Source organism: Streptococcus hyovaginalis DSM 12219 (assembly GCF_000420785.1).
Classification (GTDB): Bacteria; Bacillota; Bacilli; order Lactobacillales; family Streptococcaceae; genus Streptococcus; species Streptococcus hyovaginalis.
This window is the reverse complement of the sequence record NZ_ATVP01000002.1, coordinates 1-57,671: the sequence shown is the minus strand read 5'-3', so window position 1 is coordinate 57,671 and position 57,671 is coordinate 1. Positions and strand designations below refer to the sequence as shown.

The following is a 57,671-nucleotide window of genomic DNA, read 5'->3' as shown; positions in this document are numbered from 1 at the left end:
GCTTCGATTTCCATGTTGGTCTTATCTGACATAATCTCAAGGAGAACATCACCTTCAGCGACAGTGTCACCTTCAGCTTTTTTCCATTCGATGATTTCACCTTCAGCCATGTCAACACCGAGTTTCGGCATAATAATTTCGACAGCCATAGTAGTCCTTTCCTAGGATATTAGGGATTCATCCCTTATTTCGTAAAAATAGATAAGAGGGAATGGGGAATCCTTTCTCACTTCCCTGCTTATCCTAACATCTTCTTGTGGTTAGTTACCCTTGTTAGCCATCTTACGGATAGCTTCTTTAATCTTCTCTACATCTGGTAAGATTGCTTGTTCAAGAACACGTGCGTAAGGAACTGGCACATCTTCTGAAGCCAAACGAACAATTGGATGGTCTAGGTAATCAAACGCTTCACTCTCAGTAACTTTTGTAGCGATTTCCCCAATAAAGCCACCAGTCTTGTAAGCATCGTTGACAAGCATGAGTTTACCTGTTTTCTTAACAGAATCCACAATTATCTCCAAATCAAGTGGAATCAAGGTACGTGGGTCAACCACTTCAACATCAATACCTTCTTCTGCAACTTCTTCTGCTGCTTGAAGAACGCGCTCTAACATACGTCCATAAGAAACGATAGTAAGGTCTTTACCTTCACGTTTGATGTCGCCTTTTCCAAGTGGAATGTAGAAATCTGGATCTTGGTTAACTTCTTCTTTTTTACCGTAGAGGGCTTTTGGCTCCATGAAAATAACAATGTTGTTATCTTGAATTGATGATTTCAAAAGACCTTTGGCTTCATTAGCATTTCCTGGAGCAACAACTTTGATACCTGGGATATGAGTCAACCAAGCTTCTAATGATTGTGAGTGTTGTGCGGCAGAACCGATACCAGAACCTGATGCCACACGGAAGGTAACAGGTGTTTTAAGACCTCCACCAAACATGTAGTTGTTTTTAGCACCGTTGTTAACGATAGCATCCATCATGATAGTGATAAAGTCCATGAAGGTAACGTCAACGATGGGACGAAGACCTGTGATGGCCGCACCAATAGCAGCACCAGAAATAGCAGCCTCTGAGATTGGTGTATCTTTGACACGTTTTGCTCCGAATTCCTCTAGCATGCCTACTGAAGTACCGAAGTCACCACCGTAAATACCAACATCCTCACCCATAAGGAAGATGTTTTCGTCTTTACGCATTTCTTCAGACATAGCAAGGTTTACGGCTTCACGCAATGCCATTAATTTTGTTTCAGTCATTTTATTTGTTCCTCTACCTTTCTACTCTTAGTCAACCCAAACATCTTCAAATGCTACTGAAAGCTCTGGGAATGGGCTATTTTCAGCAAACTCATAGGCTTCATCGACTTCAAGTTTTACTTGTTCTTGGATAGCATCCAATTCTTCATCTGTAGCAATACCTTCAGAAGTCAAGTAAGTGCGGTATTTAATCATTGGATCTTTTTCTTTCCATTCTGCCACTTCTTCTTTAGTACGGTATTTACCAGCATCAGAAGTTGAGTGACCAAACCAACGATAAGATTCAACCTCAACAATAGCAGGACCATTGCCACCACGAACGTGTTCAACAGCTTTGCCCATTGTTTCATAAACGGCTAAAACGTCATTGCCATCTTCGCAGTAGAATCCAGGGATACCGTAAGCCTCTGCACGAGTGTAAAGGTGAGGTGTATTTGTCGCATTATGGATATCCATAGAAATACCATAACGGTTGTTAATGATAAAGAAGATAACAGGCAATTTCCAAGTGGCAGCCATATTTACTGATTCGTGGAAAGAACCTTCATTTGTAGCACCGTCTCCTGAAAATGCGACTGCAATGTTACCTGTCTCTTTGTATTGTTGTGTCAGTGCAGCTCCTGTAGCAAGGGCAAAACCACCACCAACGATACCATTTGTTCCGTAGTTTCCTTTTTCAAAATCAGCCAAGTGCATTGATCCACCACGACCTTTAGAAACACCAGTAGCTTTACCAGCAAGCTCTGCCATCATACCTTTAAGATCCATATCTTTAGCGATAGACTGACCATGACCACGGTGATTTGAGAAAATAAGATCTTCATAGCTCAAGTGTGCAACAGCACCGACATTGGCTGCTTCTTCTCCAACTGAGAAGTGGGTCATTCCTTGAACAAAACCGCGACGAACGAGCTTGTTGATACGCATATCAAATTCACGGATACGTTCCATTTTCAAAAACATATCCATATGTTGTTCTTTAGACAAAGTAACCATACTGTCCTCCAATAATATATTAGTCGTCTTCCATGATAACGTAAATATTCACAATTTGCAAGAAAATGAAACGCTTACTATCCTATAACACCTGCGTTTCAATCTTTTAATAGTTAGTGATTTCACAAACTATCACAACCTTTTCCTGGACGCTATTTAGGCCTCCATTTATCAGTATATTCCTTACGCATCATCTCTATGACGGCACTAAAATGAATAGCAAAAAACGAGCCAAATAGACCATTAAAACACTTCTAAGATCACTAAAAAATCCCCTAACGAAAGCATAATATGCCAACTTAGGAGATTTGTTTTATAGCGTCAATTGTTCAGACAAAAGGCTTAAGCAAGAGCAGCAAGAAGCGCTTCTACTTGTTTGTCCAATTCTGCAGCAACTTCTTCTGATGCTACAAATTTACCGTCAGCCCATGCTGAATCGTTCACTTTTGATGTTGTAAACTGATCAACAAGGTTTGTGCGGATAAATGGAAGAAGTGAGCGGTATTGATCACCAGCTTGCTCATGTCCACCATTAGCAACAAGTGATACAGTAGTTACTTTATTGTGAATAGCTGACTCTGCTGCCGGGTTTGTTGGGTCAAGTGAACGTGACAACCAGTCAAGAAGGTTTTTCACTGTACCAGGCATGGCAAAGTTATAAACAGGTGAGAAGAACCAGATAGCATCTGCTGCTTGAACAGCTTCGCGAGCTTTAGCCACAGAAGCTGGAACAGTTGCTTCTAAATCTTGTGAAAAGACAGGAACATCTGAATAGTCTAAGTAAGAAACGTTAGCTTTTCCTTCAAGAGCTTTTTCAGCTAGTTCAGCCATCTGATGATTAAATGATCCTTTACGTAGTGATCCAACAACGAATAAAATATTTTTCATGGTTTCCCCTTTAAATTTTAGAATTATGATAACTGACGTATTTCCATGTCACAATTATCACTATGTAGATATAATATCAAACTCCTTGTTGTTTGTAAAGTACTAACTATTATAAATTTTTAAATTTCTTGAGTAGTTCAATTAATTGCAATTGTTCGTCGTGTGTTAAGACAGACATGGTGTTTTCAACATTTTTAACGTGTTCAGGTAAGACTTTTTCAATTAAGGCACGGCCTTCATCTGTCAAACCGATAACAAATGAGCGTTTATCAGCATCATCCTGCTCGCGGTAAATCCAGCCATTACGTCCCATATTTTTCAGAACAACAGTCATATTTCCAGACGTTGCTAATACCGAATCGATGAGTTTACTAATGCTCATTTCCCCTTTGGTATTAAGTACCTCAAGTACACTAAACTGGGTCGGAGTGATTTGGTATTTTTTAAAAATACCGGCATTTTGGGCATCCAGTGTTCTCTCAGCCTTTCGGAATACTACCATCGTTTTTAAGGGGATATTATTATCCAACTGACTCATTCTAATCTCCTTCTTTTTCTATTACTAATCAGTGACATCATAACATCAAGGGGCTTGTTCGGTCAAGTAAAAACAAGGATTTAGCGCTCTAAATCCTTGTTTTACGCATGTCCAGATACTAAGCCTTAAAAGAAATCATCAAAGAGGCTCAATTGGTTATCCTCCGGAAGATTACCAAGAATACCCATATCAGACATTTTTTCAACTAAAGTCGATGATAGACCACCGCGTTTGCGAAGTTCTGTCTTAGATAGAAATTCTCCTTCTTCACGAGCTCGAACCACTTGTTTAGCAACGTTTTCCCCTAGTCCTTCAAGTGCTACAAACGGAGGAATCAGCGTGTCCCCTTCAATGATGAATTCAATAGCTTTACTCTTATAGAGATCTAACTTCCCAAACTTGTAGCCACGCTCTAACATCTCATTGACTAACTCAAGCGTTGTGAAGAGGTCATTCTCCACATTGGTCGCCTCGTTACGTTGTTTCTTCTCAGTGATATCCTTCATACGGGCCTTGACAGCTTCCAAACCACCACTCATGGTTTTAAGCTCAAAAGCCTTGGCACGAATGGAGAAGTAAGCACAATAATAATAAAGGGGATGGTGAACCTTGAAATAGGCCACACGAAGGGCCATCAGAACGTAGGCTGCCGCATGGGCTTTAGGGAACATGTACTTGATTTTTCCACAAGACTCGATGTACCAGTCTGGCACGTTATTATCGCGCATGGCTTGGATATAACCATTACGTTCATCTTCAGGAATCTTCAACCACAAGCCCTTACGCACGCGCTCCATGATAGTAAAGGCCATCTTAGGCTCCAAACCTTGGTGCATGAGGTAAACCATGATATCATCTCGACAACCGATCACGGTTGATAGGTCAGCTATCCCTTGCTTTATCAAGTCTTGTGCATTACCTAACCAAACATCCGTACCATGGGACAATCCTGACAGTTGAAGCAATTCCGCAAAAGTTGTTGGGCGTGTTTCATTGACCATGCCTCGAACGAAGTTGGTACCAAACTCTGGAATACCCAACATGCCTGTCGGCGTACCAATCTGCTCCTCAGTCACCCCAAGGATCTCAGTACCTGAAAAGAGGGCCATAACCCCTGGATCATCAGGTTGAATCTCAGAAGGATCAATACCCGATAAGTCTTGAAGCTTCCGAATCATGGTCGGGTCATCATGTCCTAGAATATCGAGTTTTAAGATATTTTCATCGATATCGTGGAAGTTAAAGTGGGTGGTCTGCCATTCTGCAGAGGTATCATCTGCCGGGTATTGAACAGGTGTAAAATCATAGACATCCATATAATTTGGAATAACGACGATACCACCTGGATGCTGACCAGTTGTTCGTTTTACGCCTGCTGCTCCTTTAGCCAGACGGTCCACTTCGGCATCACGGTAGAATTTACCATAATCACGTTCATAACCCTTTACAAAACCATAGGCTGTTTTATCTGCAACCGTACCAACAGTCCCCGCACGAAAGGCATACTCTTCACCAAAAATATCACGAACATCCAAGTGAGCAGACGCTTGATCATCACCCGAGAAGTTCAAGTCAATATCGGGCACCTTGTCCCCATCAAAACCAAGGAAGGTTTCAAAAGGAATATCTTGACCATCTTTTTGATAGAGGGTACCACATTCAGGACAATCTTTGTTTGGCAAATCATAGCCTGAACCATAGGATCCATCCGTAATAAATTCACTGTGTTGACAGTTTGGACAGACATAGTGCGGTGGCATGGGATTAACCTCGGTGATGCCAATCATGGTCGCAACAAAGGAAGAGCCAACGGAACCACGAGATCCAACCAAGTAGCCTCGCTCGTTAGAACGGTTAACCAACATCTGAGACGCCAGGTAAATCACCGCGAAGCCATTACCCAAGATAGATGACAGTTCTTTTTCAATACGCAGGTCAATAATATCAGGTAAAGGATTGCCATATACTTCGAAGGCTTTTTGGTAGGTCAACTCCGCAACTGTCTCCTCAGCCTTATCAATGTAAGGGGTGTAAAGGTCTCCCTTGACCACCTCGATATGATCAAAACGTTCTGCAAAGTCTTGCGTGTTAGTGACAACAAGCTCATAAGCTAGCTCTTTGCCTAAAAAGGCAAACTCATCCAACATTTCATTAGTCGTTCTAAAGTGAGCCTTTGGTAAGGGAGCTGGCATAGCTCCTTCACCACGTCCAATAGTACGGTTAATCATAGCACCTTGCCCTAGGCTACGGACGATGATTTCACGGTAAATTTCTTCTTCTGGCTCGATGTAATGAACATTCCCTGTTGCAAGAACTGGCTTATCTAAACGGCGGCCAACTTCGATGAGATTTTGAATGGCTTCTTGAATGCCTGTTTCGTCCTTAATCGTTCCTTGCGTTAAAAGCGGCGCATAGATGGCTGGAGGCATGATTTCAATAAAATCATAGTATTTAGCAGCTTCTACCGCTGCATCAACTCCCTTGGTCAAAACTGCATCAAAGACCTCCCCCTCAGAGCAGGCTGAGCCAAGTAGTAAGCCTTCTCGGTGGGCATTCAGAACTGTCCGTGGAATACGAGCAACTCCTTCAAAGTACTTAACATTTGAGAGAGAGACTAATTTAAACATGTTTTTAAGACCAACCTGGTTTTGGACATAGAGCGTTGCATGTTTAACCCGGGCCTTTTTATAAGAGTCTTCTGCCACCAGCTTGGTATTAAGATCTGCCATATCTGTGATACCATGACGATCCAAGACATCATTAATGAAGATAAAGAGCAAGCGCCCCGTTGCCTCGGCATCGTAGTTGGCCATGTGATGGTGCTCAAGGGCAACTTGGAAACGTTTGGTTAAAGGTCCTAAACCATGGCGTTTATACTCTGGATAGAGGTTTCGAGCAAATTCTAGGGTATCAATGACAGGCTGAGTAATTAGAGGCAAGCCATTACGTTCATAGTTGGCGTTCATAAAGCCAACGTCAAAGGTAGCATTGTGGGCAACTAAAACGGTGTCCTGGCAGAAGGCTTGAAACTCTTCTAAAACTTGTTTTAATGGTTTTGAGCCTTGAACGTGCTGGTCAGTAATACCTGTTAGCTCCGTTGTAAAGGCAGATAGCGGATGACCCGGGTCAATGAATTCATCGAACTGCTCGATGATATTCCCCTTATGCATCTTTGATGCGGCTATCTGAATAAGGTCGTTATTAACTGCTGATAGGCCCGTCGTTTCGACGTCGAAGACCACATAAGTGGCTTCTTTTAAGGGCATTGAAACCTCGTTGTAGGTAATAGGGACGCTATCTTCTACAATGTTAGCTTCCATCCCAAAGATAGCCTTAATCCCTAATTTCCGAGCTCTGTGATAGCCGTGAGGGAAACTCTGAACATTGGCATGGTCTGTGATTGCAATAGCAGGGTGACCCCATTCAGCAGCCTTATCGATGAGTTCTTCAACAGTTGGCAAAGCATCCATGGTAGACATATTGGTATGGGCATGAAATTCGACACGTTTTTGATCATCTGGCATCAAATCTTTGCGTGGCGTGTGGCTAATCTCTTTGACTTGCTGCACATTCATGGTCAGGCTCTTGGTGAAAGGATTGTTTTCGATATTTCCTTGCACACGAAGCCAAGCCCCTTTAGCAATCATGTCATATTTTTTAAGGTCATCGTCATCCTTGGCCCACTTTTGCATGGCAAAGCTAGAGGTGTAGTCGGTCATCTTAAAGTTAATAATGTGGCGACCTGTGCGTGTGGTTTTCTTCTCGACATCAAAAACCATCCCCTCAAAGACGATACGATTTTCTTCAGTTTGGATATCAATCATTGGCGTGATTTCTGCTTTTTCAAATCCCGCTTGGCGTTTAGCTGCTCTTTCTTTGTAGTCAAAAGCTGGAGCTGCTTTAGGTTCTTCTGGTGGAGGACCCGCCGCTTCCAAGGCTTTCTGAGCCTCAAGATTCTCTTGAACAGCCTGCTCTAAAATCGCTTCGCGATTGCTTTCAAAAGACGACTTTAAATCCTCTGTCATTGCTTGATCTGAAACAACTTCAAAAGCTAAGTCACCAAAGCCAAACATTGCCATTTGCTGCGCTAATTTAGGAATGTGATTCTTTTTGAAATGCTCATTGTCAACATAGTCTGGTCCGGTAATAATGACCTTTTGCCCATCATAGGCGACTTGTAGTTTTGAAAAGGTTGCTTTAAATCCCGCACTTCCACAAAGCGTATGTTCAAATGCCTCATGGTAGTAAGCTTGTAAGAGTTCCTGATCAAACTCAGGATTAGCAACTTTAATATCAAAAGAAGCCTTGATATCCGCATTTTTAAAGGTTGATACCAGGCGCATCTCAAGCTCACGGTAAAGCTCGATGGGCAGGATCTGCTCAAAGGAAAAATGAAAGTCCCAACGACGACTGAGAGAGTGTACCTTAACTTCGATAATGTCCGCAGACGAAAAAGCCTCTGAACGACGATCTTCCAGCGGCATTTCAATCTGTTCCATCAGTTTTTCAAACAAGTCTGACATGATTTCTCCTTGATAGTAACTGCTACTATTTTAACACAGATACCCTCATTTTTGGCAGATAAAAAGAGTTGTATTTCCAACTCTTCCTCATATTTAACGGTAGATACGGACAAAGCCATTATGGGACTGATCTATCAAGATATCTGCTTTTTAGAATAAGAGGCTCTAAATAATGATGAATATTGCTGGCGGCGTATCTGATGCGTTTTTTCAATAAATGCAGCATCCCTATGACGTTCTTTCGTATCTCTTGCTAAACGCCTTGACAATTCTGTCTTATCATCTGTAAAGTAGACAATGGTCAAATCAAACAAGTCATCTGGCAAAAACGAAGCGCTCATTCCTTCCACAATTAGGATCGGCTTCCTGCCATCTAAAACCGTCGATGGTGACTAGGGTTCATTAATTGTTAAAATAGACACTCCTTTTTGAAGAGCCAGAATATCCCTTGCTAAACTCTTTAGTTCATGAACGATCGGTATGCTCACTCTGACTTTTTGACCCGGGAAATCCTTTGGAACAACAAGTTGTCGATGGTCCGCTGAGGCAATATCAGGATCAGTCTCTAAAAAATCAGTCTGACTACCTAAACAATCCGCTATTTCCCTAACCCAACGAGACTTCCCAGATGAACCGTGACCTATCACCCTAACCGATATGGATTTTTTATCTAATAATTGTAATTGTTTTGACAGATGTTCTATAAATTCAGAACGTTCCATATGACACCTCGTTTGCCAAATCGTATATCGTAATTGCCAAAAACCAAAGAAAAAAATGAGACTGAAACATCGTTCAGACTCACAATCGTTTTTTTAAATGTAAGATTTAGTCCAACCCCAACTGTTTACGGTAACGTATTCCAACAAGTGTCGCAATGGCTGCTTTAATCGTATCACCTGGAATAAAGACAAAATTTGACAAGAGTGATGGCAGGAGAGGAGCATTGGTGTAATGCGCTAAATAGATAGCTCCAATGACATCAACCAGTAATACTCCAGACAACCAAATCAAGGCAAAACTAATAAGTGGTTGGGAAAAAGGTAGCATCTGACGGAGACCGGCTAAAGCAAGTGGCACCAATAACCAAGCAAAGACATATCCTGCTGTTGGCCCAGCAAATACTACCAAGGTCGTGCTACCACCTGTAAAAACAGGTAAAAACAAGCCTACAATGAGAAAAAGGAGAATAGCCAAGCTCCCTTTTTTAGCACCCAAAAGTATCGCAGCTAGCATAATTCCCATATTCTGAAGGACAATTGGTACAGGGATAAAACCTAGGGGAATAGCTGGTAAAAGACCTAGAATGATAATAATCGTTGTCATAAGAGCAACTTGAACGAGTGATTTGGTGCGATTCATTAAAAAGACTCCTTTTTGAAATAGATAGCATCATGCAAGTAGCAGGCAGGATTAAAAGCTGATTGGCACACAGGGCAAGTGCCATTTTTATAATCTTTGAGGGTCAAATAGCTTAGACAAACACCACAAAGAACAGGATACGGCTCACTTGATAAAGTTGCTTTAAAGGTATGACTCTCTAAAGCATCATGACAGTGATAACAAGCATAGTAACGCTCACAATAGCTACATTTTAAAGAGGCGATATCCAGCTGACTATGGTAGTGTTGACAGCGACTTTGAGCATCTAAACCCAATCCATGAAAAAGCATATCATTTCCTTCCTCCACTAATAATAATGCTTTTATTTTAGCGGAAGAGTCGTTTTGTGTCAACTAAATAAATAATTTAGGTTTACTGTTTTTTGAGTCAGCTAGACCTAAAAAATATTCACGGTATTTAGCCATAATAAAACGAGAGAACCTTATGAATTCCCTCGTTTGAAAACAGTTTCTATCTGCTTAGTCTATTACAAGGCTCTCTAAGCTTTATAACGCTTAACTAGGAGATAAGCTACTAGGCCAAGGACAGCTACACCTAAAAGGGTCCACATACCAGTCGCTTCACCCGTATTTGGTAGAATATCACCAACTGTCTTTTTAAGTTTTTTGACTAGGCCAGATGGTTTGTCAGGCTCATCTTGTGGTGGGTTTGATTTTTCCAGTTTTAAACTGTTGGTAATGACGATCTGACCATTCTCGATAGTTGACACGCTGCTGGTGTAGCCTTTAGGTACATTGATTTCCTTCACCGTATAGGTGATTGCTTTCTGGTTAGAAGTTTGCTCTAAATCAGACCAGGTGTAAGTCCACTTAGTCTTAGCAGAAAGTGTCACAGGCTTGCCGACTGCCTGACCATCAGCATAAAGTTGCAGTTGGATGGTTTTTGGACGAAGACTATCCTTGTTGTTATCATCTTCCCAAACTTTAGAAACAGTGACACTGGTCTTGCCTGGCTGATAAGTATTAGTGATGTTAAAGTCATCAACCTTGCTTGTATAATCCGCAACACTATCTTCTGTCACAGCGTAAACAATAGCTTTACCAGCCTCATACTTAGGAAGATTGTCAAATGTGTAAGTCCAATCGCTACTTGCATCAACAATAACTTGTGCTACTTCCTTACCATTAGCCAAGAGATTCACCGTGATAGACTCAGGACGCTTGCCGTGCTTATTATCATCATCTTTCCAGGTTTTTTGGCCAGTGACGACGGTTGTCTCTGGTGCATAGCTATTAGTGATGGCGTAAGTATTGTCGTCCGTTAGTAGAGGAGCTGAGGCAGTATAGCCTACTGGCGATGATAACTCATGGACAGAATAATTTACTTGACTACCATTTTCATATTTTGGTAGGTTTTTAAAGCTTGCAGACCACTTGTCTTCTGCACTGAGACGACGTGTTTGATCGGTAATGACACCATTTTTGACAAGAGCAACTTCAATCGCATCAGGACGTTTACCGTCTTGATTCTCAGCATCATCCCAAGTTTTAGAAACTTCAACTGCAGTTGTTTCAGGATTATAAGTATTTGTTACTACAATTTGACCATCCTTAATAGCTGAAACTTTTGATTTATAGCCTTCAACTTCAGCTTCTTCAACTGCATAGACAATATCTTGTTTGTTAGCTTTTTGATCTAGGTCTGACCATGTGTATGTCCAGTTATTATCTTCTGACAAGATTACAACTTCTCCTAAAGCTTTACCGTCAGCTGTTAACTGAAGACTGATAGTAGCAGGGCGTTTCCCATCTTGGTTGTTGGCATCATCCCAGACTTTAGAAACCGTTACACTGGTTTTACCTGGTGCATGGGTATTAGTGATATCAAAAGCTGAGATTTCCGTAGTGTAGTCAGTGACGCTATCTTCGGTTACAGTATAGATGATTTCTTGGCCATCTTGGTATTTTGGCAAGTTGTCGAAACGATAGGCCCACTCATCACCTTGGCCGCTGATCACTTTTTGATCGACCTTTTGCCCGTTGGCAAGGAGATTAATGGTCACAGACTCTGGACGGTTGCCATGCTGATTACTATTATCTGACCAGATTTTAGAGCCCGAAACATCAATCAACTCTTCTTGGTAAGTATTGTCAAAGCTAACAGGTTGGCTGCTTTCTTTGGCCACTAACTCGCCATTTTCTTTGGTTACCGAAATGGTGATCTCGTGTTGCTTGTTGTCATAGCTGATCTCTGGGTCATTTCCGACTACTTCTGAGAGGATGAAGTGATAGTCTCCTTCAGCCTCAAAAGTCAACTCTGGGAATGTGATACTACCATCCGCCTGGTTGCTGGCTTGGTAAGTGGTCCCATCAGCAGCTGTTAGGATAAACTGGAACTCACCTGCTTTTAAGTCACGACCTGTCAGCTTCTTAGTAGCCTTGATACTTGTGACAGCTGGTTTAGGTTCTGAGTAACTATTCTTAAAGGTGATGGCTTCAGAAGTGATTTTTCCAACATAAGCATTAGCTTCTTTGGTTACCTCAATCACAACAGGATAGGCAGTTTCATCGTAAGTAACACCAACTGCGTCACCTACTACCTCTGTCATGGTATAGCGATAGGTACCTTCTTTCGTGAAGGTCAAGTCTGGGAAGTTAATGCTACCATCAGCTGCATTCTGCGCAGAATAGACCTCGCCTGTATCAGCAGTCAAGCTAAAGCTAAACTCGCCTGCTTCAAGTGTTTTACCAGTCAATGTTTTGCTGGCAGTCACCTGCACCTTGGCTGGGCTGTCGCCTTGTCCTTCTACATCTATCGTAGAATATCGAACAGCAGCAACCTTAGTAATAGCCTCAATCTCATCAGCAGTCATGACAGCTGTATTTTGGATGTCTTGAGATCGTGTCACAACTGTTTTATCGATATTGCCGCGGTATTTTACAAAATAACCTTGGCTGGTATTGCCAAAATTGATGTTAAAGGATTTGCCATCTTCTGAGATAGTTAAAGTGTAATCGACACCAGCCTGCGCTGCCACAAAACCTGTGGTCTTGTATGCACCAGAATCATAAACATAAGTTCCCTTAGTGATGACAAAACTATTTTTATCATAAGTCACACCCTCGGTACCCAGTTGATCTCTCAAAACAAGATTTGATAAGTCTTTATTGCTACTGTTGACGCGGACTTCATAGGCAATATAATCTTTATCCTGGTTATCTTTTCGCATCCAACCATACTTGGATAGGTCTTCACCTGCTTGGTCACCCTTGGTCACAGCCTCGTAAGCAAAAGAGGGTGTCTGAACAACTTGACCATTTGAAGTAATATTGAGGTTTTTAGTTCCAAATTCTGTGATTTCACTCGATACAGCCTTTAATGTTGCATCGATGGTGTAGCTGACATTAGAGTTTTTTTCCACAAAGTCATTGTAAACCACTGTGATGGTACGCGTAGCAGGGTCTGCGGTCAAGGTTCCAATAGTGGCTCCAGTTGCGCGATCTAAGATCGCCTTGGTTTCCGAAGAAAGGATATTAAATTCCTTTGAAAAATGGATAACCGTTGTATCCCCTGCTTTTGCAGTGTTATTGGGCAGACTAGCCTCAAAATGAAGCTCTAAACTGGTATTTTCATTTACAGGGCATCCGCTAGAAGCTGGCTTCCCCCTCGAACCTTGGTCAGCGTTGCTGTAAGGTTAACAGGTACCTCTGCTGCCTTAACCTGAGCAGGTTTGATCATCTAAATACCGCCTAAAACAAAAGCCACAAAGGCTATCATTTTCAGCATGGTTAGCAAATGATTCCTAATCATAAAATCTCCTAAAAAAAATTATTCTTAATGCCATATTCTACCATAAGAATCACACGCTTTCAAACTAGTTTGACTCCTCTAAAAGCTGATTAAAAAGAACCCCTTTCGGAGTTCTGCTAATGTTTAGAAATTACGTTTAGATTGGTTGTAGCCATAACGTTCTACGAAATCTTCACGGAACTCCAGCAAGTTGTCATCCATGATGGCTTGACGAACTTTCTTCATAAGATTAACTAAGAAATAGAGATTATGGTAAGAAGTCAAGCGCATACCAAAGGTCTCATCAGCTTTGAGAAGATGACGAAGGTAGGCACGCGTGTAGTTCTGACAAGTATAACAATCGCAATCATGATCCAGTGGGGTAAAATCTTCGGCATACTTGGCATTTTTGACCACCAAGCGCCCCTCACTCGTCATGCAGGTACCATTACGCGCAATGCGTGTCGGCAGAACACAGTCAAACATGTCAACGCCACGAATCACCCCGTCAATCAAACTATCAGGAGCACCAACTCCCATGAGGTAACGCGGTTTATTCTCAGGAAGCATCGGCGTTGTAAAATCAAGGACAGCATTCATTTCCTCATGTGTCTCACCAACAGCAAGACCACCAATTGAGTAGCCAGCAAAATCCATGCTAACCAGGTCTCGAGCAGATTGACGGCGAAGGTCCTCAAATCCTGCCCCCTGCACAATCCCAAAGAGACCTTGATCATGTGGACGATGATGAGCTTTCAAGCCACGTTCTGCCCAACGACTTGTCCGCTCAATTGAGTTTTTAACATAATCGTAAGGTTGGTAAAATTGCGGGCACTCGTCAAAACTCATCATGATATCCGAACCAAGATTGTTCTGGATTGAAATGGCTTTTTCTGGAGAAAGAAACATTTTAGAACCATTTAGATGGTTTTTAAAGGTAACTCCCTCTTCTGTGATGTTACGACTATCAGCCAAAGAATACACCTGGAAGCCACCAGAGTCTGTAAGGATAGCCTGATCCCAGTTCATGAATTTGTGAAGACCACCTGCACGGGCAATCAACTCATCTCCTGGACGTAACCAAAGGTGATAAGTATTTGACAGGATAATCCCTGAACCCATTTGTTTCAGTTCTTCTGGCGATTGCGTCTTCACCGTGGCTTGTGTCCCAACTGGCATAAACATAGGCGTGGAAAAGGTACCGTGCGGGGTTTCAATCTCTCCCAAACGAGCACCGGTGTGTTTTTCCGTCTTAATCAGACGGTATTTAATTGGATATTCAGTCATTTTGACTCCTTGATTTTTGAAGATTTGCTAGAAAAGACAGTCCTAGAGAGCCCATATGATGGTCCCCACTCCACCTTAACGAGTCAGCTCTGCTATTTTACCAAATTAAAAATGGTCTGTCAGTTACTTCTTGTCTCTTTTGGGAAATGGCTGAGCGGGAGCTGCGGTTACTGTTTTTTCAAGTCATATTTTGTGATATAATAGGCAAAACCGTTCTCTGAGAGCTTGCTTATAAAAAAGATAGGAGATTATCATGATATCAACCCTCAAACAAAAGGCCAAGGCCCTGCTCAAAAACCTCTCTGGCAAATACGCTCTGTTTGCCCTACCCATTATTTTTTCTCTGGTCAGTACCAGCATTACCTTTCGGAATAACATCGCGGCCGAATTTGATGCTTATGGGGCACAGACCAACCTGTCAGTCACCATTTTCCCAGCTTTAGTCACTTTTCTCTTGAGTTTCTTTACCGTTTCAACCCTTTACATCATTTTGGAGGTCATTCGAAAAGAACGCCAGCAAGTCAGCTTTAACGATGTGGCTTATAGTTTTTCAGGCACTATTTTTGGAAAGCTCTTCCTGACCCTTCTCATCCGCGCCCTTCTCGTAACTCTCTGGTCAATTCCTTTTGCCATTGGTGGTGGTCTCATTGCTGCCGGCATTATCTTTCTATGGGACCCTGAGTTTACTGCCACGCCAGGAGCACTTCTTCTTATAACAGGTATTCTCATTGCTGTCTTGGGATTTGTCTTCATGATTTACAAAAACCTCCAATACAACCAAGCCGAGTTTATCCTCTATGACCACTTAAAAGAAAATCGCTACCAGGGGCCACTAGCAACTATCAAGGAGAGTAAGTCACTTATGAAGGGACATGTCTGGGAGTTGTTCCGTCTCTACTTCAGCTTTATCGGTTGGTACCTCTTGCTCCTTCCGACGCTGGGACTGATTCAAATCTACCTAATGCCATATATGGTAACGACACGCGCTTACTACTACCAGTATTTACTGCAGGAAAATGACCGTCTTCCTAAGCCATTGAAAAACAGCTACTCTTCTGCTATCGAGACTTACTGACATTTGCCTGATACACAGCAAGATCAGGCTTTGCGTCTGAAAATCTAAAGATTTCTGAAACGAGCTGTCTAGAGAAGATTAAAAGAGCCTGTATGATATCTCGTCCAAGCCTTGGATTGATAGGCTAAGTTGAGAGCGTCATGCAAGCTCTTTTTTTACTTATTTACCACTATAAACCTTAAGATGAGATGGTAGAATACTGATATCGATAGGGAGATTGGGCCCCTGATCACCATCCACATTAGTCCCTAGTTCTTGATCGTCTTTCAAGGCAATACGAGCTTTTGTAAAGGTGCGATAGCCTAGATTAGCATCGGAATCTGAGACACCTTGGGCCAAGGACGGTAAGGCTTTGAGGGACTCAAAAACATTGCTGTCCTTCAAGTAAATCAAGTGTAACAAACCATCATTAACCTCTGCCTCTGGCAGGATATTTTCGTGACCACCGATAGAGTTGGTCAAACCGATCAGTAAAGTCGTGGATTCTACAGCAATAGTCTCATCGTCCACCTGCAGGTCAAACTGATAGGTCTCATTTTGAGCAATTTTTTTAACACCAGAAATCAGGTAGGCTAATTTTCCAAACTTGGTTTTTTCTTCTACCGAAACATCGCGAACAGCTTCTGGAATGGAACCGATAGCCACCACATTCATAAAATAGTGGTCGTTGATTTTCCCAATATCCAAATCCTTGGTTTGCTCAAAATCAAGGGCGTCAATGGCTTCTTGAGGGTCTATTGGCATGTTCAAAGCCCGTGCCAAGTCATTAACCGTACCCAAAGGGAAAAAACCAAATTTAGGACGGTAATCCTGCTCAGCAAGACCACTTATCCCTTCGTTAACGGTACCATCACCACCCATAACAAAGACACTATCAATCTTATCTTGCGTAGCAGCTTTAGCAAAATCGCGTGCATCGCCACCTTTTTCAGTTTCCTTAACTTCAACCTCATCAAAGTAGGACTCTAGCTTCTCAAGAGCTGCTTTACGATATTCCTGAGCCTGCTCACCACCAGCACTAGGATTGACAACTAACAATGCTTTTTTCATAATATCTCCTCACTTGTTTTCTTTCCTCCCATCATACCATAATGCTTTGAAAAACTCTTGACAATGCTCCTGAAATCATTCAGAAAAAAAGATTATACTAGATACTTTGTGGGTTAAGCTTTTCTTAAGCTTTGTCTTTTATACTATAAACATCCTAAAACTTTTTCTGCTACTTTTGTAGCAATTCTTTTTCATAATCTCCTAGAGCTAGACCGCGAGGTCTGGCTTTTTTGCTAGCAAAAACACCCCAATCGTTAGATTTTCTGTCTAACTCTTGGGGTGCAATTCATTGATTTAGGTGTGGTTTAAACTAAATACCTTACCAAATCACAACGCGGTCTTCTGGCTGACGCCACATGCCATCGCCTTCTTTGACATCAAAGGTTGTAAAGAAATCATCAAAGTTTGGTAATTGTACATTGGTACGGAGTTTGCCTGGGGCATGCACATCCACTGAAAGTAAGAGTTGCAAGTACTCTTCACGAGCTTTCATACGCCAAATCGTCGCAAAGTTGGTAAAGTAGTCTTCTGCTGAAAAATCATTATCTTTCTTAGATGCTTCAAGTGCAGCTGCCAGACCACCTAAGTCTGCCACGTTTTCTGATACGGTTAATTTCCCATTAGTCTTACCACCAGCAAAGTCAATGCCGTCAAACTGCTCGACAACCTTGTCAGTACGTTCTTTAAAGGCTGCATAGTCTTCTTCTGTCCACCAATTGTTGAGGCTACCATGTTCGTCAAAAGAAGCACCATTGGTATCAAAAGCATGCGAAATTTCGTGGGCAATGACGGCACCGATACCGCCATAGTTAGCTGACGAAGACTGGTCCAAGCTGTAGAATGGTGCTTGTAAGATAGCTGCTGGAAAGACAATCTGATTTTGTTGTGGATCATAGTAAGCATTGACCATATGAGCTGGCATGTGCCACTCATCACGATCCACCGGCTTATTCCATTTGCTCCAAGAATGTGCAATCGAAATTTTGGCCAAGTTCTTGGCGTTTTCGACTAAGGAAAGGTTCTCATCAATCACCTTCTTAGCATAGGTTTCTGGTAATTTTTCAGGATAACCAATGTGTGGGGCGATCACGTTGAGTTTGGTGATGGCCTTGTCAATGGTTTCTTTTTGTAACCAGGTATTGTTAGCTAGACGATCTTTGTAAACACCAATCATGGTGGCTACTTTAGCTTCCACATCTGCTTTGGCTTCTGGCGAGAATTTCTCACCCGCATACCAGAGACCCAAAGCTTGGCTATATGGTGCTTGCGCCAAGTAGAAGGCTGCTTTTTTCTTATCCATGGCTTGAGGTGTGCCCGAAAGCGCACGACTATAAGCTCCTGACAAGATACGAATCTCATCTGTTAAGTAAGCGTTGAAAGCATTAGCAGCACTGTAGACCAGCTTAGCCTGAAGGTTTTTCCAATTGTCTTCAGAATAATAAGTCGCCGCAAAATCAGTCCAAAAACGCTCTTCAGGTACGATAACCTTATCTGGCACCTGACCAAGAATTTCTGTAAAAATGCTATCTAAAGGTAATTCGGGAGCCAATTTGGTGAAATCAGACCAATTATATGGATGGTAGAGCTTGGCATACTCTGAAGATTCTTCGCTGGAGAGGACATAGTTAGCTAATTTAGCATCCAAGTCGATAATCTTATCTAGCATATCCTTGATTTCTACTTCGGAAAAACCGAATTTAGGTAAGAGATCTTCTTGAGATTTACGCCAAAGAGCCAGTAATTCTTTCCCCTTATCATTTCCCTCTTCATAATAGGTTGTATCTGGCAAGATAAGGCTTGGAGCCTCCGCCCAGAGAACATTTGTCTGGGCATCCATAAAGTCTGGCGCAACACCAAATGGTAACAGATTAGGCTTGCCATCCAGCTCATAAGTTCCTATACGCTCAGCAAATTCCGTGAATGAGGCTAAGTCCTGATACTCTTTAATCAGTGCTTGGACGGGCTTTGTACCAGCTGCTTCACGTGCATCATAATCAGCCACTAACTTATGGAATTTGACAAAATTAGCCAAAATCTCTCCCTCGGGCAGATTCTTACCAGCTAACCACTCATCAGTTGTCTCTAACATCAAGGCTTCAATCTCATCGGCTAAGTCAGAGAAGCCACCTGTACGGGGCTTATCGTCTGGAATAACAGCTGTTTTTTCCCACTCGCCATTAACGGCATCAAAGAAATCATCTTGTAAACGTGTCATAAAGTCTCCTTATCTTTGTAAAACTTTGTCGCTATCCTTTATTCTACCAAAAAAAGAGAGAAAATTCCCTCTTTACTTGGTCATGACTGCAGCTTATTCTGATTTTCGCAAAGCATCTCTATCGGATTGGTCATCACGGTTTCTCTCAAAGTCGTCTTTGATGTCCTGTAATTTTTGTCGATCTAAATCACTCTCCAAGGCATCATAGCAAGTTTGGTATGCATAGTAGAAAAAGTCCGTGACTTGCCCTTGGGCAGACTCGTCTGAAATCATATAAATCATGTAGATATTTTCCAAAATTGACCGTGCCATGGCAGGCTCACCTTTACTGTAATAAAGAATCTGGTTAAAGGTCAGATACATCTCCTCTTCAACTGAGTAGGATTTATAAATAATCTTAGTGTTCTCATCCGAGGCTAAGACCAAGAAGTGATTCTGACTGGAAAAAAGGCGCCCCAGTAGCAAGGCCAATTTATCAATACAGCTGACCGCGGTACTAGGATCATTGATACCAGGGCTAAGGGCTCTGAGAGCCACTTCGATCAGATAGCTGATCTCCAAGTGATAATCCGTCTGATCATTCTTAGCAATATTAATGACTAAGGCATCTGAAATAGCTTTTACCAGCTCCAGTTGCTCGTCTTCTGACATGGTATTTTCATCAAAGATATTCAGGGTAGCCAGATACATGCCTTTAGGAATATAGTCACCAATTTTTTGGGTGATGACCAACTCACAGCGGATGTGACCAAGCAGGCGCTTTAGAGCCTCGCTGTCAATATCATAGAAATAGCCAGTCGACTTGCCATAAATCTTGATACCATCCACAATGCCTTCAGGGTCATAGCGCTCTGACTGCTGGCGTGCCTGCGCTTCTTGGTTAACCAAGTTATAAGCCTTCTGATAGATGGTCTCGATCACATCATCGACACGGATGCCTTTTAGCACCCGACGCACAAAGAGGATAAAAGCAATCATAGAGGCAATGGCGTAAAAAACCCCAATGGTCCCTGAAACCATCATGACATCGTCAGAAAGATTGCTGAGGAAAAAGAGGGCTAAAACCGTATAGAAAAAGCCACCGATGAAGATGCCAAAAAGGCTTAAAACATTTGGTTTCTCGATGAAATCCTGCAAGATACGGGGCGAAAAGGTCGAGGCATAGTGGTTTAGGATGGTCAAAATAGTCGTAAAAGTAAAGGTGGTGACCGTCAAAAAGACCCCTGATAAGTTGGACAAAAAAGAAGTCGAGACTTCTTTAGAAAGGAGCATGGCTTGAGGCAATTGGTCCTTGAGTTGGGGATAACCGTAATCAAAAATCCAAGTCAGTATCAGTAAAAGAACAGAAATCAAACTGAAACTAATCATTCGAATGCTGTTTTGATTATTAACATAGGCTAGTTTAAATTGGCGTAACATCTTATTCCTTCTAAATCAGGCTAAGCTTAATCATAAGATAAAACTGAGGCCCAATACAATTTAATCACTTTTTATTATAGCAAGAAATGCCATAAAGACCTCCTGCTTTGCACTCAAAAAGAGGTTGGGCATAAAACCTAACCTCTCGCTTTTTGATTAGCAAAACATATCAATGTAGCGGTTGATTGCTTAACAAGGATCAGTTAACCCTTTTGATAGCAACAAAGTTGGCCTCGTTTTCAACTTCCCACAAGCTCTCCCCAGCTAGTTTTGATGCGAATCATATTCGCTCTATCTCCAACCTTCAACTGTCTCACAGACAGTTGAAGTTATGCAGGGCCCTTAAATCTTCAGTGGAGGTTTTAGCTTTATCTTAGAAATGGGAGAGCTAGATGATCGAGGGAGACCTTTTTAGGCTAACAACAAGTCTCTTTTCATTAGTCGAGTTGATCCCACTCTCTTTAGAAATTATTGGCCCAATATGGCCAGGGTCTGATAAGGTTGCAAGGTCAAACGTTCTCCGATACTTGCGGTATCATAGTTGCTGATGAGGACTTGGCCACCTTGGTAAGGCTCTGGAATATCAAGCTCAACATCCTCTGCAAAGAAATTGTTTAAGACCAGTAATTTGTCATCGTTTAAGAAACGCTCAAAAGCATAAACCTTATCATGGGTCGAGAAGGCCGCCTGATAGTCACCCTCTGCGATGATCGGTAATTCCTTACGAAGCTTGATAAGATCTTGGTAGAAGGTAAAGATCACACCTTCTTTTTCCTTAGCAACATTGATCTCTTTATAAGATTTGCCAGCTTTGAGCCATGGTGTACCTGTCGTAAAGCCGGCATTGTCACTAGCATCCCACTGCATTGGTATACGTGAGTTATCACGAGACTTAGCTTGAATAATCTTAAAGGCTTCTTCCGGTGTTTTGCCTTCATCCAGCATGATTTGATAGGCATTAAGACTTTCCACATCCACATAATCCGCCATAGAATCATAATCCGGATCAATCATACCAATCTCTTCACCCATATAGATATAAGGTGTTCCACGAGACAGATGGATAGAGGCCGCTAACATGGTCGCGCCTTCATTGCGGAAACGCTTGATGTCCACAAAGCGGTTAAGGGCACGTGGCTGATCGTGGTTATTGTAGAATAGGGCATTCCAGCCATTTCCCTCACTCATGCCAACACCCCATGTATGGAAAAGACTGCGGAGAGCTTCAAAATCAAAATCCATAATGGTCCATTTTTGACCGTCTTGATAATCAACTTTTAAGTGATGGAAGTTAAAAGCCATAGACAATTCTTCACGTTCTGGGGCGGTATAGAGAATACAGTTTTCGACTGTCGTTGCTGACATTTCCCCAACGGTCATAAAGGAGTCATCTTGACCAAAACTCGCTTGGTTGAGTTCGTGAAGGTAATCATGTGTAATAGGACGATCAGTGTAGGCAGGTTTCCCATCGTTGATTGGACAGTCTTCAAGTACTTCATCCTTACCAATCAAGTTAATCACATCAAAGCGGAATCCCTTAACTCCCTTGTCTTGCCAGAACTTAACGACTTTAAAGAGTTCTTCACGAACACGAGGATTGCGCCAATTGAGATCAGCTTGAGTCACATCAAAGAGATGAAGGTAGTATTTTCCAGTATCACCAAAAGGTGCCCAAGCGTTGCCACCAAACTTCGATACCCAATCGGTCGGCTCATCGCGTAGGATAAAGAAATCCTGGTAATACTCATCACCCGCTAGAGCTTTCTGGAACCACTCATGATCTGTTGAACAGTGATTCAAAACCATATCCAACATAAAGTCGATCCCCAGCTCCTTACCACGTGCCACCATAGCTTCAAAATCAGCCATAGTTCCAAAGTCAGGATTAACAGCGGTGTAATCAGCAACATCATAGCCATTATCCCTTTGCGGACTTGGGTAAAAAGGATTGAGCCAGATCATATCGATCCCTAACTCTTTAAGGTATGGCAATTTTTCAGTTACCCCGTTGAGGTCACCTGTGCCACTCCCTGTCGTGTCTTTAAATGATTTTGGGTAAATTTGGTAAACAACCTTACGTTTGTCGATTGCCATGATAAGTCCTTTCTAGATGCTGATACCCGTGATAATCAAAATCAGATAAAAAGATCTAAAATGTGAAATTTTGATTATCAAAGGATATGAAATAGACAAAGTGCTGAAAATACTCTCAGCACTTATTCGTTTGTCTTAGTTCTTTTTAGCTGTCAAAATAGCCTGACCAACTGATACACTACCAGTAGCATCTTTAAGGACAGCCACTTGATAGTCACTGTGGTTTGTCACAATAACAGGTGTTTCAACTGGATAACCTGCTTCTGTAATAGCTGCAATGTCAAATGAAATCAAGGCATCACCGACAGCTACCTTATCACCTTGAGAAACATGAGCTGTGAAGCCTTTACCATCAAGATTAACAGTATCCATACCAATATGCATAAGGAGTTCTACGCCATCCTCACTCACGAGACCAACTGCATGTTTTGATGGGAAGAGCACTGAAACAGTACCTGATACAGGGGCGACTAGTTCACCTGCTGATGGCTCAATCAAGACCCCTTGTCCCATAACACCTTGGGCAAAGACAGGATCTTTAGCCTCAGACAAAGGCTTGATGTCACCAGTTAAAGGACTCACAATGGTTGCTACTGTGCCTGTTGCTGCTACAGTTGATGCATTAGGGGAAGCACCCGCAGTTTCAGCATTAGCAATCGCTGCCTGTGACGCTAATTTTTCATCTTCTGCTTTTGTTAAGATATTAGCTTTACGGAAAACCATTGTCAAGACAAATGGGACAACAATAGCAACAATCATACAGATAAAGAATGGCAGCATGTATTTCACATTGATAGCAAGGAAACCTGGGATACCGCCGACACCGATAGCATTCGCTTGGACATTCATACTGGTTGACAAAAGACCAGCAAGCCCTGAACCGATCATACCCGCGACAAATGGATAAACATACTTGACGTTAACCCCAAAGAGGGCTGGCTCAGTAACACCAAGGTAGGCTGAAATCGTTGCTGGCAGTGAAATCTCTGCTTCACGCTCGTTTTTACGATTCATGACGAAGTAAGCCAATACGGCTGAACCTTGAGCAATGTTTGACAAAGCAATCATTGGCCATAGACCAGTGGTTTTGCTAGCTGTATCAGCGATCAATTGCGTATCGATGGCATTGGTCATGTGATGGAGCCCAGTAATTACTAGCGGCGCATATAAGGCACCGAAGATAGCACCAAAGAGCCACTTAACAGGACCTGTCAAGCCCCAAAGAACGATGGCAGAAATCCATTTTCCAACTGTCCAACCAATTGGCCCTAGAACCGTGTGGGCCAAGATAAGAGCTGGGAGCAAGGACAAGAATGGCACAAAAATCATCGAAACCATCTCCGGGATACGCTTGCGCCAGAAGATTTCAAGATAAGACAAGCTAAGACCCGCTAAAAGTGCTGGGATAACTTGTGCTTGGTAACCGATACGATTCACAGTGAAAAATCCAAAATCCCAAACCCAGTTTTTCGCAATCTCAGCTGCAGGTGTTCCTGCTACGGCATAGGCATTAAGAAGCTGCGGTGATACCAAACAGATCCCCAAAACAATACCAAGGATTTGCGTTGTTCCCATTTTACGAGCTACTGACCAGGTAATCCCTACTGGTAGGAAATGGAAAATCGCTTCACCTGGCAACCAGAGAAAGGCATTGACCCCACTCCAAAATTGTGAGACTTCAACGATAGTTTTACCATCTAGCGAAGACCAGGCGACACCTTCAAGGATATTACGGAAACCGAGAATCAAACCACCAACGATGATAGCTGGGATGATTGGCGTGAAAATCTCAGCCAACATGGTCATGACACGTTGGATAGGATTCTGATTGCTTTTGGCTGCTGATTTAGCTGCCTCTTTCGAAACCCCTTCAACACCTGAAACAGCCGTGAAGTCATTGTAAAAAATCGGTACATCATTACCGATGATCACTTGAAATTGACCTGCGTTGGTAAAGGTTCCTTTGACCGCAGAAATCTTTTCAATATCAGCCACATTTGCAGCCTTATCATCATTCAAGACGAAGCGCATACGTGTCGCACAATGTGTGACCGCCTTAATATTCTCTTTTCCGCCAATGGCAGTCAAGAGGTCCTTAGCCTGAGATTCGTATTTCCCCATTCGAGCTAAACTCCTTTTTCTTTTCTTGTGGATCGCTCCAGCAGTTTGGCAATAGCTTGTTTCCAAACTTTTACTTTCGTTATTGTAATCGATTGCAAATTTGTCTGCAAGTTGTTTGGCGAAAAAAAGCTGAAATTTTGGTAAAATAAGGTATCTTGTCTGTAAAAAACTAGACAACTTAGAAAATAACTGAAAATATGAAAAAATACGAGAAAATTTTCCAAAAACTAGAAGCTGAAATCAATCAAGGAAACTATCAGGTTAATGACTATCTCCCTACCGAAGAAGAATTGGCTCATCAGTTCGCTGTTAGCCGTGACACCATCCGAAAAGCCTTAAAACTCTTAGCACAACACGGCCTGATTCGCAAGCGTCAAGGCAGTGGTTCCCAGGTCGTCAAGTACGAGCGTATCAACTTCCCCATTTCAGCCTTAACCAGTTACCAAGAAATCGTCCAAGCTTTGGGTATGGTCTCAAAGACCAATGTCATCGCCATTGATAAGTTGATCATTGATGCTAAACTATCGGAACTGACTGGCTTTGTGCCTAAAAGTCACGTTTGGCGAATCACGCGCCAACGGGTGGTCGAAGATGTCGCCTCCGTTCTGGACATCGACTATCTGGATACCCAGTTCGTTCCTGATATCACCAGACCTATTGCAGAAACATCTATTTACAACTATTTGGAAAATCAGCTGCATCTCATCATTGATTTAGCCGAAAAAGAAATCACCATTGACCAAACCAATGCACAAGACCGTATTTTATTAGACCTAGCTGGTGAACATCATGTGGTTTCTGTCAAATCAAAAGTTTTCTTAGCCTCTGGCGAACAATTTCAGTTTACAGAGAGCCGACATAAATTAGACAAGTTCCGGTTTGTTGACTTTGCCAAACGCAAACATGACCAGTAATCCAGAATGTAGACAAACTATATCCTGGATAAATAAACTGAGTAGCTTTGCTAAGAAAAAATAAAAATTTAGTTTATTTTGTGAGCGGAGCGAGCCCTAAGCCGGGACTTTCCACTGTGCTCAAATAGTCCGAGGGACTATTTGAAGTTGGAAATCGAGAAAGTGAAACTTTCTGCACTATTCGGAGTCATTCGGACTAAAGGGGGGAAGACCTTTTTAGGTTGTCACTTGGAAACAAGAAAGCGACAAAAGATTCAAAGGAACGGAAGATTTGAGGAATTGCTCCGCAGTTCCCTATTTCCAACCTTTGATAGGCACTCCCCTTACTATCAAAGCCGTCTGTTCAAACTGTCCGGGGACAGTTTGAAGTTCGAGCCTTGAAATTAGAAAGCGAGAACCTCAGGAAAGTCCGGAAAGAGACTTTGTCTACAAACTCAGTAATCTTTCTTTTCATGTTATATAGCTCTATTGGAAGCCAACAACATATAAAAACGAGGACTGACTAGCCCTCGTTTTTATATGTTTAATTGTTTTAAAAAGTAGTCATCAGCACTCAAGCAAGGAAGCGCCGTCTCTTGTTGGTAAGCCTCAATAAAATAAGGAAAGTGTGTACAACCAAATACGACCACCTCAACAGACAAGGTTTCAAACATGGTGATCGTTTCTCGCAATCCCAGATTTTTCACCATCTCTTTGGGTGGAACGGCCGACTCCACAGCTTCGACCCAGTCCAGACTAGACACTGCATGCACACGACTATGTGGATTTTTCCAAGTTATCACCCGCTCGATACCTGCACTTCCTTGAGCATTGGCCGCAAGCAGTCCCATCGTCCGATACGATAAGGCTAGGTCACGATAAAAATGCAAGGGCGTGAGAATGGGTAAGGAGAGCTCCTCTGACAAAACATCAAAATCGACAGAGCTACTCAAGGAATTACAGTATACCAGAACCTGAGTTACCCCTTTACGCTGAAAATCCTCCAAAATCGCAGAGAGATGTGCTTTTTTCTTTGCCTCTGGCAAGACTTGAAAGGCAGTCTGCTCTTCAGGTGTTTGTGAAATGGCCAAGCTAACATATTGGTCTGTCACCTTTTTGACAAGCTCAACACCAAAGGCTGTATCTACTGGAGTTCCTGCAATAATGCCAATCATCTTTCCACCTACCCCTGCCGGTAAACCAAATACATCACAACCAATAATACAAGGTCGAATGCCAAACGGATAAAATGGTGCTTCAGATTAGGGCGTTGTCCCATGTTGGCAGCGTTGCTCAGCGCCAAACCTGAGATCCCAAAAAGACCTCCAGCAACCCCGTAAATAGCGCTGCTAACCCCTTGCCTAAAGTAAATATAGGTAAAGGCAATAGTCACCACAACACCAAAAAGGGTTAACAACATGTTCCGCTTCGTAATGATCTTTGCTCCCAAACTGCCCAACACAGCTGAAAAAGCTACAACGGCTAAATATAATCCTAAAATAACTAAAACAAAAATTTTCATAAAACCCTACCTATTTTTCGTATCTAAAATAATCGTTACAGGACCATCATTGACCAAGGAGACTTTCATATCTGCTCCAAAAATCCCTTTTTCCACGGGTATATGATCAGCTAGAGCTGTATTCAATCGATCATAAAAATCACTGGCGACATCTGGTTTAGCAGCTCCTGTAAAGGCTGGACGATTTCCTTTTTTAGTATCCGCATAAAGGGTAAACTGGGAAATCGACAAGATACTCCCCTTGATATCTTGAACCGACAAATTCATTTTGTCATCAGCATCAGAAAAGATACGCATGTTAACAATCTTGCGCACGGCATAGTCCAGGTCCTCTTGAGTATCCTCAGGACCTACACCAACCAAGAGTAGCAGTCCTTGACCAATCTGACCGACAACTTTTTCGTCAATCGTCACCGATGCTTCTGACACGCGTTGAATCACAATTTTCATAAGATCATTTACTTTCTAACATTTGGTATCGTCAAGCCACCCTTGGGCATTTAAAGAGACGGTTCAAAACAAATCAAAACAAGACGAGGAAGCGCAGATGACGACCATACTGGAGTCTATCGAGGAAGCTGACAATGTATAGAGATACATACTCTATCATTTCAAAGTCGAAAGCTAGTACTCTCCTTATCCGCAACCTAAAAGGGATATCCCCAGCATCTTTTAGCCATTTGTACGCTTGACAGAGTAAACATCTGGGATAATTTTAATTTTGTCGACAACCGAAGTCAGTTCTGAAACATTTGGAATTCCAAAAGTCACATGGATATTGGCAAATTTCATGTCTTTGCTTGGCTGCGCATGGAAAGAAGAGATATTCTTAGTGGCATTGGAGACGACTTGAATAACATCATTAAGAATACCTGAGCGATTGAGCGCATAGATGTCAATCTCAGCTTGGTATTCCTTACGAGAATTGGCATCATCCCACTCAACCTCAATTAACCGTTGTTCATAACCTTCCTGGCTCTTGATATTATGGCAATCTTTGCGGTGGATGGCAACACCTCGGCCCTTAGTGATATAACCCTCAATCGGGTCTCCAGGAACGGGATTACAGCACTTGGCGATCCGCATCAGAAGACCTGAGGCTCCCTGAATGATGACACCATTCTCATCACTCTTAACCTTGAGCACATCTTTCTTCTCAGTCTTGACTTCTCCGCCCTTCATGAGCTCTTCAGCCTCTGCCTTAGCCTTGGCGCGCTCTTCTTCTCGACGTTCTTTTTCGGTCAATTTATTGAAAACACTGACTGGACTAATATCCCCAAAACCTACTGCTGCATAAAGTGCCTCTTCACTTCTGACACTCAATCGCGGCAAAATCTCTTCAATCCGTTTTTTATCCAAATACTTATTGGCAACATAGCCCTGCTCTTGGAAATAATCAACTAATAGTTCCCGCCCCTTATTAACTGACGTTTCCTTATCTTGATTTTTGAAAAACTGGCGAATCTTACTGCGAGCCTTGGTCGTCTTGACCATCTTAATCCAGTCACGACTAGGACCAAATGAATTGCTATTGGTGACAATTTCGACAACATCACCTGTTTTGAGCTTAGCTGTTAGAGGCACCATACGCCCATTAACTTTAGCTCCTGTCGCCTTTTCACCAACCTGAGTATGGATGGCATAGGCAAAATCAATAGGACCGGAATCCTTTGGTAATTCCTGAACCGCTCCGGTCGGGGTGAAAACATAGATGCGCTCTGAGAAAATATCTTCCTTAACAGAGTCAACAAAGTCAACCGCATCGCCATTCGAAGCATCTTGAAGTTCAACCAGCTCCTTGATCCAATTCATACCGATAGCAGACTCTTTTTGATCCACTTTGGACGTGATCCCTTTTTTATAAGCCCAGTGAGCGGCTACCCCGTATTCTGCAATCTGATGCATCTCTTGCGTACGAATCTGGATTTCAATTGGCCCTTTGGGACCATAAACCGTTGTATGAATGGATTGATAACCATTAGCCTTAGGATTAGCGATATAATCTTTGAAACGACCTGGCATTGGACGCCACAATTCGTGGATATACCCCAACATAGCGTAAACATCACTTTGGGTTTCCATGATGCAGCGGATAGCAATCAAATCATAGATCTGATCAAAGCGTTTCTTCTTGTCCCGCATCTTGCGATAAATGGAGTAAATATGCTTTGGACGGCCGTAAACATCACCGTAAAGCCCTTCACTTTCTGTGGTACTCTTGATCTTATCGACAATTTCTTCAACAAGCACTTCACGTTCACGGCGCTTTTCTGTCATCATGTGGGAAATTTTATAAAATTCCACTTCATTTAAGTAGCGAAAAGACAAGTCCTCCAGCTCCCACTTGATCCGACTAATACCGAGGCGATGCGCCAGAGGAGCATAGATTTCCATAGTTTCGCGTGAAATGCGTTGTTGCTTGTCCTTACGCAAGTGTTTGAGGGTCCGCATGTTATGAAGACGATCCGCCAGCTTCACCAAGATCACACGGATATCCTTGGACATAGCCATCAACATTTTACGATGGTTTTCAGCCAGCTGTTCTTCGTGGGATTTGTACTCCACCTTCCCCAACTTGGTCACACCATCGACAATATTGCGCACTTCCGTATCAAAAAGCTCCTCGATATCGTCAAGCGTAAAATTGGTATCTTCCACAACATCATGTAAAAAACCACAAGCGACTGTTACGGCATCCAAATGCAAATTAGCTAGAATACCTGCAACTTGAATAGGATGAATGATATACGGCTCTCCTGATTTACGATACTGCTCCGCATGAGCTGTTTCCGCACATTTCAATCCTTTCTTAACCAACTCAAGATCTGTATCTGTCATATAGGCTGCCGCTATCGCAACAACTTCCTGACCAGTTAAATCCGCTGTTTTTGCCATTTCCCATACCTACTCTATCTTATATGCTCTTATGTGTAACTATTTTATCACGATTTTTCATAAAAAGGAACGTAGGCCACTGCCAAAGGATTATTTTAGAGAATCAACATAACAACAAACAAACACCATTGTTTTTAATTATTTTTATAAATAATCTTCGTTTGACTAACCAAATATTACCGATAAAAAGGGGGCCTTTTTGTATAATGTTAGCGAAATTCATTTTTAAGAAAAAGGAGGTCTTATATCAAAATGTTCTTAGTCAAAAGTGCCCAATCATTATTGCTTCTGCAACTATTGTCAAGCTTATTCAAGCAGAAGAATCAGATGTCCCAACGACATTCGCTGATACCAGTGTCGTTAATCAACCAACGACTGCTACAACCGTCGAAACAACACAAGCAGCTATCCACAGCTTAGCTGCCAGAGCCTATGCACAAACACTGCCCTTCACAACCCCTACCAAGCAAACTACTCACACCCAAGCGAGTCCAAAAGTACTCCCTAAAACGGGTGAAACAAGCACTCTTTGGATGACAATCCTAGGATTTGTCAGCCTTGGACTTATTGGAAAAGTCAAAAATCGTCAGAAAGACTAATTTTTACGAGAGAAAATCCACCTCGATTGAAGTGGATTTTTTCTTTTAGAGAATGACTCAAGAATTAGCGTGTTGTCTGCCCTTTGAGAAAACTTATCGGAACTTTTTTATGAACAACAGGATGATTATCATTGCCGTCGTTAATACGTTTTAACAAACATGATACGGCTTCTTGAGCGATTACAGGAACATTCTGACGAATACTTGATAAAAAGATTGGCACAGACTGACTTTGCTGACTTCCATCAAACCCTATTAACTGAATATCTTCAGGAATTTGAATTCCTCTTTGCTTTAAGAGCTCATAGACCCTGAGGGCATGAGTGTCCGAAGCTGTTAGGATGCCATCTATCGATAATTTGCCAGACGCTATCTGATCAACAAAAGTCATCAACTGCTCTTGATAGTCGTCGAGAGCCCCCTCACCATAACAAAGATGATAGGGAATGCCATGCACCTCACAATAGTCCTTAAAACCATCCAAACGCGCTGTCGTATCATTGGCATAGGATGACCCGTGACCAACATAAGCCAGGTTAGTGCTACCACTTTGCGCTAGAATTTCAGCCCCTTGATAACCACCGTGATAATTATCACTAGAAATAAAATCTATATTAGCCGAAAAAAAACGGTCGATACTCACAACAGCCATATCAGACGTGATATACTCGTCAATATTACTATAAGTGATGGCAATAATCCCATCAACCTTATTTTGACGCGCCATTGTGACATACTCTATCTCAGCATCTAGGTTGTCCCTTGTATTACAAAGAATCAGTTTGATCCCTTTCTTTCGCAAAGCCTGCTCAATATAATAGGTCAACTCACTAAAAAAAGGATGCCAGACGCTTGGTATTAGTAAAACCACACTATTGGTGCGATTGGTTTTCAAGCCCTTGGCATAGATATTAGGCTCGTAGCTCAAGGCCTGTATTGCTTGCTCAACAGCGATACGGGTCTTTTCCTTAACCTTAAAACCATTTAAGTACTTAGACACCGTCCCAACAGATACCTCTGCTAATTTGGCAACATCTTTTATTGTAGCCATTTACTACTCCCTTCCATTAAGACGCTCTGCTTCGATTATAACATAATCAAAAATAGGAGTGAACGCCACGACCGAGATGAAGAGGCTTCGCTTCTGGTTCTTATACTAGATTGTTTTCAGCTAGAGATAAGTAAATCACCTTTACATCCCTAAAATTTTGAAAACAACCAAGACTACTCAAGCTTTATCTTAGACTAAATCTGCTAATCACATAAAATGAGACTGAAAATGATGTCCAGCATCATTTTCATAAACAATTAGAATAAGAGATACTATACTTCCCAAAGGTCTAATACATAAGAGGCTTTCCCTTTACTGGTTAGTTGAATACCATTGGCATCTTGATGGCTAAAAAGTCGACTTGTAAACACCTCATGACCATCGTTAACAAAAATTTCAAGACTAGATTCGTCTAAGAATAAGTGAAGCTCTAAATATTCTGCCTGAAAATCACATGACCTTGTACGCCCATATTCAGCAGTGACGGTTTTCCCAGATTTTCTGAGGTCTAACTCAAGCTTACCAGCATGGTGATCATATGAAAAGAGCGTTTCCTCCCCATGCCCTTTACGAAGGGTTAAGACAAAATGTTCTAGTTCTTCTGCTGTTACCCTCAGTTTTAGCTCATAGGTGCGTGAGATATCTTGAAGATCAATGGTTTCCTCATGTAAGTCACCCGAATAGCTATGATGCGCTTTTCTCAGTGCTTTCAATTCCGGAATTGGTCGTTGGTAAAGGTGATTATTTTCAATAACTAACTCCCTTGGTAGGGTGAGACAATGCGCCCAACCATCATCATCAGTCACGCAATCAACGCCAGGAAGCCCCAACCAACCAACTAACAAGCGTCTCCCCAGAGGATCTTGCATGGTTTGAGGAGCATAGAAATCAAACCCTTTATCTAGTTCCTGAAAGGCACCATGATCAAACTGACCTGTTTGAAAATCAATAGGATCCCCAAGTAAATAGCCTGACTGGAAAATATTCTGAAAACGATCCCCTTCAGCCTGCATGCCTTGTGGTGAAAACAATAGTACACCTTGCCCATCTTGTTCAAAATAATCCGGACACTCCCACATAAAACCCGCATTAGGATAAGATTTGGTACTAATAATGCCCTGATATTCCCAATCCTTTAGATTATCCGACTTATAGTAAACAACTTTTCCCTCATGCTCGCTTGTTTCTGCGCCAATAAGAGCAAGATAATGTCCTTGGTATTCAAAAACTTTAGGGTCTCTAAAATTATCTGTAAAACCAGCAGGACTATCTGAAATTAAAGGAGAATCAGCTTTCACAATATTCCCAGAGGCATCCATAATGGCATGGCACTGATAAGGGATCCTCACCCAATCATCTGTACGTGTATTTCCTGTGTAAAACAGATGGAGCTGGTCTTCAACAACCAAGCCGCTGCCTGAAAAGACACCGTGGCTGTCATAAAAGCTATCTGGTTCAAGAGCAATCCCCTCATCCTGCCAATCAACTAGATCTTCAGACGACATGTGATACCAATATTTAACCCCATGTACTGGTCCTAAAGGAAACCACTGATAAAAAAGATGGTAACGTCCCTTGTAAAAACTAAAGCCATTGGGGTCATTTAACAAACCGGTTTTGGGTTGAATATGAAATTTCTGACGATAGGGAGAGTCAGCGACCTGTGTGACTAATTTTTGGTAAACGTCCTTGCTAACTTCTGCTAATCTTTGGTAACGCGCTTCTCGTGTCCATTCCATATCTGTCACCTCAAACTGTAGCTTTCTTTGAAAAGAGTTTATGTAAGACAAAAGTCATAGCAAATGAAACGACGAAAGCAATGGCAATGGCCACTAAAAATTGCCCCATAGACTGAGGACGCATCACAATAACACCTGGAATCCCGGCAGGCCCTTGTGAAACAGATAAAACCTTCATCATCGTCGCATAACCAGAACCAACAGCAGAACCAATTAAAGCGGCAACAAAAGGATAACGAAGTTTTAAGTTAACCCCAAATAAAGCTGGCTCAGTAATCCCTAGAAGCGCCGATGTTCCTGCCGCTGGCGCTATGCTCTTCAATTTCACATCATGTTTCATCAAGAAGAAAATCGCTAAGGCAGCTGCTCCTTGGGCGACATTAGAAGCAGAAACAACTGCAAAGGTAGGAGAACCTCCTAAAGTCTCAATGTTAGACAAAATCTGCATTTCTGCTGTTACCAAACTATGGTGCATCCCCGTAATGACAAGAAGAGGATATAAAACACCGTAAATAGCACCACCGATGGCCCCAAGATCATAAAATAGCCACAAGACTAATCCTGTCAAACTATCCCCTACAAATCTCATCACAGGACCAATCACAACAAAAGTAATCAAAGCTGTAAACAAGACAGAAATTAAAGGCGTGATAATCATATCCAATATTGCTGGAACAAATTTCCGGCAAGTCTTCTCAATAACTGCCAATACAAAAGAAGCTCCAATAACCGGCAAAACCGTTCCTTGGTACCCAACTTGTGCTACCTTTAGGCCAAAAATATTCCAAAACGGAATCGTGTTATTCGCCAATGCCTCTCCGTAACCATAACCATTCAGCAAATCAGGATGGATCATGATTGCACCAATAACGGCGCCGAGAACTGGTGTCGCTCCAAAAATCTTAGCTGCTGAAAAACCAATAAGGATAGGAAGGAAAACGAAGGCTGCGTTGGCAAAAAGATTGATCATCCCTGCAACATCTGCAAATTGTGGGTAGACTTCTACTAAGGTTTTTCCAGAAATAAATAAGCCTTTAGCCGTTAAGATATTGTTTAACCCCATCAGCAAACCTGAAGCTACCAAGGCTGGTAAAATAGGAACAAAAACATCCGCAAGGGTCTTTAAGAGCTTTTGTAAGGGATTTAGCTTGGTGGCAGCAGTGTTTTTAAATTCTTCCTTACTAACCTCAGCAAGATTCGTCAAACCAGTAAACGCCTCATAAACCTTGTTTACAATACCGGTTCCTAGGATAATTTGAAATTGTCCACCATTGTTAAAGTGCCCCTTGACCAAATCCAAGGATTCAATTTTTTCGAGATCAATTTTCGACTCATCCTTAACAACCAGTCTTAAACGAGTAGCACAGTGCATTGCTGTTGCAATATTTTCTTTTCCACCAACTGCTTCAACAATAGAAGCAGCGGTTTGTTCGTAAGCGTCTTTAACCATCTTTTACTCCTTTAGATAAAAATGAAACGTTTCATATTTTATATAATAGCACTAAAAAAGAGTTTGTCAACCCTATTTAAGCGACTTTTGTCAAAAAAATGAAGCGTTTTCTTATTTACTGACACCGTTTGTCTTTTATATCAATTTTATCTATAATATCAACTAGAAAGGAAGTACTATGACATCGCTTACCCTTGTTTACGTCAGTCTCAGTGGCAATACGCACAGTTTTGTCACACGTTTTGCGGCTTATCTCAAAGAGACTCACGATATTGATTCGAGACTCATTAACATTAAAGATCTCAAGCATGACACTTTCCCCGTTGAAGAGGACTTCCTAGCCCTTTTACCGACCTATCTCGAAGGTGGAAACGGCTTAGACAATGGGGATACCGAAATTTTGACCACACCATTACGTCAATTCATCGCAGCACATGACAACTATAAAAACTGTTTTGGCATTATCGGCTCAGGTAATCGTAATTTTAACAATCAATACTGCCTCTCCGCTAAGCAATATGCAGAGCAGTTTGGCTTTCCTATGCTGGCTGATTTTGAGTTACGAGGAACATCGGCTGATATCGAGCGCATCGCTCCCATCGTCTTAGAAGCTTGGGATGCCTTTCAGGCTAGAAAACACGACACTAAAAAGGAGATCTAATGAAAACAACTGTTGACTACATCACTACCCTTACCAACATCCCATCACCAACAGGCTTTACCAAAACCATCATGAACTATCTGGTCTCTGAATTGCAAGGTTTTGGTTACCAACCCCTTCGCACGCATAAAGGCGGTGTCATGGTATCTGTCAAAGGACAAAACGATGATAAACACCGCGTTGTGACCGCACACTTAGATACACTTGGAGCCATGGTCCGTGCCATCAAACCAGATGGACGTCTCAAGATGGACTTGGTCGGTGGCTTTGTTTATAATGCCATTGAAGGCGAAAACTGTACCGTTCATGTGGCTAAAAATGGCAAGGAAATCTGCGGTACCATCCTCATGCACCAAACATCTGTCCATGTCTATAAAGATGCCGGAACAGCTGAGCGTAACCAAACCAACATGGAAGTTCGCCTAGATGAAAAAGTCACTAGTGCCGAGGAGACACGCGCTTTGGGAATTGAAGTCGGGGATTTCATTTCTTTTGATCCTCGTGTTGTCGTGACGCCAAATGGTTTCATCAAATCGCGTCACTTAGATGATAAAGTCAGCGCAGCCATCCTCCTAGAACTCCTAAAAACCTATAAGGAAGAGAGAACTGAGCTCCCACATACCACTCACTTCTACTTCTCAGCCTTTGAAGAAGTCGGACACGGAGCCAATTCCAGCTTACCAAGTCAGACAGTTGAATACTTAGCTGTCGATATGGGGGCCATGGGAGATGACCAAGCGACTGATGAATATACGGTTTCTATCTGTGTTAAAGACGCTTCAGGTCCTTACCACTATGACCTTCGACAACACATGGTAACGCTCTGTGAGGAAAATGATATCCCTTATAAGCTTGACATCTACCCTTATTATGGTTCTGATGCTTCAGCTGCTGTGCGTGCTGGTGCTGAGGTCAAGCACGCCCTACTAGGTGCTGGTATCGAATCCAGTCATTCTTATGAGCGCACCCATACCGACTCAGTTGAGGCAACCGAACGCTTAGTGGATGCTTATCTTAAGAGTCAGATGATTGACTAATGGACCTTTATATCCAAATATAGAAGATGGAGAAATCTATGATAGAACCGATTATCGTCCCAAGTCGAAAACTTGGAAATATTATCTACGCTCTTGGGGCCCTTATTTTTGTCATTTTGGGATTTCTCTTCGTATTGTCACCCAATATTTTGGCAATCCTAATAGGGCTCTTTGCGATTGCCTTCTTTGGATGGGGCTTTATCATCTTTGTCAAAAGAATTTTCAACAATCAGCCTCTTCTAATGGTTGACCAACATGGCATTACAGATCATTCTTCCGCTCTGGCTCTTGGTTTTGTTCCTTGGCAAGACATTGAAAATATCCAACTTCGCCATATGCTCAACCAGACTTTCATTAGTGTCAGTGTTAAAGATCAGGAAGTTTACCTTGCTAAAATGAGCGCCTTACAGCGCAATGCTAGCAAGACCAACCTCAAAATGGGTTACCCACTAATTAACATCAGCCTTAATACAACAGGCAAAAATCCAAGAAAGATCTACCAAGACATCGAAGATAGATTTGGTCATTTTTATGGAAAGTGAGTTCCTATGCCTACATTAATTACTATCCGAGGTAATGCTGCTTCAGGAAAAACCAGTCTTTCCTACTCTCTCCAAGAAATATTAGGGGAGAATACTCTTCTACTATCCCAGGATCTCCTTAGACGCGCCATGCTTCACGCCCATGATGGCCTAGAGACTCCTACCATACCTCTACTCCTTAATTTATTAGATTATGGATTTAAAAACTGCCAAACGACTATTTTAGAAGGGATTCTAAGATCTGATTGGTATGCGCCTGTCTGGCAAAAAAGTCCTGATCTCTATGGATTGGATAATATTCACGCTTACTATTATGATTTACCATTTGAAGAGACACTTAATCGTCATGCCAGTCGTGATAAAGCCAAAGAATTTGGTGAATCGTCCCTAAAAAGATGGTGGCTAGAAAAAGACTATCTTACCGAAATCCCTGAAACCCTTTTGACGGAAACTATATCACTCGAAGAAGCAAGAGATAACATTCTTACAGCAATCAAGTCACCGAAGGCCAAGGGATGCTTATCTGAAAAGCCTCATGATTGATTAGCAGCTTTCAACAGACAGGTACCTATAAAAAAAAGCAGGAACTCACCTTGGCTAGTGAGTTCCTGCTTTTTACTCAATCTCCATTTCCAAACCAAAATGATCACTAACAACGGGAGCTGCGCCTCCATCAAAAGCGACATGGGATGATAAAATACGCAGATCTGGACTAGAAAAGATATGGTCGACCTTAAGCGACAGGGTATTCTCCTCCCAGCCATCAATGGCGTCACTAATCGTATGATGCCCAATAACCGTTTCTGCAGATACGTGACTATCTTGCAAGTTAAGTGGGCTATCTAAAATCATCCGATAGCCAGTCTCGTCTGTCGGATTGTTAAAAGCCCCCATCACAACCAAGGAAGACTTAACCTTCTCCAGTTCTGCCTCTAAGCGGGGCCACTGCGTTTCAAAGCCCTTACCTAATAAGGACATATGAACATTGACAATGGTAAAATTCCTCTCATCAATCGTCGTCTCCGCCCAAAGCGCACGTCTAGTATTAATGTTAGTGTCATCATCTGTATCTGAAATCAAAAGGTCCTTGGCCGCCAAAGGTGTCTTAGACAAGATTGCCACGCCCTCATGATACTTATCGTAGCCAATATGGTTGTAAGCCCAAGACCAATAGTAGGTTTTTCCTCTTGCCTTTAAATACTGAACCAGCTGCAAGGCAAAATGATCTTTTCGTAAATCAGGGGACGATTCAAGGGCAGTATAAGTCGGCGCCGCACTAGCTAAATCACTAGCGATACCTTGGTTGATTTCTTGTAAACAAATGACATCAAATTGTTTCTCTAAAATGTATTCCCCTAAATCAAACAGTTTTTTGAGTGAATTAACCTCCATCCACGAATGGGTATTCAATGTTAAAAATTTAACTGTCATGTCCTTATCTCCTAGCATTTCAACTCATCAAAAACACGAAACCCTCTTTCAGGCTACTTGACTGTCACCGCCAGACCAAAATGATCGCTAATTACAGGGCCTTTTTCACCATCAAAAATAACACGAGATGAGGCTACTTGGAAGTCCTTAGCCACAAAGGTATGATCCACTTTGAAGGCCTGGTCATTGCCTTCCCAGCCGTCAATATCAGCTAAAATGGTATGATCACCTGAAACTTCCTCCGCTATCACATGGCTATCCACCACATCCAGGCTACTGTTGACCACTTCTTGGTAGCCCTCATTCCCAGTTGGGTTGTTAAAGTCTCCCATAAGGATAAGAGGATGACTTTCTACTGCCAAGGCTTCTGCCAAACGTGGCCATTCGACTTCAAAGCCTTTTTCCCACCAAGACAGGTGCAAACTGACTATGGAAAGCGGACGCCCATCAATCTCTGTCCGTGCTAAAAGGGCGCGACGCGTATGATAATCACTAGGATCCGTCGTGTCAGAAGCTAAAAGATCCTTAACCTCAATCGGTGTCTTAGATAAAATAGCAACTCCCTCATGAAAACGCCCATAGCCAATATGATTATAGGCCCAAGACCAATAGTAAGCTCTGCCATGCTCTTTTAGAGCCTCAACCAGACGCAGGGCATAATTGTCTTCATGAATAGGAGGATTTATCGATAAAGGCACGTAAGCAATGGGACTATCGATAACTTGACTGGTCATCAACTGATTAATCTCCTGCAAACAAATCACATCATAATCTGCTGCTAAAATCCCTGTCACCAAGTCTCGAAACTTGGTCTCCATATCCTCTTCCATCCATGAATGGGTGTTTAGGGTTAGTAATTTCATCTTACGATCCTTTCTGTCTTATCTCACTAAACGTCATTTCTAGGAATTCTGACTAGCCTATCAACAATAACACAACCCTTGATCAGTAGCTAATAGCAAGAACTACTCAAATAATGTTGGTCCTTCAGATAACCAAGGATAGCTAGCCACATAGAATAAGTCCGTATCCTAGAAAGGAAAGAATCCGAGCATATCACTCAGATTCTTCTTCTGTATTGCTCTTTACGACTTCTTAAAGCTTAACGTGAGCCACTGGCGTCTTAGCCGCTTGACGTCCTGTTTTTTCAAGTGTCACAGACTCAATCTCAGCAGTATTGGTGAAGGCTACGATGGTAGTCACTTCACGTCCTGCCGAGCGAATCGCGTCAAGATCTGCCACTACCAAAAGATCTCCAGCAGAGACACGTTGGCCGTCAGTCACCTTGGCTGAGAATGGCGCACCATTGAGGGCTACAGTATCTAGTCCGACGTGTATCAAAACTTCCAAGCCGTCATCGGTGAGAAGACCAAAGGCATGTTTGGTTGGGAAGACACTAGTAACCACACCTGAAACTGGTGAGTAGATGTTACCATTTTCAGGTTCAACCGCAAAGCCATCCCCCATCATTTTTTGTGAGAAGACGGGATCAGCCACTTCAGTAATGGCTAGCACTTGTCCATCCGCAACGGTCACGACTTCTTCTGTGAGGCCTTTAAAATGTGTCGCTTTGAGATCTTCTTCTGCGACTTCATCGACTGCTACAGTTGGGATTTCAGCACCAGAATCCAATAAGTCTTGAATGTCTGATTTCAAGATATCAGCTTTGGGACCGTAGACGGCTTGTACACCATTGCCTTTGACAATCAAGCCCATAGCACCGGCTTGTTTCCAAGCATTTTCAGAACCGACTTTTTCGGTATCATTGACACTAACACGTAAACGGGTCATGCAGGCGTCAACATCTGAAATGTTAGCTTTACCACCGAGAAGATTAATGATTTGAACTACTTGTGAATTCGCATCTGCCACTGTACCATTACTTGATGCTTCTGGAGCATCTCCTAACATATCAGCATCATAGTTACCATTGCGACCAGCAGTTGCTAGATTGAATTTCTTAATCATGAAATCTGCCACAAAGTACATAATCACTGCAAAGAGAAGTGATACCCAGACAAAGTTGATGAGGTCCATTCCCAAACCAGCTTTAATCGCCATAGGTGTACGAGTTAAGAGCTCAATATCACCAAATGAGTGAACACGAAGGTTAACAATATCTGCCATAGCAAAAGCAGCCCCTTGAAGGAGGGCATAAACCACGTAAAGTGGCATAGCCGCAAACATAAACATGTACTCAAGCGGTTCTGTCACCCCTGTAAGGAAAACAGCTGCTGCCGCCGATACAAACATGGCTTTGTATTTTGATTTTTTATCAGGGTCAACATTGCGATACATAGCGAGGGTCAATCCCATCAAGATACCTGTTGCACCGATCATTTGACCAACTTTGAAGCGAGCTGGTGTCACGGCATTAAACAAATCATTATAAGCTGCAGTATCACCAGCACCTTTAAGATTAACCAAGTCAGTTACCCATGCCAGCCAGAGAGGATCTTGTCCAAATACTTGACTGCCAGCACTTGAGCCTGTCAAGATGTCATAAGTACCCCCAAGTGAAGTATAGTTCATTGGGATGGTCAACATATGGTGGAGACCAAACGGCAAGAGCAAGCGTTCCAAAGTACCATATAAGAATGGTGCTAGAACTGGAGCTGTGTCTTGTGATGATGCAATCCATTTCCCAAATCCGTTAATCCCTGATTGGATAACTGGCCAAAAGAGCGCCAAGATAATAGCCACAATAGCAGAACGTAAGATAACCACGAAAGGAACGAAGCGTTTCCCATTAAAGAATGTCAAAGCATCTGGGAGCTTGCGGTAGTTGTAGTATTTGTTATAGGCTGTCGCACCGACAAAACCAGCGATAATCCCAACAAATACTCCCATGTTAAGAGCAGGGTATTCCAAGACACTGGTAAAGTAATCCGCAACCACCATTTTAGTGCCCAAGAAACTGGTCAAAGTTGCTTCTGGATCAGCCAACATGTCACTTGAAACACCGTAAATCCCACCAGTGATACGGTTAATCAAGATAAAGGACAGACCAGCCGCAAAAGCACCACCGGCACGTTCCTTAGCCCAGCTACCACCGATAGCCAAGGCAAAAAGCAAGTGGAGGTTCCCGATAACGGCCCAACCAATTTGAGCAACCACATTACCAATGTTAGCTAGCAGAGGCGAATCAGGATTAATCAAAGGAATGGAGTTCCCGATACTAACCATCAAACCAGCGGCTGGCATAACAGCGATAACCACCATTAAACATTTTCCGAATTTTTGCCAAAACTCGAAACTAAAAAACTGTTGCAGTCTTTCTTTCATGCGACTTCTCCTCAGAATCTCAAGACCTAGCGTCTCTTTATTTTTGAGATAACGCAAACGTTTGCGTTATTTATAATAGTATTATAACATGGTTTTTTATTTTGTAAAGCGTTTGCAAGATAAAAAATAAAAAAAGGCCCCAATCGTTAGATTGATTGTCTAACTTTTGGGGTGCGGTTCATAGAATCTGTTCTTTTAGCGCCTATAGGTTGATTCGCGTTCCACGATGCGATGCGGAATCCATAATGATTTTGTGATGCTCTTGGAAGCCTCGCGTTGAAAGAGTAATTTGGCCGCTGTTTCACCAAGATCATATGGAAAGATCTCTACCGAAGTAAGAGCAGGGGATTCTAATTCTGCTAATAGAGAATTGTTAAAACTGATAAAACCCAATGACTGCTCTATTTTTAATTGCTCCAGCAAACGAATCACATAAATAGCTGTCAAATCATCGCAACAGACAAAAGCATCAATGGTTGGAGTACGTTTTAATGCCTCCTCTAAATGGCGGCTATCTGAAGGGGCATTGGTCAATCTGAGGTAATGTGCAGATATGTGATGACTGTCAACAGCTTTCTGAAAACCTCTAAATCGCGATTCTTGGACGATTTCTGACATGTCTGTGCAAATATACAGTGGCTGTCGATACCCTCTTTCCAGTAAAAATTGTGTCACATCTGAACCCGCTTTGACATTATCTGTATCCACAAAAAGTGTTCGTTCATGAGACTTTGTCTCATCATGACCAACAATGATACACATGGCCTCATCATTTTGACGGACAGCCTGATAAACAGTGTCTTCAACTTTGGCGTAAAGAAAAATGAACTTATCCACATGTCCGCTCTTCATCAGAACGCGCACACTGGCTAGCAATTCGTCTTCTGTCTTTCCAGTCGCTAGACTCACCATAAATCCCTCTTGGCTGCAAACACTCGTAATCCCTTGAATAATCTGCATAAAAAAAGGATTATTTCCAAGCTGCTGAGGGCTTTCTCTGGCTGGTAAAACAATCGCCACAGTATTTGACTGACGCTTAACCAAATTTTGTGCTGAAAAATTAGGCGAGTAATTGAGTTCTTCCATGGCCTTGCGAACTCTCGCCTTAGTCGCTGGACTGATCATCTTATTATCATGCAAGGCTCTAGAAGCTGTTGAAGGTGAGACCCCCGCTAATTTCGCCACATCTTTTATGGTAACCATCACAACTCCTTTTAACGCATTCTATTTTCTGAAAATCTCACTAATTTTAGGATAGCGTTTTCATTCTCACTTGTCAACTTTAACGCCGTTTTTCAAAAATCACAAATATGTCTTTCTTCCAAAGAAAATGATTGGTAAAAGAAGGCAGCCAATAAACACACACATCAACATTATCCCGTTTCTTGTTATTGGAATCAGGTGAGTTGGAATCTGCTCACAGTTGCAACTGGGAGAATGAATATCGGCATTGAGAAACTCGATTCTCAAACTATAACGAACAAAGACGAGCTGTCAGTTGCACTTAACCTCAAAAAAAGGGCAATGAATCTTTTTAAGCATGTGATCTCTGTACTGAGGAATTGGTATAAGCACTAAGATCAGCTAAGCGTAAAGATCCAACCCTTACTATTGCCATAGCTCTGTCGCGAAACTAACAGCTGATAAGGCATAAAGTGGAGCTGTCTCGGTCCTCATGATACGAGGACCGAGGCCACATTTAAGCGCTCCTGCAGCTTCTAAAGCCTCAACTTCTTTGGGTGAGATACCTCCTTCAGGTCCAAAGACAAAGAGAATCTTAGCTCCTTTTGCTATACCTTTCAACTCACGCGCCAAGACGGCCATTTCACCTTCTTTAGCAGACTCTTCATAGGCGATGAAAATCTTGTCAAACGTCTCCAATCGCTCTTGAAAAGCTTCCTTGTTCTCAAAGAGTTTAACCTCTGGTACACGGTTTCGTTTGGATTGCTCGGCGGCACCTAGAGCAATTTTAGCTAATTTCTCTTCTTTTTTGGCTAATTTTTTACCGTCCCATTTGACCACGGACCAGTCAGCTGGAAAGGCCCAAACAGCACTTGCTCCTAGCTCTGTCGCTTTTTGCGTGACCAAATCAAGCTTATCCCCTTTTGGGAAACCTGAAGCTATAGTGACATGAACTGGTAATTCCACATCATCAAGCCATTCCTCGACCAACTCAAAAGAATGCTCCAAAGCATCCAAAACCTTGGCTAAACGCTTGATGCCATCGTCAAAGACCAAAACGACTTGGTCATCTTCTCTCAAACGCATGACGTTAAACATATGCTTGATCGTATCTTTGTCGGTAATGGTAACAGAGTTTTCAGGCACTCCTTTTATAAAATACTGCTGCATCTATCCTCCAATCACACCGGAAATATCATCGGTTTTCTTGAAAACACAAGCGTTCCACTCACCTTGAACCATGTGAGTCTCAAGGAAGAAGCCAGCTTTCTCAGCACTTTCGCGAACCATGTCCCACTTGTCGGCGATGATACCTGACATGATCAGATAACCCTCATCCTTGACTAGGTGATAAGCATCATCCGTCAAGTGAATGAGAATATCCGCCAAGATATTAGCAACAATAACATCCGCCTCGATGTCGACACCCTTCAAGAGGTCACCCGCTGCCACATGAATATTCTCCATGTTAGGGTTCATATCAATATTTTCCTGAGCCACACGCACCGCCACATCATCCAAATCGTAGGCGAAAATCTCCTTAGCACCAAGAAGGGAGCTAGCGATAGACAAGACGCCAGAACCTGTCCCCACATCAAGCACCGTCTCGCCACCACGCAGCACCTGCTCCAAAGCGAAGAGACTCATCTTAGTCGTTGGGTGGGTTCCCGTTCCAAATGCCATACCGGGATCTAGTTTGATCACCTTCTCGCCAGCACCCGCCTCATAGTCTGTCCAAGACGGCACAATAGTCAAATCATGAGTGATTCGAGCGGGCTCGTAGTATTTTTTCCAGTTGTCAGCCCAATTTTCCTCGGCCAATTCTTTTGAATCAAGCGAATAATCACCTAGTGTTAGGCCAGATTCAGCCAGTCTGTCAAGGCCTGTTTGAAGGTCTTTCGTTACCTCAGCCAAATCCATAGTGTCGGGATAATAAGCCGTAATCGCAATCATATCAGACTGTTCCACCTCAGGATAAAGCTCACCGAAACGGTCCTCCTGACCAATATAATCAGCCGAGTCGCTAATAGCAACCCCCTGACTCCCCGTTTCAATAAGGAGATTTGATACCGCCTCCTCAGTCTCACGGTGAATAGTAATTGTCAATTCATTCCAAATGTTCATAGGGTTTTCTAAAATCCTCTCAATCATTACTCATTGATTCTTGCGCTAGAGCTACTAAATCTAAAACACCATACCTTTTTGAATACTTTATGGGATAAGTATCATAAACAAAATCTATGAAATCATTCCATGTTAATACCTTAGTTTCCTCTATGACCGAATCAACTATTCTTCTCTCCTCGTCAGATAAGTTAAAAACTAACTCCTCCTTTGGATTTTTAGACTTTACTAAATATTTTCTGGTTCCAAAATTTGAAATAGTAGGCTCGATAATAACGACTTTACTATTATGGTTATTTTTGAAGTTTTCCAATATTCAACAAGAGTCTCTTTGAATTTACTTCGCATTTCTTTTAACATATTCTCAATATCTCGGATATCCATGCCATTCTTTTTCTTCCAAGTTTTCTTTACCTTTTTCAAAGGCTTCTTGGTCCCATTTTAGGGCGAATTCTAGGATGTTGTCGTCTTGGAGGAAGTCCATAAGGTCGCTGAGGCCTTCTGTTGTCACCTCATTCAAGATTTTTGCAAAATAGGCTAAAAACTCACGTGACAAGCCTTTTTTGGGCTCATAAGGAATGGCTACCAGATAATCTTCTGGATCAAACTTGGTTTTAGCTGGGTTATAAAAGAGGACAAAATCTTCAAAAACGATGTCTTCTTTAGATACTTCTGTCGCATCATCAATGACTTCAACCTCTGACTCATTATGCGCTTCTAAAACCACTACCACTTCAACAGCGTGGTTTTTCTTATCCCAGTCAATGGCAAAATCCACATCCAAATGCTTTTCCAACTCTTCCTCTAAAACCGATAAAAATCCAAACTTAGCCATGTCTTTCCTCACTCAAGAAGGATGTTAAAATCACTTCTCGTCTCATTATTTATAGTATAATAATTCTAACATAATTTAATCAAAGGAAAGTACAAAAAATGAACATTCGCTACATGACACTGGACGATGTTAAGGACATCGTTTCTCTTGAAAACAAGGTATGGACAGCAGAAACAACTCCTGCTCCTCTACCGATTTCAGATGCTAATAAAGTCATTGAAAAGTATGAGCAAAACACCAAATACTTAATCGCCGAAGACGGCGATGGTCTTGTTCTAGGTGTTCTAGACTTCCATAATTTTTATCCTTTCGACTCTGGTAAACACATCGTCACCTTTGGCATCGCTGTTGATCCCGATGAACGTCGAGAAGGTGTTGGGAAAGCCTTGATTAACTACTTCTTCAAAGAAGCGCTAGCTGACAACTATCGTAAGGTCATCATCCATGTCCTCAGCACCAATCATCAAGCCGTGCAATTTTATGAGGAACTAGGATTTAGTCAAGAAGCCCGCCTCAAAGAAACCTTCCTCATCAATGGGAACTATGTGGATGACTTAATCTTTACTTACAACTTGGAGAACTTTGATGCCTGATAATTTAGCCCTACGCATGCGACCGCGCAATATCTCAGAAGTGATTGGGCAAGAGCACTTAGTTGGCGAAGGGAAAATCATCCGCCGTATGGTGGAAGCTAATATGCTCTCCTCCATGATTCTCTACGGCCCTCCTGGCATTGGGAAAACCTCTATTGCTAGTGCTATTGCTGGAACAACCCAGTACGCCTTTCGGACCTTTAATGCCACCGTCGATACTAAAAAACGCCTGCAAGAAATCGCTGAAGAAGCCAAGTTTTCTGGCGGTCTCGTCCTACTTCTAGATGAGATTCATCGCCTTGATAAAACCAAGCAAGATTTTCTTCTGCCACTTTTGGAAAATGGTAATATCATCATGATTGGTGCCACAACGGAGAACCCTTTCTTTTCAGTCACCCCCGCTATTCGCTCCCGTGTTCAGATTTTTGGGCTGGAGCCACTGGACAATGATGATATCAAGTCAGCTATCCAAACAGCTATCTCTGACAAGGAGCGTGGCTTCGCTTTCGACGTTCATTTAGACAGCGCAGCCTTGGACTTCATCGCTACAGCGACCAACGGGGATCTACGCTCTGCCTACAATTCCCTAGACCTAGCTGTCATGTCGACACAAGAAGAGACAGATGGTAGCCGACATATCACTCTAGACACGGTCGAGAATAGTCTACAACGCAGCTACATTACTATGGATAAAGACGGAGACGGCCATTATGATGTGCTGTCTGCCCTACAAAAGTCTATCCGAGGCTCTGATGTCAATGCGAGTCTTCACTATGCGGCGCGTCTGGTCGAGGCTGGAGATTTACCCAGTTTGGCCCGACGTTTAACCGTCATCGCCTATGAGGATATTGGTTTGGCCAATCCCGATGCCCAGATACACACCGTAACAGCTCTTGAAGCAGCGCAAAAAATCGGATTCCCCGAAGCTAGGATCTTAATTGCCAATGTGGTCATTGATTTGGCTCTATCACCCAAGTCTAATTCAGCCTACATGGCTATGGACGCTGCTCTAGCTGATCTTCGCACATCTGGGAATTTACCTATCCCAAGACATCTACGAGATGGCCACTACGCTGGTAGCAAAGACCTGGGCAATGCTCAAGATTATAAATACCCTCATGCCTATCCTGAAAAATGGGTCAAACAACAGTATTTGCCAGATAAGCTCAAAAAGGCTAATTATTTCGATGCCAATGAGACTGGAAAATATGAACGTGCTTTGGGTGCTAACAAAGACCGAATTGACAAGCTTTCGCAATGATTTTACGCAACCGTTTCCAAAAAATAACGATTTCCTCTTGAAATTTAAAAATAAAGTGGTATCATAAAAGCATAGAAAGATAGCTGTGGTATACGAATTCACATCTAAGTGTTGACCGACTAATTCTTTGTATTTTAGGGAGACGAAAGATTTTTGGCAGCATGCAAGCCGTTTACACGCGGACGCAGCTGGAGTCAAAAACGAGTCACCCACCTGCTTTATTGCGCGGGTTCAATACAAGCCGTGAATCATCGGTACCAATACAGCTTTTTCTTTTATGCCTCCTTAGCTCAGTTGGTAGAGCAGTGGACTCTTAATCCATGGGTCACAGGTTCGAGCCCTGTAGGGGGCATCTTTTATGCCCGAAAAGCCTTGTTTTATAAGGCTTTTTTTGTTTTTGTTCAAAATTTGTTCAAAGAATAGCAACTTATTTTAACAACCCTCTGATGAGTTCGTGTCCTTTGTCTTTCTTTTCTTTCAAAAGATGGCCATATGTCTCAGTTACTTGTTTAATATCTTTATGCCCCATAACATTAGCTACTACCCAAATATCTACATTATGTGCTAATAAGAAGCTGGCATAAGTATGTCGAATTCCTGTAACTGATAGATTTGTTGGCTGAATGTTATTCTTTATTAAGCTATTCCTTAGATATTTGTTGACTGCATTATTGGTTGGGACGCCATAGAACTTATCATAAAAAACAAAATCATCAGATTTCTTAATATGATATTTTTCATCTACAAGTTTTTGCTCTTGCTTGATTCTCTTCAGTACTTGCATTACTTTGTCATTAACTGGAACGGATCGTACTGATGTTGCTGTCTTTGGTGGTCTCCACTGATAACTTGTAGAATCATATCGTCTATAGGTATGAATAACACTGTTTTTCCAGTCGACACAGTCCCACGTTATACCAAGTAGTTCCCCAAAACGCATACCTGTTTGAAATGACAAATATAAATAATAAGGAATAACAGACTTTTGATAATCAAATTCAGATTCAAAATAAGCTAATATTTTTTTGACATCTGCAATATTATCAATGTGCTTTTCAAAGTCTGCTTTTTCTTTCTTTTTTCCTGAAATAATAGCGCCTTCGGTAAAGTCGGTTATTTCAATTTTATCACGTTGAGCAAATTGAATAACTTTTCTGACTTCTGCATTGAAACGACGTACTGTGTCTTTTGTGACCTTTTCAGCATATTCATTTAATACTCTTTGGTACTGACTAAATTTAATTTGTGTAGCTGGAGTATCACCAAAAAATTGATAAATGTAGTCACCGCGTTTTTTATGTTTATATAAGGTTGCGTCACTTTTAGCAAGCGGTTTGACATTTAATTCAAACCAATCTTCCCAAAGTGAAAACAAACTTGAATAGGAATTCATCTTCGCTCCAGATAAGGCCTTTAATTCGATTCCAAGAGCTTCTAATTCCGCCTCTTTCTTGGTTCTAAAACCACTAGCAGTAGCAATTAATTTCCCTTTTTTATCAAATACCCTATAACTCCACTCTTTTTTCTTACCTCTTTGATTTAATGATATTGACATGATTACCTCTTTCTAAAAGCGATAATCAAGGTTTTTCCAAGATTATCATATCACATTTATTCAGATTTTAACTAAGAATATCCTTGAAATGTTTTTCAAAATAATCTTTAGTTTTACTAGCCAAGAAAAAGTAACGTCCCCCTTGATTGTGTGGGTATTTGACAAACCCTTCTGGGTTTTGATCAATATCAATTTCTTTGCGAATAGCTGACTTATAGAGCACGTTTTCGAGGAGCCAAGGACGAGAAACTGATAACATTTCTAGAACGTCTGAGAGACTTAAATATCTGCCAATACTACATTGGTTGACAAGTTCATCATATTCAGATTGGGATACGATACAGTAGGTATCTGGTAGTTTGATAGATATATCTGAAATATCAACTTTTATTTCTTTCATCATAGCTTTTCCTTCCTCATTATGAGATAATGAGCAGTAGGGGTGAGCTACTGCCTATCTCTAATTACTTATTTGCTACTACTTTCTGCTTTGGTCGGCTTGGGAGTAGTAGTTTTTTTCTTTTTATTGTCAATGGGGTTCATGGAATGATGAAATGCATCTTTTGAGAAGTCATAGTGTAATACTTCGGGGTTCCACTTATCGAATAGATAAGCGAACTGTTCAATCTTTTCTTTACTATACTTGTCAAAATCGTCTGGTGTGAAAGAAATGGTTTTATATACATTTTCATTATCCTCAGAGGTAACTTTAAAGTGATAGACAATTTCAGAGAGTCGTCGCTTCAATTGCTGATAAGAGTCAATTTCTCGTCGTCCCTCAGGAACCATTAAGTTGTAAGCATGCTTTGGGGTATAGATAGAAGCAATATGAATTTCCATCCAAAGTGCGAAGGTGTTAGTATAGCGAGAATGAAGCTGAGTTGGATAGACATCAGTTACTATTAGGAAATCTTTATAAGGCATACCTTTAAATTCGTCCATAAACAGTACAGGTTCAGCATTGTAGAAGTCTAATCCACCTTTTTCATGATCATTCCAAACATAAACTTGATCCCTACCGCAGGTCTCTTTTAGCGTAGTCTGCGTAAAAGATTTACCAGATCCACTCTCTCCCCAGTGCCACACAACTTTAATATCTTTAACATCGGGTGTTTCTTTGATTTTCTTTTGAAAAAAATGTTCTTTAATCATTTTTGAATACTTTCTAAATCCTAAGTTTTGCATCATAACCTCTTCAGGTGTTGCTCCGTTATCCAGTTGTTTTTGAATGTAATCTAAATCACTTCTAAAACCTTGATTACCAGATCTAAGCTCACCGTGGATCTTCATAGGTACTACAATAGTATGTGCCTTTTCTTCATGCTCTCCGCTTTTTTCAAGGTAAGCAATGACTTGTTCTTTACTTCCACGTGTAATTTCGGCATGTATGGTTGGATAGAGCTTTTGAAGCGCAGAGAAGCGAAAGGCTTGCTTATCCTCTAAAATCATGTGACAGTGATGAACCCCATTGTCACCAATTTCATAATTTACAGCACACACAACGTTTTCGTTGCGAGCAATCCAACGCTCCATTAAGAAATCAACAATCTCCTCGTGGCTAAGAGGGGCATGAGTATCTGGAATTTTTTTGCGGAATTCCTTAACTCGCTTCTTTGTCTTTTCTTTGTACTTATCGCTATCAAAGAAATCTGATTTCTTATCGAACAATTTATCAACGTTGTTTAGTACGCAACAGAAACTATTGGCGCGAAAGTCTGATGAAACATTATAATTTGTCATGAATTTTCTCCCTTGTCATTTACATTAATGACATATTTTATTCTTTTAAGACCTTTAAATATAAGAGTTTGTGACAGCTTTGTCACTTGTCATGAAGTTCGGGGTAATACTAGCCCGAACTTAGCCAGCTAAAGCTGGCGAGGCTGTAAGCCAATCCTTCGCCTAAGGGCTACGGGCAACAGCCTCCTCACTTAGTGGGAGTCCTCGACTAAGCAAGTCAGTTATTAATTGCTCTGCCTTATTCATATCTCGTATGGTATATGTTTTGGCTTCAATGACTGGTTGTCCATCAAATTGAACATTGACTTCACCTTGTCCCTTATTACGATTGATATCTTCGTCATCGGGGAAGAGCATCTGTTTAGCTTGAGGACTTAATCTTCCAATGGCAATCTTAGCAGCAAAGTTTTCGCGCCCACCAGCAGGAAATGCGGAAGCATCTATTCTTTGACAAATGCAGATGAGATGGTAGTTAACCTGCCTTGATAGACGTAACAAATTGCCTACTTTTTTTAAAAACGCCTCTTTGTCAGATTTCTTGACAATACTCTCTACGGTACTCTGATACTCTTCAAAAACCAAAAAGAACGGAGGGTACTTTTTGTCAGGATTGGTTCTACGGTTTTCAAATATACTATAAGCTTTGTTGAAACCATCATAGACACTATCCCCCAGAAATACATTCTCATTATCTCGCCATTGCCAATAATCTATACCTTGTTTATAGTCCATTATTACGCAAAAACTAGCTGATAAATGCAAATTTATAACACAAAGAAGATACTTGATGAAGTATGACTTTCCACCATTAGTTGGCGCAGAAATCAGCATATGAGGCCACCGAGTCATATCCCAAGAGATCGGCTGATTACTTCCCTCCTGGCGTAAAATGTTTAGTTTTACTGACATTAGACTTCCCCCTCTTCACTATACAAGGCCTTAGATTGCCCGTGCTCTATTCGATTAAGCACCTCTTTTGAAACCAGATTCATTTTTAACTTCAAAAAAGGCTCTTCTTCTATCATATTAAATAGAACATCAAGATTGTCATCATAGGTACGCACCGTCTGACGAAGTTGCATTTTCCAGTCCTCAAACTCTTTTTGGTCTGGTATTTTTGACAGCCAGAGAAAAAAATCCAATCCCTCTTGTTGGACGCCGTTCGGATAAGAACCTGTATTCAGATATGCGTGGAGTTTACTAGCTTGATGTATCAGTTCGATATGAAAATCTGAGTAACAATTTCGTTCTGCTGATGAATTATCCAATCCCTTTAACCACTTTTGAATTTGGATATTAGCATTTTTGACTGCTTGAGGGAGTAGTTGCTCAGCAGGAAGTGTATAAATCAGTATGATAGTATTAACAAAGACAAGTCCTAGGTATGGAACTGAAAAAATGATAATCAAATAAAGAACAATCTGAAAAATTCCTATCATAACATGTTATCTCCCTTAAAATTCCTGTCATATGTCAGATTGATATACAGACGAAACTCTTCATTAGTCCAGAGTTCAAAGTCGTAGCAAGTAATAACGCCGTACGGATAACTATTGACTGCACGAGAAATTTCATCATATAATTTCTGAGCATGTTGACATTGAGTCGTTGTCACAAAGGAGTTTTCCCGCTCTTTTACTAACAAGGAGCCCTTTTTAATAGCATATTTTGGGACTAATGCTTGTAAAGTCAGAATATCTTCACTTTCATAAGAAACATATTCAAATTTTTTCGTAAGATTCATCCGATCCTCCAGGCTTAAGTTAACTAAATGATCATGCCCGAGTACTCCCAAAATCTTTTCGCACTCCTTAACGAGCCTTTTGTTTTTAATAGTAGGTACAAGTTTTAGTAAATCTTCGAATTTAGTTTTCATATAAAAATTCCCCTTAAAATATTTTTTTTTATTGTGTAAAACGAATAAAAAATAGAGATCCGGTGCTCTAGCCCTTTTCAAAATCATGGTTACCCCTCTATCGTTGCACTTTCTGCCTTGATAGACAAAGCGGCCCTACCGTTGTATAGATACGGCGAGAATGTTACCTCTTCTAGTCTGAGAGTGACTTTTTCATCCAGGTACGTGCTGAACTCCGAAACCGAGGTGTTAGCGATCTTAATCGTTCTAGTGATATGTTTACCATTGGCGTTTCGAAAGCCAACATCCAACTTGATGTTACCCGTCGCTTGCTTTGTTTCAAAATCAATTTCCGGGCTTACGCCTAGGATCGAAACCGCGATCAATACTTCATTACAATACATTGTTGTTTTCCTCTAGCCACTAACGTTTAAATTGCTCAATGGGACTTGTTAAGCAATCGAGTAATATTACAGTTGCAAACAATAATCAAAATATATATTTTCTAACCCTTCTGGGTAAATAATTTTGTGTGATAGCTATCTCACAATGCTATGTTCTCATATTTGATAATAAGAAAAAAGATAAAAATAATAGGCTTCTAAAAGCTTGATTTTATAGGGTTTTTGGACTATATGTAAAAACTCCCTAAATTTTTGGAATTTTTGTATAATTTGTATAATAAGATAGAAAGAGGACAATATGATGAAATCAAAGGATAAAATTAGAGAAGAAATGTTATTGCTTGCAACGGTAACTTTAAATTTTGTGACAGAATTACCAGAGTATAAACAATTTTTAAAGACCTTAGAGGAAGGGGACTTTAAATTTGAAAAAGGTAAAAGAGAATGTTTCATTGCTAATAAAGCTTTATTAACCGAAGCAACAGTTCAAAAAGTTTTGTATGGTAGCTCTAAAATTACGGATAACACTTTTAAAGCAATTATGAAAGTTAAAGAATTTAGAGAGCTTTCAGAAAAAATTTATGAAGGTATTCAAAACAATGATAAAGAAATTATGAATAAGGTTACGAATATTATTGAGCATCGAATTGAAAACAAAGAATTTCCTAAGATATTAGAGAAGATGAAGAAATCAGAGAATCGTCATTATGCTCTACCTATGTTGTTACAAAATGAGCAACTATTAACGAAGGTACTTGACTATCTCCCTCTAACCGAAAAGATTTTTGAATCGGAAGATACTATTGCTATATTTTCTCAAGTAGCTGAGCGTTTACCTTTGTTCCGAATTGTTCAGGATTGGGAGGATTGGGATAATGTAGAAAATTTCATTAGGTCAGTTCAAGAGCGAAATGGCTTTGACAACTACTTAGATTAGAGCGTACAAAAAAACCAAGTCACGTTAAACTTGGCTCAATCTATCTGCTTTATAATATCTCTGAGGGCTTTAATGGTAGGCTCTCTTTTTTCTAGTGGAATATTTTCAATATCATTGATAAGTTGATTAAACTCATTTTCTCGGTTTTGAGTTTCGACATTGAAAAAGGTGTTAGCATCAACTTCTAATGCCTTCATGATTTTATCTATCGTATCTATTTTAACGTTTAATTGCTTGGTTTCTAAACGGTAAATGTAGTTAAAACCAAGATCGGCTTTTTCGGCTAGATACTCTTGTGTTAGTCCTTTTTCCAGTCTTAAATGTCTGATTTGTTTGGCTACAAACTCTTTTAAACTATTGTTATTAGTCATGGCAATACCTCACTACTATCATATAAGGATATTCTGTGAGAGTTACCACCCGTAAAAGACTGATTTTATTGGAAAAATAATACACAAAAGGCTGTAAATTGTGGTAAAATACAAATGAAACAGTCTTTTAAGACAGTTAATCAAAAAAAGGAGAGACATTATTATGTTAAAGAATGAAGTTAAGGGTCATGGTACTATTAAGAAGTTGCGTACGGGTGCGGTTGTATCGGTATTGGCTTTAGGTGTAGCGGGAGTTAGTGGTGTTGTTAGCGCTGATGAGGTTGGCGCTAGTGAGGTTACTTCGGTAGCTGAGGCTCCTTCTACTGATGGGGTATCTGAGCCTGTAGTTGAGACGGTGACGGATGAGCAGGTTGCTACAGCTAAGGTTGTGGCTACTGAGGCTAATCAGGCGGTAACGGCTCAAGAGGGGGTTGTTGCAAGTGCTGAGCAGGCTGTAACTGCTAATGATGCTAGTATTACTGATTTGAATAATCAGATTCAGGAAGTTAGTGCGGTTACTCCTGAGGTAGTTGACCAAGCTCAGGCTGAGGCTGATACTGCTGAACAGAACTTGGCAACTGCTAATGAGGCTGTTACTAGTGCTGAGGCTAGTTTGGCTGATGCTAGTAATAAAGTAGAAACTCAGGAAGGGGTAGTTGCTAGTGCTCAGGCTGAGGCTGATAAGACGGCTAGTGCGGTTGCTGATGCCCAATCTAAGGTTGAGGGTCTTTCGACTACTGCTGATACCGCTGAGTTAGAGCAGAGTGTTAGCGATTTAAGTGCTAAAGTTGAGACTGATACTACTAATGTAGAGAATGCTAAGAGTGCTTTAGAGGCAGCTAAGTTGGCTGAGACTAATAGACCTCAGGCTATTGAAGACCAGAAGGCTGTCGTTGCTAGTGCCGAGGGTAATGTCGACAGTACGGCTAAGGCTTATTCTGACGCTATTGTTGCTCAGCAGGGTACTCAGTCTGTTGAGGATTCTGCTAAGTCAGCCCTTGATAGTGCTAAGGAGGGTACTCTTGTAACTGAGACTGTTAAGGTTGGTGAGACGACTACTGTTAAGGGTGGTTCGACTACTTTGAATAGCGGTGTTGCTTACTCTAACTTCTTAAGGGTTAATGGTATTGTTACTAATACTGAGTACGTTAATGCTATTAAGGCTCTTGCTGATGGCAGTGGCTCTGTTCAGGCTGTTAGCGATGCTATCGCTTCGGGGTATGTCGGCAACCGCTTGGATACACTTGGTGGTTTTGGGGTGCCTATTTCTGAATGGTCTGATTTGTTAGGGATGTCTTTCTCTAATACTGATGAGGTTACTGAGTATGCGGTTCATGACTTGAGTGAACCTGTATTAGAAGATTTAGCTTCTTTCTATGTTGCTCTTGTCAATCAGATGCGTACTAAGGTTGGTACTGCGCCTATGGTGGTGACGTCTGATATTGTTGCTAAGGCTAAGCAGAACGTTACGGATATGTTCAACACCATTCAACCTCGTTTCCAGAACACTAATGATGCGGGAATCGAACCTTTATTCAATAGTTTCTTAGAAGGTGATTTTGCAGTACCTGTTTCGGAGGCTGTTAAGTCTACTGTAGATTCTGAGACTCTTGTTGGGATGGACCCTTATGCTTACGATAGTCGTTATGTGACTATGGGGGATCTTAAGCGTGTTGTTATGACTACCTTGTATCAGCAGTTGTACTTACCTATGCATGGTGAGGGCTTCGGTGGTCTTAATGGTGAGCGGGCTACTGATTTTGAGGTAGCTATGCTTGTGCTTGGTCTTAAGGGTCAGGCTAGCTCTGCAGCGCTTGATTTAGACTTATTCACTTTGAGGAATGGGATTCTTTCAGAAGATGCTACCGTTGTCTACACTTACGGTGACGCTAGTGGTGAGGTACTTGATAACCCTTATGAGACTCGTACGGGTGGTACTACCACTGTTGAGCCTATCTATGAGACAGTTACTCGTAGGGTAGTTGATGAGGTTGCGGTTGCTAATGCTCAGACTGAGTATGGTGAGGCAGTTAAAGCTAATCAGCTTGCTAAGGACAGTTTGGCTATTGCTGAGGCTAACTATACTTCAGCTCAGGAAGCTTTTGTTTCAGCTCAGAAACAATTGTCTGACTTACAGTCTGGTACATCTGATATTCCAGCTCTTGAGCAGGCGGTAAAAGACGCTGAAACGCAACTTGAGATTGATCAGGCATCACTTCAGACTGCTAAGGAAACTCTTGCTCTTGCTAAGGCTAGCGCGGTAGATAAGGCTAAGGCTTTGGAAGATACTAAGGTTGAGCTTGCTGAGGCTATTAAGGCTAACGAATCCTCTCAGGGGGTATTAACTAAGGAAAATGAGACCTTAGAAGTTCTTCGTAAGGCGGTAGAGGTTGCTGAGCTTGCTTTAGCTGAGGCTGAGGGTGAGCAGGCAGTTGCTCAGGCTACTTTTGATACGGCTAGTGCTAAGGCTAGTGACCTTGCTACTAAACTTGCTAATAAGGATAGTATCTTGGCTGAGTTGAATAGTCAGCTTGCTGAAGCCACTTCTAAGTCTGAGACACTTCGTGCAGAACTTGAGACTGCTAAGGAGCTTCTTGAAACCTTGAAAGCTGACGCCAATGCTAAGAATGTTGAGTATCTCCGTTTGTTAGGCTTGAAGGCTGAACAAGATAAGGCTGAGGCGGAGGTCGGAACTAATCAAGTCGCTAATATTAAAAACGTTTCTTCTCAAACTAACCAATCCGTACACAACAAGGCTATTACAGCGAAAATAACCCAAAATATTGTTAGTCGCCATCAGGCAGGTAAAACAAGCTATCAAGCTAGTCTACCAGAGACAGGAGATGAGAGTTCACTGTTTACAATTATGGGAGTTAGTTTATTATTAGGACTTGGTTTTGTTGGTAAGCGAAGAAAGGTATAATTTATGAAAAAAGGGTTCCTTTGGCTACTTAGCGTACTAGCTGGTGTTATTGTTATACTTAGTGTAATGATAGCTGGCTATTATATTCTAAAGAGTGGTGCTGAACCAGTAGCGACCACAATAGAAAATCACTCATCTACAAAATCAAGTGAAACCAGCTCTACAACAACTACCTCCACTGCTACGGA

At 41.6% G+C, this 57,671-nt stretch carries 49 protein-coding genes, 1 tRNA gene, 1 other RNA gene and 2 pseudogenes (1 of these 53 running past the window's edge); 14 read left to right on the top strand and 39 right to left on the bottom strand.

Annotated elements, in window-relative coordinates:
* The 11 genes and pseudogenes from G574_RS11995 to tgt form a co-directional block, all read right to left on the bottom strand.
* Positions 1-149, bottom strand: a pseudogene (locus G574_RS11995) (biotin/lipoyl-containing protein) (its annotated part extends 101 nt beyond the left edge of the window); the annotation flags it as partial.
* 111 nt (positions 150-260) lie between these two features.
* On the bottom strand, positions 261-1,259 hold the full coding sequence (locus tag G574_RS0101525) for an alpha-ketoacid dehydrogenase subunit beta (RefSeq protein WP_029690651.1): 999 nt from the start codon (positions 1,257-1,259) through the stop codon (positions 261-263).
* A 27-nt stretch (positions 1,260-1,286) separates the two neighbouring features.
* On the bottom strand, positions 1,287-2,255 hold the full coding sequence (locus G574_RS0101520; RefSeq protein ID WP_029690650.1) for a thiamine pyrophosphate-dependent dehydrogenase E1 component subunit alpha: 969 nt from the start codon (positions 2,253-2,255) through the stop codon (positions 1,287-1,289).
* Positions 2,256-2,597: 342 nt separating this feature from the next.
* On the bottom strand, positions 2,598-3,143 hold the full coding sequence (locus G574_RS0101515) for an NADPH-dependent FMN reductase (RefSeq protein ID WP_029690649.1): 546 nt from the start codon (positions 3,141-3,143) through the stop codon (positions 2,598-2,600).
* Positions 3,144-3,252: 109 nt separating this feature from the next.
* A complete protein-coding gene (locus G574_RS0101510; protein WP_029690648.1) occupies positions 3,253-3,681 on the bottom strand; it encodes a MarR family winged helix-turn-helix transcriptional regulator in 429 nt (142 codons plus the stop codon).
* A 125-nt stretch (positions 3,682-3,806) separates the two neighbouring features.
* The gene (locus G574_RS0101505; protein WP_029690647.1) at positions 3,807-8,204 is read right to left on the bottom strand and encodes a PolC-type DNA polymerase III; all 4,398 of its coding nucleotides are present in this window, start codon (positions 8,202-8,204) and stop codon (positions 3,807-3,809) included.
* Positions 8,205-8,297: 93 nt separating this feature from the next.
* A pseudogene (locus G574_RS10675) lies at positions 8,298-8,926 on the bottom strand (phosphoribulokinase).
* Positions 8,927-9,032: 106 nt separating this feature from the next.
* Complete coding sequence (locus G574_RS0101495; protein WP_029690646.1) at positions 9,033-9,566, bottom strand: biotin transporter BioY; 534 nt, start codon at positions 9,564-9,566, stop codon at positions 9,033-9,035.
* On the bottom strand, positions 9,566-9,877 hold the full coding sequence (locus tag G574_RS0101490; RefSeq protein WP_029690645.1) for a CHY zinc finger protein: 312 nt from the start codon (positions 9,875-9,877) through the stop codon (positions 9,566-9,568). The genes G574_RS0101495 and G574_RS0101490 overlap by 1 nt, the downstream gene beginning before the upstream one ends.
* A 209-nt stretch (positions 9,878-10,086) precedes the next feature.
* A complete protein-coding gene (locus tag G574_RS0101485) occupies positions 10,087-13,143 on the bottom strand; it encodes a Cna B-type domain-containing protein (protein ID WP_245540390.1) in 3,057 nt (1,018 codons plus the stop codon).
* Positions 13,144-13,481: 338 nt separating this feature from the next.
* Complete coding sequence (gene tgt / locus G574_RS0101475) at positions 13,482-14,624, bottom strand: tRNA guanosine(34) transglycosylase Tgt (protein WP_029690643.1); 1,143 nt, start codon at positions 14,622-14,624, stop codon at positions 13,482-13,484.
* A 253-nt stretch (positions 14,625-14,877) separates the two neighbouring features.
* Between tgt and G574_RS0101470 the strand changes: the two genes are divergently transcribed.
* Complete coding sequence (locus tag G574_RS0101470) at positions 14,878-15,699, top strand: DUF975 family protein (protein WP_029690642.1); 822 nt, start codon at positions 14,878-14,880, stop codon at positions 15,697-15,699.
* Between the two features lie 159 nt (positions 15,700-15,858).
* Here G574_RS0101470 and G574_RS0101465 read toward each other — a convergent pair whose 3' ends face one another.
* From G574_RS0101465 to treP, 5 genes are all read right to left on the bottom strand, one after another.
* Positions 15,859-16,749, bottom strand: a complete 891-nt coding sequence (locus G574_RS0101465; protein WP_029690641.1) for a diacylglycerol/lipid kinase family protein — start codon at positions 16,747-16,749, stop codon at positions 15,859-15,861.
* A gap of 319 nt (positions 16,750-17,068) precedes the next feature.
* Positions 17,069-18,964, bottom strand: a complete 1,896-nt coding sequence (locus tag G574_RS0101460) for a M13 family metallopeptidase (protein WP_029690640.1) — start codon at positions 18,962-18,964, stop codon at positions 17,069-17,071.
* Positions 18,965-19,057: 93 nt separating this feature from the next.
* Positions 19,058-20,383 carry a DUF2254 family protein gene (locus G574_RS0101455; protein ID WP_029690639.1) on the bottom strand — a complete coding sequence of 442 codons (1,326 nt, stop codon included), beginning with the start codon at positions 20,381-20,383 and terminating at the stop codon, positions 19,058-19,060.
* Positions 20,384-20,851: 468 nt separating this feature from the next.
* Positions 20,852-22,477 carry an alpha,alpha-phosphotrehalase gene (treC, locus tag G574_RS0101450; RefSeq protein ID WP_029690638.1) on the bottom strand — a complete coding sequence of 542 codons (1,626 nt, stop codon included), beginning with the start codon at positions 22,475-22,477 and terminating at the stop codon, positions 20,852-20,854.
* Positions 22,478-22,612: 135 nt separating this feature from the next.
* Positions 22,613-24,598, bottom strand: a complete 1,986-nt coding sequence (gene treP / locus G574_RS0101445) for a PTS system trehalose-specific EIIBC component (protein ID WP_029690636.1) — start codon at positions 24,596-24,598, stop codon at positions 22,613-22,615.
* Positions 24,599-24,795: 197 nt separating this feature from the next.
* Here treP and treR point away from each other — a divergent pair, with 197 nt between their 5' ends.
* Positions 24,796-25,512, top strand: a complete 717-nt coding sequence (gene treR / locus G574_RS0101440; RefSeq protein ID WP_029690635.1) for a trehalose operon repressor — start codon at positions 24,796-24,798, stop codon at positions 25,510-25,512.
* A 515-nt stretch (positions 25,513-26,027) separates the two neighbouring features.
* On the opposite strand, the gene G574_RS0101435 is transcribed toward treR, so the two are convergent.
* From G574_RS0101435 to G574_RS0101420, 4 genes are all read right to left on the bottom strand, one after another.
* Positions 26,028-26,666, bottom strand: coding sequence for an aspartate/glutamate racemase family protein (locus G574_RS0101435; protein ID WP_029690634.1), 639 nt, complete (start codon positions 26,664-26,666; stop codon positions 26,028-26,030).
* Between the two features lie 8 nt (positions 26,667-26,674).
* Complete coding sequence (locus tag G574_RS0101430) at positions 26,675-27,013, bottom strand: hypothetical protein (RefSeq protein WP_029690633.1); 339 nt, start codon at positions 27,011-27,013, stop codon at positions 26,675-26,677.
* A gap of 6 nt (positions 27,014-27,019) precedes the next feature.
* Complete coding sequence (dtd, locus tag G574_RS0101425; RefSeq protein WP_029690632.1) at positions 27,020-27,463, bottom strand: D-aminoacyl-tRNA deacylase; 444 nt, start codon at positions 27,461-27,463, stop codon at positions 27,020-27,022.
* A gap of 222 nt (positions 27,464-27,685) precedes the next feature.
* On the bottom strand, positions 27,686-29,908 hold the full coding sequence (locus G574_RS0101420) for a RelA/SpoT family protein (protein ID WP_029690630.1): 2,223 nt from the start codon (positions 29,906-29,908) through the stop codon (positions 27,686-27,688).
* A gap of 206 nt (positions 29,909-30,114) precedes the next feature.
* Here G574_RS0101420 and G574_RS11740 point away from each other — a divergent pair, with 206 nt between their 5' ends.
* Entirely contained in the window at positions 30,115-30,507 is a 393-nt protein-coding gene (locus G574_RS11740) for an LPXTG cell wall anchor domain-containing protein (protein WP_029690629.1), read from the top strand.
* Between the two features lie 64 nt (positions 30,508-30,571).
* Here G574_RS11740 and G574_RS0101410 read toward each other — a convergent pair whose 3' ends face one another.
* The 3 genes from G574_RS0101410 to G574_RS0101400 all read right to left on the bottom strand — a co-directional run bounded on the left by G574_RS0101410 (position 30,572) and on the right by G574_RS0101400 (position 34,747).
* Positions 30,572-31,558 carry a LacI family DNA-binding transcriptional regulator gene (locus tag G574_RS0101410; protein ID WP_029690628.1) on the bottom strand — a complete coding sequence of 329 codons (987 nt, stop codon included), beginning with the start codon at positions 31,556-31,558 and terminating at the stop codon, positions 30,572-30,574.
* 272 nt (positions 31,559-31,830) lie between these two features.
* On the bottom strand, positions 31,831-33,297 hold the full coding sequence (locus G574_RS0101405) for a glycoside hydrolase family 32 protein (protein WP_029690627.1): 1,467 nt from the start codon (positions 33,295-33,297) through the stop codon (positions 31,831-31,833).
* 10 nt (positions 33,298-33,307) lie between these two features.
* Positions 33,308-34,747, bottom strand: a complete 1,440-nt coding sequence (locus tag G574_RS0101400) for a sucrose-specific PTS transporter subunit IIBC (protein ID WP_029690626.1) — start codon at positions 34,745-34,747, stop codon at positions 33,308-33,310.
* Between the two features lie 178 nt (positions 34,748-34,925).
* Here G574_RS0101400 and nrdI point away from each other — a divergent pair, with 178 nt between their 5' ends.
* From nrdI to G574_RS0101380, 4 genes are read left to right on the top strand one after another with little or no spacing between them, the layout of a single operon-like run.
* Complete coding sequence (gene nrdI, locus G574_RS0101395) at positions 34,926-35,408, top strand: class Ib ribonucleoside-diphosphate reductase assembly flavoprotein NrdI (RefSeq protein WP_017769598.1); 483 nt, start codon at positions 34,926-34,928, stop codon at positions 35,406-35,408.
* On the top strand, positions 35,408-36,445 hold the full coding sequence (locus G574_RS0101390; protein WP_029690625.1) for a M42 family metallopeptidase: 1,038 nt from the start codon (positions 35,408-35,410) through the stop codon (positions 36,443-36,445). Before nrdI ends, G574_RS0101390 begins: the two co-directional genes overlap by 1 nt.
* A gap of 38 nt (positions 36,446-36,483) precedes the next feature.
* Positions 36,484-36,987, top strand: a complete 504-nt coding sequence (locus G574_RS0101385; RefSeq protein WP_029690624.1) for an STM3941 family protein — start codon at positions 36,484-36,486, stop codon at positions 36,985-36,987.
* A 6-nt stretch (positions 36,988-36,993) separates the two neighbouring features.
* Entirely contained in the window at positions 36,994-37,530 is a 537-nt protein-coding gene (locus G574_RS0101380) for a P-loop NTPase family protein (protein ID WP_029690623.1), read from the top strand.
* A 72-nt stretch (positions 37,531-37,602) separates the two neighbouring features.
* On the opposite strand, the gene G574_RS0101375 is transcribed toward G574_RS0101380, so the two are convergent.
* The 8 genes from G574_RS0101375 to G574_RS0101340 form a co-directional block, all read right to left on the bottom strand.
* A complete protein-coding gene (locus G574_RS0101375; protein ID WP_084677559.1) occupies positions 37,603-38,418 on the bottom strand; it encodes an endonuclease/exonuclease/phosphatase family protein in 816 nt (271 codons plus the stop codon).
* A 53-nt stretch (positions 38,419-38,471) separates the two neighbouring features.
* Positions 38,472-39,281 (bottom strand): endonuclease/exonuclease/phosphatase family protein, encoded by an 810-nt coding sequence (locus G574_RS0101370; protein WP_029690621.1) that lies wholly within the window; start codon positions 39,279-39,281, stop codon positions 38,472-38,474.
* A gap of 232 nt (positions 39,282-39,513) precedes the next feature.
* On the bottom strand, positions 39,514-41,703 hold the full coding sequence (locus tag G574_RS0101365; RefSeq protein WP_029690620.1) for a PTS transporter subunit IIBC: 2,190 nt from the start codon (positions 41,701-41,703) through the stop codon (positions 39,514-39,516).
* Between the two features lie 195 nt (positions 41,704-41,898).
* Positions 41,899-42,906: a LacI family DNA-binding transcriptional regulator gene (locus G574_RS0101360; protein ID WP_029690619.1), complete on the bottom strand. Its 1,008-nt coding sequence runs from the start codon at positions 42,904-42,906 to the stop codon at positions 41,899-41,901.
* Positions 42,907-43,311: 405 nt separating this feature from the next.
* On the bottom strand, positions 43,312-44,055 hold the full coding sequence (locus G574_RS0101355; protein WP_029690618.1) for a 16S rRNA (uracil(1498)-N(3))-methyltransferase: 744 nt from the start codon (positions 44,053-44,055) through the stop codon (positions 43,312-43,314).
* On the bottom strand, positions 44,056-45,009 hold the full coding sequence (gene prmA, locus G574_RS0101350) for a 50S ribosomal protein L11 methyltransferase (RefSeq protein ID WP_029690617.1): 954 nt from the start codon (positions 45,007-45,009) through the stop codon (positions 44,056-44,058).
* Positions 45,010-45,028: 19 nt separating this feature from the next.
* A complete protein-coding gene (locus G574_RS10670; protein ID WP_051130515.1) occupies positions 45,029-45,322 on the bottom strand; it encodes a Panacea domain-containing protein in 294 nt (97 codons plus the stop codon).
* Positions 45,323-45,373: 51 nt separating this feature from the next.
* The gene (locus tag G574_RS0101340; RefSeq protein WP_029690615.1) at positions 45,374-45,844 is read right to left on the bottom strand and encodes a DUF3013 family protein; all 471 of its coding nucleotides are present in this window, start codon (positions 45,842-45,844) and stop codon (positions 45,374-45,376) included.
* A gap of 98 nt (positions 45,845-45,942) precedes the next feature.
* Here G574_RS0101340 and G574_RS0101335 point away from each other — a divergent pair, with 98 nt between their 5' ends.
* The 4 genes from G574_RS0101335 (at position 45,943) to G574_RS0101325 (ending at position 48,050) form a co-directional block, all read left to right on the top strand.
* Positions 45,943-46,437 carry a GNAT family N-acetyltransferase gene (locus G574_RS0101335; RefSeq protein WP_029690614.1) on the top strand — a complete coding sequence of 165 codons (495 nt, stop codon included), beginning with the start codon at positions 45,943-45,945 and terminating at the stop codon, positions 46,435-46,437.
* Entirely contained in the window at positions 46,430-47,698 is a 1,269-nt protein-coding gene (locus G574_RS0101330; protein ID WP_029690613.1) for a replication-associated recombination protein A, read from the top strand. The genes G574_RS0101335 and G574_RS0101330 overlap by 8 nt, the downstream gene beginning before the upstream one ends.
* A gap of 77 nt (positions 47,699-47,775) precedes the next feature.
* Positions 47,776-47,971: non-coding RNA, 6S RNA (gene ssrS, locus G574_RS11200), on the top strand.
* A gap of 6 nt (positions 47,972-47,977) precedes the next feature.
* Positions 47,978-48,050, top strand: a tRNA-Lys gene (locus tag G574_RS0101325).
* A 75-nt stretch (positions 48,051-48,125) separates the two neighbouring features.
* Here the strand turns inward: G574_RS0101325 and G574_RS0101320 are convergent.
* The 7 genes from G574_RS0101320 to G574_RS0101290 form a co-directional block, all read right to left on the bottom strand.
* Positions 48,126-49,253: a tyrosine-type recombinase/integrase gene (locus G574_RS0101320; RefSeq protein WP_029690612.1), complete on the bottom strand. Its 1,128-nt coding sequence runs from the start codon at positions 49,251-49,253 to the stop codon at positions 48,126-48,128.
* A 67-nt stretch (positions 49,254-49,320) separates the two neighbouring features.
* The gene (locus G574_RS0101315; RefSeq protein ID WP_029690611.1) at positions 49,321-49,653 is read right to left on the bottom strand and encodes a DUF771 domain-containing protein; all 333 of its coding nucleotides are present in this window, start codon (positions 49,651-49,653) and stop codon (positions 49,321-49,323) included.
* Between the two features lie 68 nt (positions 49,654-49,721).
* A complete protein-coding gene (locus tag G574_RS0101310; RefSeq protein ID WP_029690610.1) occupies positions 49,722-50,993 on the bottom strand; it encodes a hypothetical protein in 1,272 nt (423 codons plus the stop codon).
* Positions 50,994-51,155: 162 nt separating this feature from the next.
* Positions 51,156-51,902 (bottom strand): hypothetical protein, encoded by a 747-nt coding sequence (locus G574_RS0101305; RefSeq protein ID WP_029690609.1) that lies wholly within the window; start codon positions 51,900-51,902, stop codon positions 51,156-51,158.
* A complete protein-coding gene (locus G574_RS0101300; RefSeq protein ID WP_029690608.1) occupies positions 51,902-52,432 on the bottom strand; it encodes a hypothetical protein in 531 nt (176 codons plus the stop codon). The genes G574_RS0101305 and G574_RS0101300 overlap by 1 nt, the downstream gene beginning before the upstream one ends.
* Complete coding sequence (locus G574_RS0101295) at positions 52,429-52,869, bottom strand: hypothetical protein (RefSeq protein ID WP_029690607.1); 441 nt, start codon at positions 52,867-52,869, stop codon at positions 52,429-52,431. The genes G574_RS0101300 and G574_RS0101295 overlap by 4 nt, the downstream gene beginning before the upstream one ends.
* Before the next feature lie 89 nt (positions 52,870-52,958).
* Positions 52,959-53,252, bottom strand: a complete 294-nt coding sequence (locus G574_RS0101290) for a hypothetical protein (RefSeq protein WP_029690606.1) — start codon at positions 53,250-53,252, stop codon at positions 52,959-52,961.
* 298 nt (positions 53,253-53,550) lie between these two features.
* Between G574_RS0101290 and G574_RS0101285 the strand changes: the two genes are divergently transcribed.
* Complete coding sequence (locus tag G574_RS0101285; RefSeq protein WP_245540384.1) at positions 53,551-54,189, top strand: epsilon-antitoxin; 639 nt, start codon at positions 53,551-53,553, stop codon at positions 54,187-54,189.
* Between the two features lie 35 nt (positions 54,190-54,224).
* Here the strand turns inward: G574_RS0101285 and G574_RS0101280 are convergent, their stop codons facing one another.
* A complete protein-coding gene (locus G574_RS0101280; protein WP_029690604.1) occupies positions 54,225-54,560 on the bottom strand; it encodes a helix-turn-helix domain-containing protein in 336 nt (111 codons plus the stop codon).
* Positions 54,561-54,723: 163 nt separating this feature from the next.
* Here G574_RS0101280 and G574_RS0101275 point away from each other — a divergent pair, with 163 nt between their 5' ends.
* Entirely contained in the window at positions 54,724-57,483 is a 2,760-nt protein-coding gene (locus tag G574_RS0101275; protein ID WP_029690603.1) for an LPXTG cell wall anchor domain-containing protein, read from the top strand.
* A gap of 3 nt (positions 57,484-57,486) precedes the next feature.
* Positions 57,487-57,671: hypothetical protein (locus G574_RS11680; RefSeq protein WP_037590550.1), on the top strand; the 185-nt coding region annotated here is incomplete at its 3' end.

Excerpts from the sequence above, each read along its gene's own strand:
- G574_RS0101470 (WP_029690642.1), top strand. The coding sequence starts at position 14,878 with ATGATATCAACCCTCAAACAAAAGGCCAAGGCCCTGCTCAAAAACCTC.
- G574_RS0101520 (WP_029690650.1), bottom strand. The coding sequence starts at position 2,255 with ATGGTTACTTTGTCTAAAGAACAACATATGGATATGTTTTTGAAAATG.
- G574_RS0101465 (WP_029690641.1), bottom strand. The coding sequence starts at position 16,749 with ATGAAAAAAGCATTGTTAGTTGTCAATCCTAGTGCTGGTGGTGAGCAG.
- G574_RS0101295 (WP_029690607.1), bottom strand. The coding sequence starts at position 52,869 with ATGAAAACTAAATTCGAAGATTTACTAAAACTTGTACCTACTATTAAA.
- G574_RS0101490 (WP_029690645.1), bottom strand. The coding sequence starts at position 9,877 with ATGCTTTTTCATGGATTGGGTTTAGATGCTCAAAGTCGCTGTCAACAC.
- G574_RS0101280 (WP_029690604.1), bottom strand. The coding sequence starts at position 54,560 with ATGACTAATAACAATAGTTTAAAAGAGTTTGTAGCCAAACAAATCAGA.
- G574_RS0101385 (WP_029690624.1), top strand. The coding sequence starts at position 36,484 with ATGATAGAACCGATTATCGTCCCAAGTCGAAAACTTGGAAATATTATC.
- G574_RS0101360 (WP_029690619.1), bottom strand. The coding sequence starts at position 42,906 with ATGGTTACCATAAAAGATGTGGCGAAATTAGCGGGGGTCTCACCTTCA.
- G574_RS0101305 (WP_029690609.1), bottom strand. The coding sequence starts at position 51,902 with ATGTCAGTAAAACTAAACATTTTACGCCAGGAGGGAAGTAATCAGCCG.
- G574_RS0101285 (WP_245540384.1), top strand. The coding sequence starts at position 53,551 with ATGATGAAATCAAAGGATAAAATTAGAGAAGAAATGTTATTGCTTGCA.
- dtd (WP_029690632.1), bottom strand. The coding sequence starts at position 27,463 with ATGAAAATTGTGATTCAACGCGTGTCAGAAGCATCGGTGACGATTGAC.
- treC (WP_029690638.1), bottom strand. The coding sequence starts at position 22,477 with ATGGCAATCGACAAACGTAAGGTTGTTTACCAAATTTACCCAAAATCA.
- G574_RS11740 (WP_029690629.1), top strand. The coding sequence starts at position 30,115 with ATGTTAGCGAAATTCATTTTTAAGAAAAAGGAGGTCTTATATCAAAAT.
- G574_RS0101335 (WP_029690614.1), top strand. The coding sequence starts at position 45,943 with ATGAACATTCGCTACATGACACTGGACGATGTTAAGGACATCGTTTCT.
- G574_RS0101340 (WP_029690615.1), bottom strand. The coding sequence starts at position 45,844 with ATGGCTAAGTTTGGATTTTTATCGGTTTTAGAGGAAGAGTTGGAAAAG.
- G574_RS0101310 (WP_029690610.1), bottom strand. The coding sequence starts at position 50,993 with ATGACAAATTATAATGTTTCATCAGACTTTCGCGCCAATAGTTTCTGT.
- G574_RS0101505 (WP_029690647.1), bottom strand. The coding sequence starts at position 8,204 with ATGTCAGACTTGTTTGAAAAACTGATGGAACAGATTGAAATGCCGCTG.
- G574_RS0101420 (WP_029690630.1), bottom strand. The coding sequence starts at position 29,908 with ATGGCAAAAACAGCGGATTTAACTGGTCAGGAAGTTGTTGCGATAGCG.
- G574_RS0101380 (WP_029690623.1), top strand. The coding sequence starts at position 36,994 with ATGCCTACATTAATTACTATCCGAGGTAATGCTGCTTCAGGAAAAACC.
- G574_RS0101525 (WP_029690651.1), bottom strand. The coding sequence starts at position 1,259 with ATGACTGAAACAAAATTAATGGCATTGCGTGAAGCCGTAAACCTTGCT.
- G574_RS0101355 (WP_029690618.1), bottom strand. The coding sequence starts at position 44,055 with ATGCAGCAGTATTTTATAAAAGGAGTGCCTGAAAACTCTGTTACCATT.
- treR (WP_029690635.1), top strand. The coding sequence starts at position 24,796 with ATGAAAAAATACGAGAAAATTTTCCAAAAACTAGAAGCTGAAATCAAT.
- G574_RS0101460 (WP_029690640.1), bottom strand. The coding sequence starts at position 18,964 with ATGACACGTTTACAAGATGATTTCTTTGATGCCGTTAATGGCGAGTGG.
- G574_RS0101495 (WP_029690646.1), bottom strand. The coding sequence starts at position 9,566 with ATGAATCGCACCAAATCACTCGTTCAAGTTGCTCTTATGACAACGATT.
- G574_RS0101435 (WP_029690634.1), bottom strand. The coding sequence starts at position 26,666 with ATGATTGGCATTATTGCAGGAACTCCAGTAGATACAGCCTTTGGTGTT.
- G574_RS0101375 (WP_084677559.1), bottom strand. The coding sequence starts at position 38,418 with ATGACAGTTAAATTTTTAACATTGAATACCCATTCGTGGATGGAGGTT.
- G574_RS0101315 (WP_029690611.1), bottom strand. The coding sequence starts at position 49,653 with ATGAAAGAAATAAAAGTTGATATTTCAGATATATCTATCAAACTACCA.
- G574_RS0101390 (WP_029690625.1), top strand. The coding sequence starts at position 35,408 with ATGAAAACAACTGTTGACTACATCACTACCCTTACCAACATCCCATCA.
- G574_RS0101370 (WP_029690621.1), bottom strand. The coding sequence starts at position 39,281 with ATGAAATTACTAACCCTAAACACCCATTCATGGATGGAAGAGGATATG.
- G574_RS0101365 (WP_029690620.1), bottom strand. The coding sequence starts at position 41,703 with ATGAAAGAAAGACTGCAACAGTTTTTTAGTTTCGAGTTTTGGCAAAAA.
- G574_RS0101400 (WP_029690626.1), bottom strand. The coding sequence starts at position 34,747 with ATGGTTAAAGACGCTTACGAACAAACCGCTGCTTCTATTGTTGAAGCA.
- G574_RS0101515 (WP_029690649.1), bottom strand. The coding sequence starts at position 3,143 with ATGAAAAATATTTTATTCGTTGTTGGATCACTACGTAAAGGATCATTT.
- G574_RS0101455 (WP_029690639.1), bottom strand. The coding sequence starts at position 20,383 with ATGTTACGCCAATTTAAACTAGCCTATGTTAATAATCAAAACAGCATT.
- G574_RS0101430 (WP_029690633.1), bottom strand. The coding sequence starts at position 27,013 with ATGAAAATTTTTGTTTTAGTTATTTTAGGATTATATTTAGCCGTTGTA.
- tgt (WP_029690643.1), bottom strand. The coding sequence starts at position 14,624 with ATGACTGAATATCCAATTAAATACCGTCTGATTAAGACGGAAAAACAC.
- G574_RS0101330 (WP_029690613.1), top strand. The coding sequence starts at position 46,430 with ATGCCTGATAATTTAGCCCTACGCATGCGACCGCGCAATATCTCAGAA.
- G574_RS0101410 (WP_029690628.1), bottom strand. The coding sequence starts at position 31,558 with ATGGCTACAATAAAAGATGTTGCCAAATTAGCAGAGGTATCTGTTGGG.
- G574_RS0101290 (WP_029690606.1), bottom strand. The coding sequence starts at position 53,252 with ATGTATTGTAATGAAGTATTGATCGCGGTTTCGATCCTAGGCGTAAGC.
- G574_RS0101300 (WP_029690608.1), bottom strand. The coding sequence starts at position 52,432 with ATGATAGGAATTTTTCAGATTGTTCTTTATTTGATTATCATTTTTTCA.
- G574_RS0101510 (WP_029690648.1), bottom strand. The coding sequence starts at position 3,681 with ATGAGTCAGTTGGATAATAATATCCCCTTAAAAACGATGGTAGTATTC.
- nrdI (WP_017769598.1), top strand. The coding sequence starts at position 34,926 with ATGACATCGCTTACCCTTGTTTACGTCAGTCTCAGTGGCAATACGCAC.
- prmA (WP_029690617.1), bottom strand. The coding sequence starts at position 45,009 with ATGAACATTTGGAATGAATTGACAATTACTATTCACCGTGAGACTGAG.
- G574_RS0101320 (WP_029690612.1), bottom strand. The coding sequence starts at position 49,253 with ATGTCAATATCATTAAATCAAAGAGGTAAGAAAAAAGAGTGGAGTTAT.
- treP (WP_029690636.1), bottom strand. The coding sequence starts at position 24,598 with ATGGGGAAATACGAATCTCAGGCTAAGGACCTCTTGACTGCCATTGGC.
- G574_RS0101275 (WP_029690603.1), top strand. The coding sequence starts at position 54,724 with ATGTTAAAGAATGAAGTTAAGGGTCATGGTACTATTAAGAAGTTGCGT.
- G574_RS0101405 (WP_029690627.1), bottom strand. The coding sequence starts at position 33,297 with ATGGAATGGACACGAGAAGCGCGTTACCAAAGATTAGCAGAAGTTAGC.